Below are 57,671 nucleotides of genomic sequence, written 5' to 3'. Positions count from 1 at the left end.
TCAACCCCGGGCTGCGGGAGGCCGTCGAGGAGCTGACCGACGACGACGGGACGTGGCTGCACGACGTGGTGCGCCGCCACCAGGAGGAGACCGGCTCGACCGTGGCCGCCGCGCTCCTCGCCGACTGGGACGCCGCGCTGGCCCGCTTCAGCAAGGTGGTCCCCGCAACGTACAAGGCCGTGCTCGCCGCCAGGGACGCCGCCGAGCGGGCCGGTCTGAGCGAGTCCGAGACCCACGAGAAGATGATGGAGGCGGCGACCCATGGCTGATCCGAAGGGCTTTCTGACCACCGACCGCCAGGTCGCACAGACCCGCCCCGTGCAGGAACGGGTCAAGGACTGGAACGAGGTCCACGTCCCCGGCTCGCTGCTGCCGATCATCAGCAAGCAGGCCGGCCGGTGCATGGACTGCGGCATCCCCTTCTGCCACAACGGCTGTCCGCTCGGCAATCTCATCCCCGAGTGGAACGACTACGCCTACCGTGGCGACTGGGCCGCCGCGTCCGAGAGGCTGCACGCCACCAACAACTTCCCCGAGTTCACCGGGCGGCTGTGCCCCGCGCCGTGCGAGTCCGCGTGCGTGCTCGGCATCAGCCAGCAGCCCGTGACCATCAAGAACGTCGAGGTCTCCATCATCGACAAGGCGTGGGAGTCGGGCGCCGTCACCCCGCAGCCGCCCGAGCGGCTCTCCGGCAAGACGGTCGCCGTCATCGGCTCCGGCCCCGCCGGGCTGGCCGCGGCCCAGCAGCTGACCCGGGCCGGGCACACCGTCGCCGTCTACGAGCGTGCCGACCGCATCGGCGGCCTCCTGCGGTACGGCATCCCCGAGTTCAAGATGGAGAAGCGGCACATCAACCGCCGTATCGAGCAGATGCGTGCCGAGGGCACCAAGTTCCGTACGGGGGTGGAGATCGGCCGGGACCTCGACGCGGCCAAGCTGCGCAAGCGCTACGACGCCGTCGTCGTCGCCACCGGGTCCACCACGGCACGCGATCTGCCCGTGCCCGGCCGCGAGTTGAACGGCATCCACCAGGCCATGGAGTACCTGCCCCTGGCCAACAAGGTGCAGGAGGGCGACTACGTGGCCCCGCCGATCACCGCCGAGGGCAAGCACGTCGTCGTCATCGGCGGCGGCGACACCGGCGCCGACTGCGTCGGCACCGCACACCGGCAGGGCGCGGCCTCCGTCACCCAGCTGGAGATCATGCCCAGGCCCGGTGAGGAGCGGGACCCGGCCGGCCAGCCCTGGCCCACGTTCCCGCTGCTGTACAAGGTGACCTCGGCGCACGAGGAGGGCGGCGAGCGGCTGTACTCCGTCTCCACGACCCACTTCGAGGGCTCCGAGCCCGCGGAGGGGCAGACGGTCGGCGACGTGCAGTGGCTGCACCTCGTCGAGGTCGAGATGGTGGACGGCAAGCTGGAGCAGAAGGCCGGCACCGAGCGGAGGATCCCCGCCCAGCTGGTGACGCTCGCGATGGGCTTCACCGGCGTCGACCGGGAGAACGGCCTCGTCGAACAGCTCGGCGTCGAACTGGACGCGCGGGGCAGCGTCGCCCGCGACGGGCAGTACGCCACCAACGTCGACGGCGTGTTCGTCGCCGGTGACGCCGGGCGCGGCCAGTCGCTCATCGTCTGGGCCATCGCCGAGGGCCGCTCCGCCGCCCAGGCCGTCGACCGCTACCTCACCGGCACGGCCGGTACCCTGCCCGCGCCGGTCCGTCCCACGGACCGCGCTCTGGCCGTCTGACGACGGTCCACGGGATTTCCGTACAACGGCGTACGGACCAGCCGCGGCGCCTGCCTGTCCCCGACCGGATGGCGGCGGGCGCCGCGCGCATGTTCCCCGGCCCCGGACGGCCGCCGTCGGCCGGGCCCGCCCGGGAGCCGCGGCCGCTGCCCGGTGGCCCGGCCCGCGGCGGCAGCGGCCCCCGGCTCCGGCGCGCTACCGGTCCCCGGCGCGGGTCTGCGTCGACGGCAGATAGCGGGGCGCCCGCCAGGCGTCCAGCCGGTGCTCCACCGAGGCGCCCAGCGACAGCAGCCCGGCGTCCTGGCGCTCGCCCGCCATCAGCAGCACGCCGACGGGCAGTTCGCCCACCGAGCCGGCCGGTACGGACAGCGACGGGTAGCCCGCGACGGCGGCCGGCGTCGAGGACGGGATCACGTCGTTGTCCCCGCGTGCGCAGTCGGTCGTCCAGGCCGGCGGGTTCGTCGGGGAGGCGATGGCGTCCAGCCGGTGCTCGGCCATGGTCTCGTCGATGGACCGCCGTGCGAGGTCCTTCAACTCGGCACGCTTGGCCCGGTACTCCGGGTCCGTGGTGGGCGGCGCCTCCAGGGCCTGCTCGAACAGCTCCTGACCGGCGAAGCAGGTCTGCTCCTCCGGGTGGCCGCGGTTGAACGCGATCAGCTCGGCCAGATCCCGCGGCCCCTTCCGGGTGGCGAGGTAGGCGTCGATGTCCCGGTGGAACTCGCTCAGCAGCGCGGGGAACTCCAGCTCGGCCAGCCGGTCCTGGTACGGCGGCGTCACCTCGACGACCTCGGCACCGGCCGCCCGCAGCTTCTTCGCCGTACGGGTCATCACGGCGTCCACCTCAGGCCCGAGGGAGGGCAGCCGCCACAGGCCGATGCGCTTGCCGCGCAGGCCGTCCGGGCGCCCGAACCCCTCCGGCAGCCGCTGCCCGTCGGCGGGGAGCACGGCGCCGGACGGATCCCGGGGGCCGTCGGCGCCGCCGCTGAGCACCGAAAGAGTGAGCGCGGTGTCCACCACGTTGCGCGCCATCGGCCCCGCCGTGTCCTGCTCGGCGGAGATCGGCACCACGCCCTCCCCGCTGACCAGGCCCAGGCTCGGCTTGAGGCCCACGACGCCGTTCATGCCCGCCGGGCACACGACCGAGCCGTCGGTCTCGGTGCCGATCGCCACCTGTGAGAGCGAGGCGGCGAGCGCGGCGGCCGAACCGGCCGAGGAGCCGCAGGGGTTGCGGTCCAGCACATACGGGTTGTGGGTCTGCCCGCCCACCGCCGACCAGCCCGAAGTCGGCCTCTCCGCACGGAAGTTCGCCCACTCGGACAGATTGGCCTTGCCGAGGATCACCGCGCCGGCCTGCCGCAGCCGGGTCACCAGCGCGGCGTCGCGCTCCGGCGGGGCGCCGGCCAGCGCCAGCGAACCCGCCGTCGTCGGCAGATCCTTGGTGTCCACATTGTCCTTGAGCAGCACGGGGATGCCGTCGAGCGGGCCGCGGGCCGCACCCTGCCGGTGCCGGGCGTCGCTCGCCGCGGCCTGCCGCAGCGCCGTCGGGTCGGTGCGCAGCACCGCGTGGATCTTCGGATCGACGGCCGCGATCCGCCGCAGATAGGCGCCGGTCAGCTGCGCCGAGGTCAGCGATCCGTCCGCCATCCGGGCCTGCAACTGCGGGATCGTCGCCGTGTCCAGCTCGATCCCGGCCACCCGCGAGGGCGCGCCGCCCGCCGGCTCGCCGTCCCCCGCTCCGGCGGCCCGTGCCTTCGGGGACGGCGCCCCCGACAGGACGGACCCCGCCGCGAGGGCCGCTACCACCACACCCACCAGTCTCTTCCGCATGGCGGCAAGCGCACTACACCCCGGGCCCCGGCGCAAGACCGCCCGGTGGCTCCGCGTCGACGTCGTACCAGTCGTCGGCCAGCAGCCCGGCGTGCGAGGGCTGGACGCCCACCTGCACCGTGCCGTCGGCGGTGACGAACCGGAGGTGGGCCACGAGGGTGCGCTCCGTCCCCTCCGGGCTGGTGCACAGGGCGGCCGGCTCCAGGTAGACGTACTTGCCCGGCTGGATCCAGCTGCGCCGGGCCAACCGGTGCCCGCCGCGCAGGAGTCGCAGTGCTGCGGTGAAGTCCATGCCGTCACGGTAGGCGCGCGTCCGGCCCGGTCTTGACGGCCGGTCCCACGTGTGCTGGGCCGAGGGAGAGCGCGGTGGCCGGGGCGGACGCTTGACCTTGCCCCTCGGGTCAAGGTCTAGGTTCGCGGAGACGAGCGCGGCGGGAGAGGGCGGAGTACGGGATGAGAATCGGTGAGCTGGCGCGCCGTGCCGGGGTGACGGTCAAGGCGGTGCGCTACTACGAGTCGCTGGGTCTGGTCGTCCCGGACCGGCGGCCCAACGGCTACCGCGACTACGGCGAGCACGACGTGCGTCTGGTACGCGAGATCAAGAGCCTTGCCGCGCTGGGCATCCCCGTCGAGCGGACGCGTCCGTTCCTGGACTGCCTGGCGGCGGGCGAGGCCCACGCGGACGACTGCCCGGCCGCGCTCGCCGGCTACCGCGACGCCATCGACGAACTGACGCGCCGCATCGACGCGCTGACCGCGCGCCGGGCCGTCCTCACCGCACATCTGCACGCGGCCGTCCACCGCACCGGCACGTCCCGGCCCGCCCGCGAGCCGGAGCACAACCCGGACGAGAGGGCCCGCACCGGGCCCGGAACAGAGGGAGAAGCACGGATGACGACCCCCATGAGCGCGGACCACCCGGCGGGCGCAGGCCCGGCACGGCGCACCCGGGAGGAGTTGGCGACGCTGCCGCCGGACCTGCCCGTCCCCGAGGACGACGGCGCGGCGGACCATCTGCCCGGGCTCGCTCTGCCGCCGGCCGCCCTGCCCGCGACGGACGGCTCCACCGTCCGCACGGACGACCTGGGCCCGGGCCGTACCGTCCTGTACTTCTTCCCGCTGATCGGCACCCCCGAGACGGATCTGCCCGAGGGCTGGGACACCATCCCGGGCGCCCGCGGCTGCACCCCCGAGACCTGCGGCTTCCGCGACCACCACCGGGAGCTGCGAGGGGCGGGCGCGCAGCGGGTGTTCGGCCTGTCCGTGCAGGGGACGGCGTATCTGCGCGAGGTGGCCGAGCGGTTGCGGCTGCCGTTCGCGATGGTCTCCGACACCGCGCTGACCCTCGCCCACGCGCTGCGCATGCCGGTCTTCGAGGCGGGCGGCTCGACGCTCTACCGCCGCCAGACGCTCATCGTCCGCGACGGGCGCATCGAGCACGTCTTCCACCCGGTGTTCCCGCCGGACGCCCACGCCGGGCAGGTCCTGGACTGGCTCCGCGCGAACCCGGCGTAGCCGGCCGCGCCGTCGCCCCGGCGGCGGGCGCCCACGGTCTCCCGGCGGGCACGGGGCCGCTGGGAGGCCCCGGGTGCCCGGGCGCGGGGAGGGGCTTCACTGCGGCAGGAGGCCGACCTGGGTGAGGCGCTCGTCGTCCCCGAGGCGGCGCCGGACGTCGGCGAGCAGGAGCCGCAGCAGCCCGGCGAGTTGCTCCTGCTGTTCGGCCGAGAGCCCGCCGAGCAGTTCGGCCTCGCGCCCCAGCACATCGTCGACGGTGGCCTCGACCCGCTGGTGTCCGGCGTCCGTCAGCTCGACGAGGACGGAGCGGGGCCGGCCGGTGCCGGGCCTGCGGGTGACCAGGCCGTCGCGTTCGGCCCGCGCGACCCGCTGCGAGACGGCGCCCGCGCTCACCAGTGAACGGGCCGCCAGCTCCCGGGTCGTGAGGGTGTAGGGGGAGCCGGCGCGGCGCAGCACGCTGAGCAGATCGAGCGTGGCGACGTCCATACCGGCCGCGGTCAGGACGCGGCGGCGGTCGTCCCCGAAGAGCTTCGCCAGCTGCCACAGGGGTGTGACGACGCCGATCGAGGAGACCGGCGTGCCCGGGCGTTCCCGCTGCCAGGCCGCCGCGATCTCCTCCACGGCGTGCCCGGGCACGCCCTCCGCGCCGTCCGCCCCGTCCGTCCTGTCTGTCCTGTTGGGGCTGTCCGTGCCGTCGGCGGGGCCGTCGCCCCCGGCTGCTCTTGCCATGATCCCTCCCGGCGGAGTACGTTCATGCCTAAATTTAGACCTGAATCGAGCGCGGTCCCGCCTCCGTCCAGGTCTTCATTCAGGTCTGAACGACAGTGTCACACGGAGGTCTCCCCATGTCGTCCCCGTCCCAGCGCACCGTCCTCGTCACCGGCGGTGCCGTCGGTATCGGCCTCTCCCTCGCCGGGCACTTCGCCGGGGAGGGCGCCGAGGTGGTGATCACCGGCCGGCGGCGGGCCCCGCTGGAGGCGGCCGCACAGCGGACCGGCGCACGGGCCGTCGTCTGCGACCACACCGACCCGGCGGCCCTGGACGCGCTCCTGCCGCACCTGCCCGAGCGGCTCGACGTCCTCGTCAACAACGCGGGCGGCCAGACCGACTTCGCCCACTCCCCACGCCCGGACGAGGACGAACTGACCGCCTACGCCCGAAAGTTCCGCGCCAACCTGGACGCCAACCTGCTCACCGCCGCCCTCACCACCCACGCCGTCGAGGACCGGCTGGCCGACGGCGGCACCGTGATCCAGATCGGCTCCATCGCCGCCGACAAGGGATCCGGGGCCTACGGCGCCGCCAAGGCCGGGCTGGCCTCCTGGAACATCGACCTCGCCCGCCGGCTGGGCCCGCGCCGGATCACCGCGAACGTGGTCTCGCCCGGCTACATCGAGGACACCGACTTCTTCGGCGACCACCTCACAGCGGAGCGCCGCGCCGAACTCGTCGCCGCCACCTTCGTCGGCCGGCCCGGAACGCCCGCCGACATCACCGGCACGGTGGCCTTCCTCGCCTCCCCGGCGGGCCGGCACATCACCGGCCAGGTGCTGAACGTCAACGGCGGGGAGTACGTGACGCGTTGACCGTCCCGCCGTCCCCCGGCGCCAGCAGACCACGGGCCACGGCGGCGTCCCTGACCTCCTCGTACAGGGCCGTCAGCGTGCCGCTCACCCCCACCCGCGGCAGCTGAAGACGGTCCAGAGCCGCCGCGTCCGCGCCCACGTCGGACCAGCCCTGCCCGGTCAGCAGCCGCATCAGGGCCGGATTGAGCCGGTCGACGCCGCGCACGAGGAGCGCCTCCGGCGTCGCGCCGTCCTCGTACTCCCGCCACAGCTCCAGCAGTTCGCTGCGCAGCGGCTCCGGGAGGGCGCCGAAGCGCTCCCGCGCGACGGCCTCCTCGCGGTGCGCCTTCGCCGCCGCGGCATCGGCGGCGCCCGCACCGTCCGCGGTGTGCCAGGCCGACGGGTCACCGGCGTCGATCTCGACCAGATCGTGCATCAGACACAGCTTCAGCATCCGGGACAGATCGAGCCCCGCCCCCGCCTCCCGCTCGAACTCCGTGTGCAGTGCCCAGCACACCATCGCCAGATGCCAGGAGTGCTCGGCCACGGACTCACGGCGGTCGGGCGTGGCGTTGTTGTGCCGCTCGACCTCGCGCAGCCGGGCGGTCCAGGCGAGGAACGCGAAGAGCGGCCCCGGCTGCCGGGATCCTGCCGTGGGCCGGGTCCGCTCGGAGGAATCGGGCTGCCCGGACTCCCCGGGCCGCCGGGGATGTTCGGGCTGTTCGGGCTGCTCGGGCTGTTCGGGGCGGCGGGGCCGCTGCGTCGACGGATCCATGGCGTGCCCAGACTACGGCGCCCGCGCCCGGGTGCACCGACGTGCCCCGGGCGCGGGCGCCCGATCCCTGGAGCGAGGCGTGCGGGCGCCCCCGCCGCTCACGGCGCGGAGACCACCCGCCCCCTCACGGAGCGCGCAGCGCGCGCCCTCTCACAGGGTGCGCTCCAGGCGGTCGGCGACGGCCTTCACGAACGCCGCCGGGTCGGCCAGTTCGCTGCCCTCCGCCAGCAGCGCCATGCTGTGCACCAGATCGGCCGTCTCCTCCAGACCGGCGCGCTCCGCCTCACCGGACTGCTCGGCGTGCGCCCGCTTGAGGCCCTGGATCAGCGCGTGCCCCGGGTTGAGTTCGAGGATCCGCTTGCTGTGCGGCACGTTCTGCCCCATCGCGCGGTACATCCGCTCCAGCGCGGGCGTCACATCGTGCGTGTCCGTGACGATGCACGCCGGGGAGTCGGTCAGCCGGGAGGAGAGCCGGACCTCCTTGATGTTCTCGCCGAGCCGCTCGGTCATCCACGAGAGCAGCTCGCCGAACTCCTCCTGCTGCTGCTCGCGCGCGGACTCCTTCTCCTTCTTCTCCTCCTCGGTACCGAGATCGACCTCGCCCTTGGCGACGGAACGCAGCTGCTTGCCCTCGAAGTCCGGGACCGCCTCGACCCACACCTCGTCGACCGGGTCGGTCAGCAGCAGCACCTCGATGCCCTGCGCCCGGAACGCCTCCATGTGGGGCGAGTTCTCCACCGCGGCGCGCGAATCACCGGTGATGTAGTAGATGTGCTCCTGGCCGTCCTTCATCCGCTCCACGTACTGCGCGAGCGTGGTCGGCTCCTCCTTGTCGTGCGTGGAGGCGAACGAGGCCACCCCGAGGAGGGTGTCGCGGTTCTCGAAGTCGTTGAGCAGGCCCTCCTTGAGGACGCTGCCGAACTCCCGCCAGAACGTGGCGTAGCGCTCCGGCTCCGACGACTGCATCTCCTTGATCGTCGAGAGCACCTTCTTGGCCAGCCGCCGGTGCATCAGCTGGATCTGCCGGTCCTGCTGGAGGATCTCGCGCGAGACGTTCAGCGACAGGTCCTGCGCGTCCACGACGCCCTTGACGAAGCGCAGATACGTCGGCAGCAGCGCCTCGCAGTCGTCCATGATGAAGACGCGCTTCACATACAGCTGCACCCCGCGCTTGGCGCCCTGCTGGAACAGGTCGTGCGGCGCGTGCGAGGGGATGAACAGCAGCGCCTGGTACTCGAACGTGCCCTCGGCGTGCAGCCGGATCGTCTCCAGCGGGTCGTTCCAGTCGTGGCTGATGTGCTTGTACAGCTCGTGGTACTCCTCCTCGGCGACCTCGTCGCGCGAGCGGGCCCACAGGGCCTTCATGGAGTTGAGCGTCTCGGGCTCGGCGGCCGCCCCGGCGGACTCCTGCCCGTCCCGGCCGTCCTGCTTCCCGTCGGCGTCCGCGGCACCCGAGCCGCTGTCGGCGCTCTCGCCGCTGTCGGCCTCGTCGCCCCCGTCGGACCCGGATCCGGCGTCCTGCTGTGCCGCCTGCTCCGTGACCATCCGGATCGGCCAGGTGATGAAGTCCGAGTACCGCTTGACGATCTCGCGGATCTTCCAGGGCGAGGTGTAGTCGAACAGCTGGTCCTCGGTGTCCGCCGGCTTGAGGTGCAGCGTGACCGAGGTGCCCTGCGGGGCCTCGTCGACGGTGTCGATCGTGTAGGTGCCCTCGCCGGACGACGTCCAGCGGGTGCCCTGCGTCTCGCCGGCCCGCCGGGTGAGCAGGGTGACCTCGTCGGCCACCATGAAGCTGGAGTAGAACCCGATGCCGAACTGGCCGATCAGCTCGTCGGCCGCCGCCTGGCCACCGGCCTCGCCCGCGGCCTCCGCCTTGCGTGCCTCGGCCAGCTCCTGGAGGAACTGCGCCGTACCCGAGTTGGCGATCGTCCCGATCAGCTCGACGACCTCGTCGCGCGACATGCCGATGCCGTTGTCCCGCACGGTCAGCGTGCGGGCCTCCTTGTCGGCCTCGATGTCGATGTGCAGATCGGAGACGTCCGCGTCGAGCGAGCTGTCGCGGAGGGATTCGAGGCGCAGCTTGTCCAGCGCGTCGGAGGAGTTGGAGATGAGCTCCCGCAGGAACACATCCTTGTTCGAGTAAATCGAGTGCACCATCATCTGTAGAAGCCGACGGGCTTCCACCTGGAACTCGAACGTCTCGGTCGACATATCCGTGGATCCTTCTCAGGCCATCCGGTGACGGGACTGACCTGTCGAACTGTAAAGGAGCCCGCCCACCGGCCGCTTCCCTTCCGCCCAGCGCGGAATCGCCCGGCCCCGCCCCGGCAGGCCGTCGGTGCCCGCCGGTAAACGCGTGGACGGGCGCGAACCGCCCGGTTAGGGTGCGGGCCATGTCCAGCCCGGAGGCGTCCAGACGCTAGCCACCGGCCGTCCGGTGGCTTCCTCGTACCGGCCCGCACACCGGGCGCGCACCCTCGTCGTGCGCCGATGCCCGCTTCCCCGTGCCCGGCCGTCGACCGACACCACCACCGGACCGCCGGCGAGCGGGCTGCCGCCGTTCGTCCGCGCGCGCGTCCCGAGCTGGCCCGGGAATTCCCGGGCTTCCTGACGCTCACCGACCGCCGCTCCACCACCCCGTGACCGCTGCCGGGGCACACGTCCGGCTGCCGCCTTCCCGTCCGAGAACGCCCCGGGCCCACCACGCCCGGGCGTTCGGCTCACTTCTTCCGGAATGGCGGAGAACTGTCATGCCTGTGGTGTTGTACGTCCTCGCGTCCGCCGTGTGCGCGCAGGGGACCTTGGAGTTCATGCTGTCCGGGCTGGTCGCCGACATCGCCCGCGACCTGGCCGTACCGCTGTCCACGGCCGGGCTGCTGACCTCGGCCTTCGCCGTGGGAATGGTGGTCGGCGCGCCCTCCATGGCCGTGCTCGGCCTGCGGTGGCCCCCGCGGCGCGCCCTGCTGGTCTTCCTGTGCGCCTTCGTCCTCGTGCACCTGCTCGGAGCCGTCACCGACAGCTTCGCCGTGCTCGTCGCCACCCGCGTCGTCGGCGCCTTCGCCAACGCCGGTTTCCTCGCCGTCGCACTCGCCACGGCCACCGCGCTGGTTCCACCGGACCGCACGGCCCGTGCCACCTCGGTGCTGCTCGGCGGCGTCACCCTCGCCTGCGTCGCCGGCGTGCCCGCCGGGGCGCTGCTCGGCCGGCTGTGGGGCTGGCGCTCCGCCTTCCTCGCCGTCGCCCTCGTCTCCCTGCCCGCCCTCCTGGCCCTCCTCCGCTCACCGGTCGCACCCGCCCCCGGCCGGACATCCGCCCCCGGCCGGTCACGCGCCCCCGGCGACGGTTCGCCCGCCGGTGACGGTTCGCCCTCCGGCGACGGCTCGGTCTCCGGCGACGGCTCGGACTCCGGCGACGGCTCGGACTCCGGCGGCGGCTCGCCCGTTGGCACCGGCGCGCCCCCCGGTGACGGCGCGCCCTCCGGCCCGGGTGCCGTCCTCCCCGGCCGGGCCGAACGCCCCGGCGCACGGCGGGAGTCCCGGGCCCTGCGCAGGCCCCGGCTGCTGGTGACGCTCGTCCTCGGCGCCCTGGTGAACGGCGCGACGTTCTGCACCTTCACCTACCTCGCGCCCCTCCTCACCCGGACCGCGGGATTCGGCGAGGACCGGGTCCCACTGCTCCTCGCCCTGTTCGGCCTGGGCTCCTTCGCCGGGGTCACCCTCGCCGGCCGGCTGGCCGACACCCGGCCGACGCCGCTGCTGCTCGGCGGCGGCACCGCACTGCTCGCCGGCTGGGCGGTGTTCGCGCTGACGGCCGGGAACCCCGTGGCGGCCGCGGTGTGCGTCCTCGTCCAGGGCACGCTCTCCTTCGCCGTCGGCTCCACACTCATCGCCCGCTCCCTGTCCGCCGCGACCGAGGCCCCCACCCTGGCCGGCGGCTTCTCCACCGCGGCCCTCAACACCGGTGCGGCGCTGGGCCCGTGGGCCGGCGGCCTCGCCCTGGACGCCGGACTCGGCTACCGCGCACCGCTCTGGGTGAGCGCGCTGCTGGTCACCGCCGCCTTCGCCACCGCGGGAACCGCCGTGGCGCTGACGAGGGTCCGCGCGCGCCGCCCCTTCCGCCGGGGGAAGCGGCCTGCTCCGGGAACAGCGTGCGACGAGGGCGCGCACCGGGAGACCGGAAGCGCCCGGGAGACCCGAAGCGCCCGGGAGAGCGGAGGTGCCCGGAAGAGCGGAGGTGCCCGGGAGCGGGCGTGAAGGCTGGGCTGCTCACCCCCGGCGGCCTCCCGGATCGTCCGCCGCCCCGGTCTCCGCCCCCGCCTCCGCCGGCTCGGACATCCCCAGCAGCAGCATGGCGTCGTGGTCCGGAGTTGCCCGCGGCGCCTGATAGGAGACGAGCCGCTGGCCGTCGCTGCGTGAGACGGCCAGCACCTCGTAGTCCAAGGTCATCCGCCCGACCTCCGGATGCCGGTAGTGCTTGACGCCCCCGCCGCGCGCCCGCACCTCGTACCGCCCCCAGAACCGCGCGAAATCCGGGCTCTCGCGCAGCAACTCGTCCACGAGGGCGGCAAGATCGGGCTGCTCGGGATCCGCGCCCGCCGCCGCGCGCAGATGGGCCACACCGTGCTCCGCCGTCTCCTCCCAGTCCACGTACAGCTCGCGGCTGCCCGGGTGCAGGAACATGTACCGCGTCACGTTCCGCCGCTCCGCCGGCCACTCCTCGATCCCCGCGGCTGACGGCCGGTTCGGCCGGCGGACGCTGATCGTCCTCGGTCAACTCGTGCTGGGCGCGGCGCTGTTGCTCATGGCGTGCGCCGGCACGCGTACGCCGGTGTGGCTGGTGCTGCTGATGATGGTGCCGGTCGGTGTCGCGGGCGCCACCGTCGTACCGGCGCTGACCTCGCTGCTGCTGGACGCCGTCGAGCCCGCGCGCGCCGGAACGGCGGCGGCCGTCTTCAACACCGGCCGGCAGCTGGGTGGCGCGATGGGCGTGGCGGTCTTCGGGCTCTTCCTCGCGGGGCCGGTGGAGGAGTTCGTGCCGGGCATGCGGGTGTGCATGGCGATCGGCGCGGGCGCCGCCGTCGTCACCGGGGCGGCCGCGGGGCTGTTGCTGCGGCCACGGGGCTGAGGCCGGGCGGCTGAGGCCGGGCCGTCCGCCGAGGCCGGGCCGTCCGAGGAAGGCCCGGGCCCGGCGCGGGGGCGGGCCCGGCCGGCGGCGCCGGGACGAGGGACGCGGAACGCGGAACGTCAGAGGGGGACGGTGGTGATCTCCGTTGCCTTGACCGTGGTGTGGACGGGGACGCCGGTGTCCAGCCCGAGTTCGGCGGCGGCCTCGGTGGTGATCTCGGCGACGAGGTCGGGCCCCGGGGCGGAGGCGATCAGCAGCCGCAGCCTGCTGCCGACGGCGGTGATCTCCCGCACCGTGCCGGGCCACACGTTCCGCGGGCTGCCCGTCGGGCGTTCCCGGTGCACGGCCACGGCCTCCGGCGGGAAGACGGCCAGCGCGGGTGCGCCCTCGGCGGCCGGGTCCGCCGCCACCAGCCGCCCGCCGCCGGCCAGTGCGAGCGTGCCGTCGGCCGTCCCCGTGCCGGGCAGCGCGTTGCGGCCCAGCATGCGGGCCACCCACGGCGAGCGGGGCCGGCGGGCGACCTCGGCGGGCGGGGCGTCCTGCACGGCCTCGCCCTCGTCCAGGACGAGCACCCGGTCCGCGAGCGACACCGCCTCGACGGGGTCGTGGGTGACCAGCAGACAGACGCCGCCGAAGCCGGACAGATGGGTGCGCAGGGTGTGGCGCACCCGGGCCCGGGTGGTCTGGTCGAGGGCGGCCAGCGGCTCGTCCAGGAGCAGCAGACGGGGGCGGGTGGCCAACGCCCGGGCGAGGGCGACGCGTTGGGCCTGCCCTCCGGAGATCCGGTCCGGTCTGCGTGCCGCGAGGTGGCCGACGTCGAGCCGGTCGAGCCACGCCCGCGCCCGGCGGCGCGCCTCGGCGCGGGGCACGCCCTGCGCCCGCAGCCCGTACGCCGTGTTCGACAGCGCGGACAGGTGCGGGAAGAGCGCGCCGTCCTGCGGTACCCAGGCGATGCCGCGGCGGTGCGGTGGCAGGCCCGTCACCTCGGTCGCGCCGAGCCGGAGCCGGGCCGAGGCGCGCGGGGTGAGGCCGAGCAGGGCACGCAGCAGGGTCGTCTTGCCCGCACCGTTGGGGCCGACGACGGCGATGGTGGTGCCGGGCTCCGCGTCCAGCGTGAGCCGGGTGAAGCCGGTGAGTTCGGCGGACAGCGGCCGGGCGGCCGAACCGGCCGCGCACACCGCCTCCGCGGAATCACCGTCGCGCCCCGTGCTGCTGCTGCCGCCGCCGCTGGCCGCGCTCCCGTCGACCGTGGCCTCGCCGTCGCGCCCGTCCCCCGCGTCGAGTTCATCCCTGGTGTCGGGTTCGTCCCCGGCGTCGGGTTCGTTTCGGGCGTCCGGTCCGTCCCCGGGATCGCGCCCGATGCGGCCGTCGGGCTCGTCCTCGGAGTCGGGTCCGTCCCCGCCGTCCGGTGCGTCCCCGGCGGCGGGTCCGTCGGCGGCGGCCTCGTCCGGGCCGGGGCCCGGTTCCGCTGCCGCGGTCGGTTCGCTGCCCGGCCCGGGGAATTCCGCCGTGCCCCCGGGCCGGGGGTCCGGTGCTCCGGCCCGGGTTCCGGGCTCCGCCCCGGCTGCGGCGTCCGGCGCGGTGGGCGCCCGGCGCCGGGTGCGGCCGCTTCCGGTGCCGCCGGCCCGCACGTCACCGCCACCGCCCCCGGCCCACCGGCCGCGCAGGGCGACGAGGACGGCCATCGCGGTGGCGAGGAGCAACAGCGAGACGGAGGTGGCGGCCTGGGGGTCGTCCTGGAGCAGCAGATAGACCTGGAGCGGCAGGGTCTGTGTCGTGCCGGGCAGATTGCCGGCGAAGGTGATGGTCGCGCCGAACTCGCCCAGCGCGCGGGCCCAGGTGAGCGCGGCACCGGCGGCCAGCCCGGGGGCGACCATCGGCAGGGTGACGGTGCAGAACACCCGCAGCGGGGAGGCGCCCAGCGAGGCGGCGGTCTCCTCGTAGGCGGGCCGCAGTCCCGCCAGGGTGCCCTCCAGACTGATCACCAGGAACGGCATGGCGACGAAGGTGGCGGCCACCACGGCGCCCGAGGTGTGGAACGGCAGGACGATCCCGAAGGCGCTCTCCAGCCAGGGCCCGAGCAGTCCGCGCCGGCCGAAGCCGAGCAGCAGCGCCACACCGCCGACGGTGGGCGGCAGCACCATCGGCAGCAGCACCAGGGAGCGCACCAGCGCCTTGCCGGGGAAGTCGACGCGTGCCAGCAGCCAGGCCAGCGGTACGCCGAGCACGAGGGAGAGGCCCAGCGCGCAGCCGGAGACGGCGAGCGACAGCTTGAGCGCCCGGGTGACGCTCTCGTCGGTCAAGTGCGTGCCGAGTTCTGCCCATTCGGTCCGGGCGAGGATGCCGGCCAGCGGTACGAGCAGGAACGCGACCGCGACGAGCGCCGGAACGGCGAGCGCCAGGGGTGCCCGGGCGCGGCGGGGCGCACGGCCGGGCACGGCGGCAGCAGCCGGGGCGGCGGAGCCGGGAGAGGCGGGCGCGGCAGGGGAGGTCTTGCGGCTCACGGCTTCTGGAAGCCTGCCGCACGCAGCAGCTTCTGGGCCTGGGCGCTGTGCAGCCAGCTCACGAAGTCCGCGGCGGCCTTGGAGTGCTTCGACTCCTTGAGCGCGGCGGCCGGGTAGGAGGCGAGGGCGTTCTGCTCGTCGGGGATGTCGACGGCGTCGACCTTGCCGGGGGCGGTGGCCGCGTCCGTGCGGTACACGATCCCCGCGTCGGCCTCGCCCAGTTCGACCTTGCTCAGCACGGAGCGCACATTGGTCTCCTGCGAGGCGGGCTTCACCTTCAGCTTCTGTGCGTCCAGCACCTGCTTCGCGTACCGGCCGACCGGCACCTCGGGGGCGGCGAGGACGACCTTGAGCTTGTCGTCGGTGAGGTCCCCCAGCGTGTGGACCTTCTTCGGGTTGCCCTCGCCCGTCGCGATGACGAGCCGGTTCTTGGCGATCACGGTGGGCTTGCCGGTGTCCGCCTTCAGCCCGTCCATGGTCGTGGTGTCCGCCGTGACCAGGACGTCGGCGGGGGCGCCCTGCCGGACCTGGGCGGCCAGTTCCTGCGAGCCGGCGAAGGAGAACTTCACCTCGGTGTCCGGGTGTTCCTTCTCGTAGGCGGCGCCGGCCTTCTTGAACACGTCGGTGAGCGAGGCGGCGCCCAGGACGGTCAGCTCGGTGCGGTCGCCCTTGCCCTCGGCGCCGCCGTCACCGTCCCCGCCGCCGCACGCGGCCAGCGGCAGGAGGACGGCGACGGCCGCGAGTCCGGCCGCGGCGCGGCGCGGCACTCGGGCGGGGGCTGACGGGCGGGCGGAGGTCGGCATGGGCATCTCCCGGGGCGGGACGGCGGGCGCGGTGGGCGCCCGGTGGACGGTGCGGCGCTGCGGGGGCGCGACGGTGCGGCCCGCGAGGCCGGGCGGAAGCCGGAACGGCCGGGGCCGGGAAGGGGGCAGGACGGGGAGGAGGGGCACGAGAGACGGAGAACAGGGAGAACACGGAGAACACGGAGAACGGGCAGGACGGGGGCGGGGAGGTCCGGGCGGACGGTTCAGGGGCAGTCGATGTGCACGCTCGTGGACTTCACCCGCGCCGTCGCCTGCACCCCCACCTCCAGGCCGAGTTCCTCGACGGCCTCGCGCGTCAACAGGGACACCAGCCGGTGCGGACCGGCCTGGATCTCCACCTGGGCCGCGACATCACCGAGCCGGACGGCGGTGACGATGCCGGGGAAGGCGTTGCGCGCCGAGGTGTAGGAGCCCTCGTCGTCCTCCTCGGGGTTCTGGGCGAGTTCGACGGAGAAGTCCGCCAGATCCTTCCCGTCGATCAGCCGGCGTCCGCCGCTGTCCCGGTGGGTGGGGATCCGGCCGGCGTCGGCCCAGCGGCGCGCGGTGTCGGGGCTGACGCCCAGCAGCCGCGCTGCCCGGCCGATCGTGTACGACTGCATGTGCGTCAACGTATGCGGATTCACCTCGCAGGTGCAATCCGATCGGCTGTTTTCCATGGCAATTGCCGAAGCGGCTTGGAGGAACCGCCAAGCCGGGGGCTCGTGGCCGCGGAGCCGAGCGCGGCCACGCGGGAGCGGTGTGGCGGGTGCCGGTCAGGCGGCGTCCAGGGTGAGCGCGTTCTTGGCCTTGTCGAGCGACGCCTCCGGGGCTGCACCGCCCGGATTCTCGGTGGCGAGCGCCTGGTTGAGCGCGACGAAGGGCCGCATACGCCGCTCGTACCGGGCGAACGCCGTGCCGTGGTCGCCGTCCGCGCGGGCCAGTTCGTCGGCGAGCACACAGGCCCCGGCCAGCGCCAGGCTGGTGCCCTGCCCGGACAGCGGCGAGGCGCTGTGTGCCGCGTCACCGACGAGCACGGTGCGCCCGGCCGACCAGCGGTCCAGACGGACCTGCGCCATCGGGTCGAAGAAGAAGTCCGGTGCCGTCCACAGGGCCCGGTGCAGCTGCGGGGTCGCTCCGCCGAGGTGGGCGGTGCGGTCGACGAGGAGCCGCTTGTGCTGTTCGGTGTCGTGCCGGTCCAGGGCGAGCGGTTCGGGGGCGGTGAAGCCGAGGGTGGCCCGCAGCTCGGTGTTGTCCCGCGCGGGGTAGACGCAGTAGGTCGCGGTCTCGTCGCGCAGCCACTCCTGCCAGTTGTCCAGGCAGAGGAAGTTGTCGGTGCTGAAGACGGCCACATAGGCGCCCAGGTGCCGCAGGAACTGCCGCTCCTCGCCGAAGGTCAGCCGCCGTACGGCGGAGTGCAGTCCGTCGGCGCCGGCGACGAGGTCGAAGGTGCGCGGAGCGGCGTGTGCGAAGTGGGCGCGTACGCCCCCGGGGTGCTCGTCGAGTGCGGTGAGGGAGTCGCCGAAGAGGAACTCGGCCTCCCCGGCGGGGCCCAGCAGGAGCGCGGTGAGGTCCTCGCGCAGCAGCTCGATGTCGTCGCTGTCCAGCCGGCCGCTGCTGAACGTCCGCTCCGTGGAGCGCCACACCTCGGTGCCGTCCGCGTCCCGCAGTGACATCCCGCGCATCCGGGTGCGCAGGGCACGCGCCTGCTCCAGCAGTCCCATCCGGTCCAGGACGCCGAGCGCGACGCCGCGGACGTCGATCGCGTGGCCGCCGGGCCGGACCCCGGGCGCCCGTTCGACGACGGTCGGGGCGAAGCCGTGGCGCAGCAGCCGGGCGGCGAGCGTGAGCCCGGCGACACCGGCGCCGGAGATGAGCACGGTCTGCATACGAGAGCCTCCTCTGGTACGGCGTACAGGAATCGGGGGAAACTGAATGTACAGCGTATTCGCAGCCTCGAACAAACGGAGTCTGCGCAGTTCAGGGGTGCTCTGTACTAGGACAGTCGGACGGTTTCCCGGCTGCCGTGCTGCTAGCCTCTGTGCTAGGACAACCAGGAGGAGGGCTGATGACCGCACCGCAGCCGGCCCCGTATCTGCGCATCGCCGGTGAGCTACGCCGCCGCATCGCGGAGGGAGAGCTGGCGCCCGGCGACCGGGTCCCCTCGACGCGGCAGATCGCCCGCGAGTGGAACGTGGCGCTCGCGACGGCCACGAAGGTGCTCGCCGTCCTCCGCCAGGAAGGGCTGGTGCAGGCCCGGCCGCGGATCGGCACCGTCGTCGCCCCCACCGGCCGGCGCCCCGCACCGGACCGCGCCCGCCCGGCCACGCCGGAGGCCGAACTCAGCCGCGAACGCGTCGTACGCGCGGCGATCGCGATCGCGGACGCGGAAGGGCTGGCGGCGCTGTCCATGCGGGCGGTCGCGGCGCGGCTGGAGACCGCGACGATGTCCCCGTACCGCTACGTCGGCGGCAAGGACGACCTCGTGCTGCTGATGGCCGACACCGTCTTCGCCGAGTTCGCGCCCCGGCGGCACGCGGCCGGCAGCGGCCCCGGCGGATGGCGCGAGCGGCTGGAGCAGGGGGCGCGGGCCCTGTGGGCGCTGCACCGCGCACACCCGTGGCTGGCGCACACCGGGCCGCTCACCCGGCCGTTGGTGCTGCCGAACCTCGTCGCCTACTCGGAGTGGATGCTCGGCGCCCTGGAGGGCCACGGGCTCGACCCGGTGACCGCCTTCGACCTCAACGTGCTGCTCTACAGCCACGTCCAGGGCCTCGCCGTCCATCTGGAGCGCGAGACCCAGGCGGAGAGCGCCACCGGCCTGTCGGACCAGCAGTGGGTCGACGCCCAGGGCCCGGCCCTCACCGCCCTCACCACCTCCGGCGCCTACCCGTCCTTCACCCGCGTCCTCACCGCACTCGGCCGGGACGGCTACGACCTGCACCTCGACCGGCTCTTCGACCTCGGCCTGACCGCCCTCCTGGACGGCATCGGCCACCTCGTCGATCCGGGCGACGGGCCGGACAGCGGGCCGGGCGTCGGGCCGAGCGAGGGGCCGGACGAGGGGCCGGACGAGGGGTGACGCCAGGGCGGGCCGCTGCGCCGGACGGACGTCGCTGTGCCGCGCGCCCGTGCCCTGGGCGGGCCACGGAGGTGCCCTCCATGGCCCGTCCCTCGGCCGTCGAGCAGCCGGGCACGGCTCTCGTCGACGACCCGCAACGCCCGGTCAGTCAGGGGGACTTGTACTCGGCTTCTTCATTCGCCCCTTCTGTCGCCGAGCGGTAGGTTCGATCTTCACCGGTCCGCGCGTCCGGGATCAGACACCCACGGTCGCCGAGCGTCCGCAGCGTGCTGCGCGTCTGCCAAGGGAGCAACTGCCATGGAACTTCACGTCACTCTGCCCGCCGAACGCCCCGACGCGGACCCCCGCCGACTGGCAGAGCTGGCACGCCTGGCCGAGGAGCTCGGCTATGGCGGCATCACGCTGCCCGACCACCTCTTCAGCCCCCGACCGTGCGACGAAGGCTACGGTGGCCCGTTCGACGCGTTGGTGACTCTGGGGCACCTCGCTGCGGTCACCGAACGCGTGGAGCTGGTCACCTCGGTCCTCCTCCTGCCGCTGCGCAACCCGTACGTGGTCGCCAAACAGGCCGCCACACTCGCACGCCTGAGCGGCGACCGCTTCGTGCTCGGCGTCGGTGTCGGCTGGGAACGGTTCGAATTCGACGCCACCGGTGCCGAGTTCACCACCCGTGGCGCGCGCACCGACAGTGCCCTGCAACTCATCCGCAGCCTCCACACGACGGGCGGGGCCGCTTTCGCCAACCTCCACCATGACCACCCGTCCGGGCATTTCGCCCCGGTCCCCGAGCTCCCGGTGCCGCTCCTGATCGGCGGCAACAGCGACGCTGCCCTGCGCCGCGCCGCCCGGTACGGCGACCGATGGCAGTCCCACGGCATCGGACCGGAGGAATTCGCGACGCGTGTATCCCGTCTGCGCTCGCTCACCGACCGTCCCCTTGCCACCGACGCCCGTACCCCGATCGCCGACGGCTCCCCGGCACAAGCAGCTCAAGCCACCGCGGGTGAGCTGGATGCCTGGGCGTCCGCGGGAGCGGAGCGGCTGGCCGTGTGGTGCGGACCGGACGCCGACACGGCAGGAGAGCGCATGCGGGCCCTCGCCGCGTTGTCACAGGCTCGTCCGTACCTGGCCCGATGAAGCCGCGCCCGTAGCGGACCAGGACGCCGCAGGTGCCGCCGTCCGGATGACGGGTGCACCTGTTCCCGCTGGCCGTGGGTGCGGGGAGTCCGGCGGATTCAGGGCACCGATGACGTGCGGGAAGACCTGGGCGTGAATTGGTCGTTGGCGGACTTCGGCTCAACGGTGCGTCGGGGGCGTGAGGTGACGTGGCGATGCCAGGGGGGCAAGTGTTCAGGAAAGCGTTCCGCCACGGGGTCGGACGTGCCTCGGTCGTGGAGAACGACCGACGGCGAGATGCGGAGTTGAGAGCGCACGGTCGCCGGTTGATGCGTGAGCTGGCGCCTCCGCTGCCGCTCAGGGTCACAACGTTGTGTGCGTTACTGGCAGAACAGAGAGGCACCCCGATCAAGCTGCTGGAGTGGGAACTGCCCGCCAACGGCCCGTTCGGGGTCCTGCTTTCCCGTCAGCACGAGGACGTCATCGTCTACCAGGCGAAGGCGACCAGGGCACACCAAGAACACATCATCCTGGCGGCCCTTCCGTCCCGGACGGAGAAGCGCGCCGCCGCGGCCCCGGCCGCCGGCTGCCGCGCCACCGCCCCCTGAACGGCAGCGGCCCGCCCGTCCGGGTGCGCTGCCGCCGGGCCGAGGCGTCGGGCCCCGGGGACCACTCCGTCCGCACCGGCCCCGACCGCCTAGCCTGTACCGGTGAACGAGAGCGACGGGGATCTGCGGGCCGACTGCGGGGCGTGTGCGGGGCTGTGCTGTGTGGCGCTGCCGTTCGCCGCCTCGGCGGACTTCGCGGAGGACAAGCCCGCCGGCCGCCCCTGCCGGCACCTCACGGCCGACCACCGCTGCGGCATCCACGACCGGCTGCGCGACAGCGGCTACCAGGGATGCGCCGTCTTCGACTGCTACGGCGCCGGCCAGCGGGTCACGGCCCGGCCCGGGCTGGTGCCGGGAGCGGCCATGTTCGAGGTCTTCCGGGTCACACGGCAGTTGCACGAGCTGCTCTGGTACCTGGCCGAGGCCGCCGAGCGTGCCGAGCCGGCCGAGCCGTCCGCGCTGTACGCCGAGATCGACGCGCTGGTCGCGGGCGACGCCGGCACGCTCGTCGCCACCGATGTGGACGCGCTGCGTGCCCGCGTCGGCCCGGTACTCGAACGGGCCGCGGCGCGGGTGCATGCGGGCGCGGGCGCCGGTGACGGCCGGGATCTGCGCGGCGCCGACCTCGTGGGCGCACGGATGCGGGGCGCCCGGCTGCGCGGGGCGCGGCTGCGCGGGGCCCTGCTGATCGCGGCCGATCTGCGCGGCGCCGATCTGCGCACGGCGGACCTCCTCGGGGCCGATCTGCGCGACACCGATCTACGGGGCGCCGATCTGTCCGGCTGTCTCTTCCTCACCCAGCCGCAACTGGAGGCCGCGCGCGGCGACACCGCGACCGTGCTGCCGTCCCGGCTCTCCCGGCCCGCGCACTGGCCCGCCGCTCACCCGGGTGGGGCGCACGGTGGCGCCGGGCACATGGCCGGCCCGTCCGCCGGGAAGGCCACCCCGCGTGGCCGGGCGAAGGGGTACCGGCCGGGCAAAAGGAGCGGCGATGGCAGCGGTGGACGGCGCGGGCGGGAACGGTACGAGGGGCGCCGGAAAGGCACCGGGGGCGGGCCCGGCGCCGGACGCGGGGGCGAGAACCGGAACCGCGGCACGGACCGCCGCCCGGACGACCGCGGCTGACGCCGGGGGCCCGTCCGTTCCGGGGACGACGACGAGGACGGGGACAGGGACAGGGGCAAGGACAAGGGGAGCGGGGACGAGGAAGGGGCAGGGGGCGGGGACGGAGGCCGGGGTGGGGCTGCCGGCCGTGCCGGAGTCCGCGGGGGGTTCGCTGCCGACGGGCTCACCGGGCGCCGTCACCGGTTCCGCTTCGTCCCGTGTGCCCGGCACCGGTTCCGCGTCGGCCGGCGTGTCCGGCTCCGGTTCCGCTCCGACTCGCTTGCCGGGCGCAGGAGTCGGTGCCGCTTCCGCCGGTGGCTTTCCGGCGGCCGGTCAGACGTCCGGGGGGTCCCCGGCGTCCGGCCGCACCGGGGCGGCGGCCCTCCGGTCGGCCGGTGGCGGGACGGTGCCCCGTATCGACGCCCGGTGGGGGAGCGGGGCCGGGCGGTTCGGGCGGGACCGGCACGGGGTGGAGTTCAGCGGGGGCGGCGCCGACGGGGAGGCCGGCCGGGCTTACGAGCGGGCCGTCGACGCGCTGCTGTTCTTCCGGGGCGACGTCGCCGACCACGTCGAGGCGATGCGCCGGGCCGCCCCGCGGGCGCCCATGGCGCACGTCTTCGCCGCCTATCTGGGGCTGCTCGGCACGGAGGAGACCCGCGCCAGGGCCGCCGGCGAGGAGTTCGCCCGGTTCCGGGCCGATGTCGACCACAGCGCCTTCGCACCTCGCGAACGGGCCCATCTCCAGACGGCGTCCGTCTGGCTGGCGGGCGACACGGCCCGCGCGGGCGAACTGCTGCGGGAGGTGAACGTCACCTGGCCCAGGGACACCCTCGCCCTCGCCGTCGGACACCAGATCGACTTCTTCACCGGCGACGGCGACGCCCTGCGCGACCGGGTCGCCGGCGCGCTGACGGCCTGGGACGAGCAGGATCCGCACTACGGGCCGCTGCTGGGCATGTTCGGCTTCGGCCTGGAGGAGTCCGGCCAGTACGGGCGGGCCGAACAGGTCGCGCGGGAGGCGGTCGCCCGCAACGCGCGGGACGTCTGGGCCACCCACGCCGTCGTCCACACGCTGGAGATGCAGAGCAGATTCGCCGAGGGGATCGCCTATCTCGACGCGCGCACCGGTGACTGGGGCGGCCGCAACATGATGGCCGTGCACAACTGGTGGCACTACGCCCTCTACGCGCTGGAGGCCGGGGAGCCGGGCAGGGCGGTCGAGATCTACGACGCGGTCGTGCACACCCCGCAGTCCCAGGGCCTCGCCCTCGAACTCCTGGACGCCGCCGCCCTGTTGTGGCGGCTCCACCTCGACGGGGCCGACGACGCGATCGGCCCGCGCTGGGGCCCGCTGGCCGACGCCTGGGCGGCCCGCGCGGACGGCCCGCACTACGCGTTCAACGACACGCACGCCGTCATGGCGTACCTCGGCGCCGGACGCCTGTCCGAGGCCGAGGCGCTGATCGCCGACCGGACGGCCTGGGCCGGGCGCCCGCACCCCGGCGTCACCAACCACGCCATGACCGTACGGGTCGGCATCCCGGTGTGCCGGGCGCTGCTCGCGTTCGCGCAGGAGCGGTACGGGCGCACCGTGGATCTGCTGATGCCGGTGCGGAACGCGCTGCGCGGCTACGGCGGCAGCCACGCGCAGCGCGACGCGGTGCAGCGCACGCTCGTCGAGGCGGCCGTGCGCGCGGGACGCACGGAGACGGCCCGCACCCTGCTGAGCGAACGGCTCGCACTGCGGCCGAGCAGCCCCTACAACTGGCTCGGCCGGGCCCGGCTCGCCGAACAGCTCGGTGAGGCCGCGACGGCCGCCGCGTACCGCGCCAGGGCCGAGGCCCTCGCGGCGCCGGGCCGTACCGCCCTCGCCGACGCGGCACCGCCCACGCCGCGTTGACCCGGGGCGGACCCGCCCCCTCCCCGCCCGTACCGTGCGGCAGCCGCTGCCCGGGTGCCGGACGCCGGACGTCCGGTGCCCTTCGGCTGCGGTGACCGCAGCCGCCGGGCCCGCTGGCGTCCGATGTCCGCCGGTCCCGGCCCGCGGGTGTGCGCCCGCGCCGGTCGTCGGGTGACCCCGTCCAACGGGCGGGTGCAGGACGGATGTTGCCCGGGAGTCCGGGTGCGTGCCGGTGGTTCGTGGTGGCGCGCGGGGTGGTCGCGTCCGCCCCGCGCGTCGGGCCCGGTACCGGCGTGCGGGCGCGCGGTCGATGGCAGGGGGCCGCCGTCGCCCGGCGGGACACCTGCCGCACACCGGCGCACCTCTGTTCATCATATGAAGAATCGGTCATGTTTCTTGATTCGCGGACAAGCCGGGAAGTCCTCACAGCAGCGCGGCCGTCGTGGTCCGGGAGGGCTCCCGGGACGCGGGGCACGCGGGGGACGTGGGTGCGGGTCCGTGGGAGGGGGCGGCGGTGCCGGGAGCGGCGGGCGGACGGTGGGGCGGACACCGGGACGGACGGCGGGGCGGGGGCCGGGCGCGGGCCCGGGTGTTCGTCGCGGCGGGGCGGGCGGCGGTGCGCGCCCACGCGGCGGACGAGCCCTGGGTGCAGCTCAACCTCACCCCGGCCGAGGGGCCCCGCGGCGAGCTGTACGCCCAACTCGCCCGGATCGCACGGGAGATGCTCGACCACGGTACGGCCCGCAACTTCTTCTTCATGCACAAGGCGCCCGGGCTGCGCGTCCGGTTCCAGGCGCCGGGGCCCTGCCCGCAGGCGCTGCACCGTGCGCTGCTGCGCCGCTTCCGGGGGACGCCGGGCCTGCGGGGCGAACCCGTCCGCGCCGTCTACGAGCCCGAGCACTATCTCTTCGGCGGGCCGGGATCCATGCGGTACGTCCACGCGCTGTTCACCCTCGACGCGCTGGCCTGGCTCGACCACCACGCCGGGCCGCCGCGCGGGGACGGCGGTGCCACGGCGTGGCGGCTGTCGCTGGTGCTGCTGGGCGAGGTGTGCGCCGGGCTCGGCATCGTCGGCTGGGAACAGCGCGGCATGTGGCAGGAGGTGCGCTCGGCCGCCGGCCGGCGGCTGCGGGCCGTCGACCGTGACGATCCGCGGATGCGGCGCGCAGCGGACGGCATCCTCGCCCAGTGGCGGCTGCCGCGCGGCGCGGCGCTCGACACCTTCGCCGGGGACCGCGCGCCCTGCTACCTGCGGCACGCCGAGGCGGTGCGGGCGGCGGCGGAGCGCTGGCGCACCGGCTGGTTCGAGCCCGTGCGCGGTGTGCCGTCGGCGGCCGGGCAGCCCGTGGAGGTCGGGCCCCGGCGGGCCGCCGCGTACTTCACCGTCTTCCACTGGAACCGCGGGCTCGTCTCCCTCGCCCGGCAGAACCTGATCACCGAGGCGCTGGCCGGCGAGGGGAGCAGGCATGCGGCGCGTGCCTGACTCCGTGGCCGTGGCGGACGAGAAGCTCCCGCTGGGCTCCGTCGCCCTGGTGCGCACCGCCGGGGTGCCCGCCGCGGTGTGGGCGGCGGCGGGCAGCCCCCAGCTGTTCGACCGGGCGGCGGCGCTCGACGCCGAGGCGGCCCGGCAGGCGGGCTGGGCACGGGAGCTGGCCGAACGGCTCGGCTGCGACGTCGTCCCGGACGACCGGCTCCCGCGAGCCGACCGCGGGTCCGTGCTGGCGCTGCGGCGCAGACTGCACGCGGCGGGCGCGCCCGCGCGGGGCGAGCGCACGGTGACCGGGGCCGTCGCCCGGCTCGCCCCGGCGCTGGCCCGGGAGCTGGGCGAACTCGCCGAGGCAGCAGCCCGGTTGGGCGCGGGGCGCGAGGAGTTCGCGCGCGAGGTCGCGGCCGAGCGGGAACGCGCCGGACGATTCCTGCTGCACGCCTGCACGGCCGACCCGGTGCCGGGCGGCTTCGTCGACCAGACCTCGCCGCACCTCCTGGAGGACATGGCGCGCCGGGCGGCGGCCGGTGAGCCGTGGGGCGGCAAGCGGATGCGCAAGTCCACCGGGTATCTGTGGCGGGCGCTGGCCCGAGCGGCGGCCAAGACCACCCCGCGCGGCTGGGTCGGCCAACTCGCCGCCGTCCCCGTCGACCTCAATCCGGCCGCCGTCCCCGCACCGCCGGGCGCCGTGCCCGCGCAGCCGACGGCGGACGGCCGGCAGCACCCCTGTGTGCAGCGGCTGTTGCCCTGCCCGGCGCCGCGGCTGACGGACACGGCCACGCTGCGCACCGAGAACGTGCACGCGCTCTGGTCCGCGCTGCGCGCCCTCGACCCGCCGGGGGAGGGCAGCAGGCTGCCGCTCTCGCTCACCCCGCTGCACCACCTCACCGGCGTACCCGGCTCCGGCACCCTGCGCTGCTGTGTCGTCGACCCCGGTCCCGAGGGCTCACGGCTGCGCCGTCTGACGCTGCGCAGGACGGCGGTCCTGGACACGATCGTGGCCGTGCTCGCCGACGGGCCGCTGGGCGCCGACCGGATCGAGGCGGCCGTCGCGGCCCGCTCGGTGCAGGCCCCGAGCCCCGCCGCGCTGCGCGGCTTCCTGGCGCACCTGCTGCGCCTCGGTGTGCTCCAGGTGTGCGCGGCCCCGCAGGCCACCCGCCCGGAGTGGACCGCGCCCCGGCCCGTGCCACCCCCCACGGGCCGGGGCGCCCGGGAACCCTCCGCCGTCCCGCGGCCCCGCGCCACGGGCGTCCGGGCCGCGCCGCGCACGGCCGTCGCACCGGGCGGCTTCGCGGCCGGCGGCCGGTTCCGGACCGACGGCTGGTTCCTCGACTCCTACCGGGCGCTGCACACCGCCGTGCCGGGCGCCGCCGTCCCGCGCGTCGCGGAGGGCCTGCGGCTCGCCCGGCGGCTCGCCGCGCTGCGCGCCGCCGACCGGGGGCCGCAGCGGCCCCGCTGGCAACAGCTCGACGAGGCCGCCTCGATCGGCCCGGCGCCCCGCTCCGTCGCCGCGATCCTCGACGCCCACCACCCCGTCGGCACCGCCGCCGCCCCGCCGCGCACCCCGCCCCGCTACACCGGCTGGCACCCGGCACGCACCCCCGGCTCCGGCTACGCCCGGCTGCTCGCACACCTGGCGGCCCGGCTCGGCGAGGAGCGCGTCGACGTGGACGAGGCGCTGCTGGACGCGGTCGGTGCGCCCGAGGTCCCGGCCGTGCTGGAGAGCTGGCCCGCGGACTGCCTGCTGCGGCCGCTGCCCGGCCCGGGGCCGCTGGCCGTCCTGGAGTCGTCCTCACCGGCCGGCGTCGTGGACGCCCGGTTCGCCGACGCGCTGGACGAACTGCACGGCGACTACCCCAACGTCCGCGCCTACCGGGCGTTCCTCGCCGCGCTGGAGCAGGCGTCGGGGGTGCGCTTCCTCGAACTGCTGCTGCCCCCGCTGGGGGAGTCGGCGGCCAACGCGGTCCGGCGCCCGGTGCTGACCGGCTGGTGCACCGGCGACCCGGACACCGCCCTCTACCACGACCGGGTGCCCTCCGGGCCCGGCGCTCCCCGCCCGGTCCGGCACATCCCGCTGGAGCGGATCACCCTGCGCCGGCTCGGGGACCGGCTCGTCGCCGAGGTGGACGGCGTCCGCGTCCACCCGGTGCACCACGCGACGCGCACCGCGGCGCCGCCCTACGACCGGCTGCTGCCGCTGCTGCTCGGCGCCGGGCACCCGGCCACCGGCCACGTGGTCCAACTCTGCGGCCAGGCCGGTGCGTTCCCCCGGGCCCAGCGGGTGCCACGGCTGACCGTCGGCGGGCATCTCGTCGTCAGCCCGGCCCAGTGGCGCGTACCGCGCTCCGCGCTCTGGCGCGCGACCGACACCGAGCCGGCCAAGGCCACCGCGCTGGCCGCGCTGCGCCGCTCCCTCGGCCTGCCCCGCTTCGTCCATCTGCGGGCGACACCCGGCGGGAAGCCGGTGCCCGTCGATCTGGCGGCGCTGCCCGCGCTCCAGGCGATCGAGCGGCTGTGCCAGACGTCCGACGGCGCCGAGCTGATCGCCGAGGAGGCGCTGCCCGCGCCCGGCCAACTCATGCTGCGCGACGCCCGGTACACCGGCCCGCCGGGCGACGGCGACCGGGAAGCGGCCGGGGCGGCGGACCGACCCGACGCCGTGGCCGCCCAGTTGATGCTGCGCATGCCCTGCGACGTGCCGGCCGCCGAACTGGCCGCCCGCGCGCACGCCGCCCTGCGCGGCACCGCCGATCTCCCCGGGGCGCCCGGCGTCCCGGGGTGGACATCACCCACACAGTGAAGGAGAGGAAGGCACATCATGGCCCACTTCGAAGCGACCGAGCTGGATGAGCTCATCGAGGACCTCGACATGCAGATGACCGAGGCAGGCGTGGAGGCGGAAGCCGCGTTCAGCGCGCTGTGCACGACCCTCGCCTGCAACACCGTCATCTGTTCCTGATCCCGTGACCGAGCCGTCCGGCCCCGTGCCGGGCGGCTCCCCGTGGCCCGTGGCCCGGGGCCCCGCGGTCCCGGCCGTGCACGGCGCCGCGCCGGTGACCGACCGTCCACCGAAGGGGGCGCGTTGACGGCCCACGACAGCGTGACCGGTCAGGGAGCGTACACACGGGCGGCCGGGCTGGCCGCCGAGCTGCTGGACGCCTGGTCGGCACGGCACGCAGCGCTCCTCGCCCGGCGGGAACCCGCCCGCCCGGCCGAGCCGGGCGACGAGCCGGTGAACGACCCGGCCGTACCGGTCCTCGCCGGCCTGCTCGCCGCCGGCGGGCCGCCCGCCGCGCACGGCACCGCCGCCCGGGCCGCCGGGCTCTGGGCCAGAACCGCCGGCCGCGGGCGGCGTCATCCGGGGCTGTACGACGGCGGGTTCACCGGGACCTGGTTCGGGCTGCGGCAGGCCGCGTCCCTCCATCCGGAGCTGGGGCCGGTCGTCGAACGGCTGCGCGGCCGGCTGCCGGTGGACAGGGCGCCGGCCGCGGAACGCTACGGCGCCGTCACCTTTCCCGACTACGACCTCATCCTCGGCCCGGCCGGACTGCTGCTCACACTGGCGGCCGACGAGGCGTGCGCTCCCCGTGAACCGGAGCCGCTGGTACGGGCGTTGAGCGCGCTGTGCGACGATCCGGCGCTGCCCGGCCTGCGGGCGCACCACCCGGGCAGCGCGCTGCTCGGCTGGCTCGACGGACGTGTCGACACCGGGATGGGGCACGGCGCCGCCGGGGTGGCCGTCGCCCTCGCCGCCGGGGTGCGCCGGCTGCGGGCCGCGGGAGAGGGAGCCGTGCCCCCGCAGGCCCTGGTCGCGCTGGCGCATCTGGCGGGCTGGCTGCGGGCCGAGGCGTACGAGGACGCCCGCTCCGTGCGCACCTGGGACGGCGCGGGCCCGCGCGAGGGCGCACCGGCACCGGGCGCACGGGCCCGGCAGGGCTGGTGCTACGGCACGCCCGGCGTCGCCTGGGCGCTGTGGGAGACGGCCGATGTGCTCGGCGACGCGGAGCTGGCGGGCTGGGCGTGCGAGGCGTTCAGCACGCTCGCCGCCGCCTTCGACCCGGACTTCCATCTGCCGGGCGACCACCCGGGCGACCGGCTCGGGGTGTGCCACGGCGCCGCGGGGGTGCTGCTGGTCGCCGACGCCTTCCACCGGCACGCCGGGGTACCGGCCGCCGGGCGGCTCCGGCTGCGCATGCTGAGCCATCTGGCCGTGCACGAGGACGCGATCCGCTCGCTGGCCGGGGAGCGCACGGGGGTGCTGACCGGGGCCGCCGGGGTGCTCGCCGCCGTGCTGACCGCCACCGGCGGCGACCGCGGCTGGCTGTCCTGCCTCGGCCTGCGCTGAGAGCCGCCCCGCACGCGCGCCGGACGAGCGCGGTCGTTGCGAACCCTCCGATCCGGGCCCTCCGCCCCGGTTGTCGGCCGCCCGCACGGGCCGGATCCTCGTGCGCCCGCGGCCACCCGGGCCGGGCCCGCGACAGGGAAACATGTACGTTACACCCATGAGTCGTGTCATCTCGTGGGACCTGCCCCGACCCGCCGTGACGCGGCGGCAACCGATCCGCTTCGGCTACGAACTCCTGCGCGGCATCGCCCAGGTGGACTTCATGCCGAACGCGGCCTGCGGCCTCTTCTTCGTCGCCGCGCTGTTCGCCGCCGGGTGGCAGTTCGGGCTCTACGGGCTGCTCGGCACCGCCGTCGGCACCGGCGCCGCCTATGTGCTCGGCGTCGACCGGGAACGGATCGGCGCCGGACTCGAAGGGTTCAACGGATGCCTGGTCGCGGTGGCCTCCGCCGTCTTCCTCGGCCCGGACCACGCCTCGACCTGGGTGATGGCCGTCGGCGGCGCCGTCGTCGCCTCCGTCATCACCGGCGCCCTGGTGCATCTGCTGCGGCCCTGGGCCATGCCCACGTTCACGCTGCCGTTCTGCCTCGTCGCGAGCGTCGTGACCATCGCCGCGCCCGGCTTCCAGCGGATATGGCACGGCGGTTCGGCGCTCGCCGCGCTGCCGCGCACCGCCTCCGGCACCTCCGCGCTGGACTGGTCCGGGCTGGCACACGCCTTCTGCGCCAACATCGGCCAGATCTTCCTGATGCCGCAGTGGTACGTGGGCCTGCTCTTCCTCGCCGGGATCTTCGTCGCCGATCTCGTCGCCGGGCTCACCGCCTGCCTCGGCAGCGTCATCGGCATCGTCACCGCCTGGGCGCTCGGCGCGCCCGCGTCCGGCGTCACCCAGGGCCTGCTCGGCTACAACGCCGTCCTCGTCGCCATGGCGCTCGGCGCGGTCTTCCTGGAGCGGGGGGTGTGGAGCCTCGGCTACGCCGCCGTCGGGGCCGCCGCCGCCACGGTGCTGACCGTCGCCGTCACCTCGTTCTTCGCCCCCTTCGGCGGCCACACCCTCACCTGGCCCTACATCCTCACCACACTCTTCTTCCTGGCCGCCGTCCCGGCCTTCCCCCGGCTGCGCAGAACCTGACGGCGGGACGGAACCGGGGAGTTGCGCGGAATCCGACGGCGGTGCCGCCGCCGCGCCCGCTCCCGCGGCGGGCCGGGCGTGCAGCGGACGATCCGGGTGTGCAGCGGACGGGCCGGGTGTTCACGGAACGATCCGGCCGTTCAGCAGGCGGGCGGGGCGTTCACGGGACGAGCCGGGCCGGGAAACCGCCGGTCGCGAGAGGGCCCCAGCGGTGCGGGCTCACCCGGATCAGCGACTTGCCCTGCTTGAGCATCGCCGTCCGGTACTCGTCCCAGTCCGGATGCTCGCCCGCGACCGCCCGGTAGTACTCGACGAGCGGCTCGACCGACTCCGGGGCGTCGACGACCTCCGCCGCGCCGTCGATCTGCACCCACGGGCCGTTCCACTCGTCCGACAGCACCAGCACGCTCACCTCCGGGTCGCGCCGCGCGTTGTGCGTCTTGGCGCGCTCCGGATACGTGGACATCACGAGCCGGCCGGCGGAGTCCAGACCGCAGGTGAGCGGGGACGCCTGCGGAGCACCGTCGGCGCGGCGGGTCATGAGCACGGCACGGTGCCGAGGACGGACGAAATCCAGCAGACCGGCCAGGTCCACCCGGGTCGTGGAGGCGATGGAAGGACTCATGCCGCGAACGTACGTCATCGCGCGACGTGTACGGGAGCGATGTCACGAAAGGGCACCTGCACGCGGGCCAACGGGTGGACGGCGGGATCGACGAAAGGCGCAGCGCGCACGGCCCCGCGACCCCGCCCCCGGCGCACCGCGGGCGGGCACCCGGCCCGGCTCACCGCCCTGCGGACCAGCGCACCGACGGCGGGCCGCCCGCCCGGCCGCCGTCAGGTGTCGCACTCCAGCACGCTTCCGCACAGCCCGCAGCGCGCCCGCACCCGGCCCCGCACCGGCACCCTGATGCGCTGGAGACACGTGGGGCAGGGGAACGAGACCCGCAGCGGCGAGTGGTGCTCGAAGGCGTAGCCGCCGCCCCGCAGCGGCGGGGACCCCGGCGTCAGATGCGTGCGCGCACGGCGGCGGTCCCGGGCGTAGCGGCGCCGTCCGCCGCGGTGCGCGGCGGCCAGCGGCGGCTGCTCCTCGTCCACGTCGGCCAGCCGGCTGCCGCGCACATACGCCTCGTACGCCTGCGGACTGGTGAACCAGATCGCCGGATCCTCGCCGAACAGCCGCGCCCGCTTGGCCAGTACGTAGCCGAACTCCTCCGGCGTGAGGTAGCCGAGCTTCTGCGAGGTCAGCGCGTCCTGCCGGAAGGCGTCCAGCAGCAGCCAGCCCGCGCCGAGATAGGCGGTGGCCGTGTCGGTGAGGATCTCGTTGTCGCGCGTGCCGGAGAAGGCCAGGCCCAGCCGGTGCAGATAGACGTGCATCACCTCGTGCGCGAGAGCCGCGCCGATGTCCCTGCGGTGTGTCTTGAAGCGCGAGTTCAGCTCGACGAAGTACTCGGGCCCCGCGGCCAGTTCGACGTTGGCGGCGTGCGTCATCTCCCGGAAGTTCACGATCACCCGGGCCTCCGGCAGCCGCAGATGGCGCACCATGACACCGGCGACCCGCTGGGTGCCCAGATGGAGGTCGTCGGCGTCCGCGAAGGCCACATCGCCGGGGGAGACGCTGGCGGCGAAGGTGTGGACGGTGTCGGGCGAGAGCCGGCGGTACAGGGCCGTGATGGCGTCCCGCACCGTGTCCAGATGGGGGAAGCCCCGCTCGACCGGGTCCGCCGTGGCCTCACTCATCGCCGCCCCTCGCGCTCGCCTGCCGTCACGATAACTCCGCACCGCGCCCGGCGCCCCCGGCCGTCGCCGCCCACCGGACCGGGGACCCGGACACCGCTGTGACGTGCCTCTTTCCGGACCGTGGCAGGGCCGCTGCGGGCGTTCCCCGCCGCCCGCCGCGGGCCGTGCGGGGCCGGTTCGTGCGCACCGTCCGGCGCCCGCGGCAAACCCGGGCCCCGTCGTTCGATTACCGTGCTGCTGTGGTGACACCGGTGCAGGAGACGACGTCGGGGATGGTGCTGCTGCTGGCGGCAGCCCCGGCCAGCAAACGCCGCTGCGTGAACGCCGCCGCCGTCCTCCCGGGACTGGCGGCCGTCCCGCCGCACATACTGGCCGGAGCGCCCACCGCCACGGTCGTGGAGGTGGCCGACCCGGTGGACCAGCAGACGGTGCTGACCCGCGTCCGGTCGGCGGCCGCCGCCCCGGGCCCGCTGACGCTCTACCTCGCCGGCCAGCTCGAACGCGACCGCAAACAGGGCCTGTTGCACCTCGCGCTCGCACACACCACACCGTCGACCGTCCGGTACACCGGCCTGCCCTGGCACTGGCTGGCCGCCGAACTCGCCGGCAGGCCCGCCGGAACGACGACCGTCGTCGCGGACCTCGTCGCCGCTGACGAAGGCTCCTGGAAGAGCGCCACCGGCGACGCGCTCGGCCTCGGCCCCGGCGTCCGGCTGTACGGCCGCGTCGCACCGCCGCCCCCGCGCCGTACCGTCGTCGACCCCTGCTATCTGCACGCCTGGACGGAGGTGTGGCGCACCGGCGCCCACCCCGGCCCGGCCGAACTGCACGCACACGCCGCCGCCTTCGCCGGGGACGGAGCACTCCTGCTCCCTACGGACCCGACGACTGCGCCCGGTGAATCCTCCGCGTTCCCCGCGTCTCCCGCGCCCTCCTCTGCGTCTGCGCCTCCTGAGTCCTCTGTGCCCTTTGCCTCCCCGGCGTCCTCTGCGCCCGCGGGGCCGGGGCCTCTGTACCCGGACCCCACGGACCCGACGGCCACGCCCGCTGAGCCCTCTGCGACCTCTGAGTTCTCCGCGTCTTCTGCGTCTTCTGCGCCCGCGGGGCCGTCGCCCATGTCGCCTCCGCCCGCGGACCCGGGGGTCGCGCCGCCTGCGCCCGCGACCTCGTCGGCTCCGGGCGCCGTACCCCTGGAATCCATGCCGCCCGGCTTCGTCCTCTCGGACCCCGCACGGCCCGCGACGGCGCCGCCGGGCGGGACCGCCCCGCCCGAGCCCGGGGCGCCGGGGGCCGTGCCGCCGGACGCGGTGCCGCCCAGGTCCGGCGTCCCGCCCGCGCCCGGGTCCGCCGTGCCGGAGCCGTCGCCGTCGGACGCCGGAGTGGGCGAGGCCGAAGCACCGGAACCGTCGGCCCCTCCGGCGCCGGACGCCTTGCCGCACGGCGCCGTGCCGCCGGACGAGGCGTCGGTGGACGAACCGCCGGGGGAGTGGGGTCCGCCGGAAGCGCCGGGGCCCGCACCCGCGGAGCCCATGGAGCCCGCCGGGCCCGGCGCCGAGCCCCCCGGGCCCGAAGCCGGTTCGAGGTACGCGGAACCCGGCTCCGAGTCCCCAGGGCCCGCGGAACCCAGCTCCCAGTCCCCAGGACCCGCGGAAGCTCGCCCCGAGCCCGCCGAACCGGGCTCCACGCACGGGGAGTCGGCGCCGGGCCCCGCGTCGGACGAGCCGGTGGGGGCCGCGCCCCCGGCACCCGCCGAACCGGGCTCCGCACCCGCGCCCCCCGCTCCCGACCCCGTGGAGCAGGAGCCCGCCCCCTCGCCCGCCGACCGGCTCGAACCCGGACCGGCGCAGCCGCCCCTGCCGCCCCTGCCTCCCGTGCCGTCCGTGCCCCCGCCCCCGGCCGCGCCGCCGGCCCCCGTCGAGCAGACGTCCGCCGGCACGGGCACAGGCATGAGCACGGGCTCGGGCACGGACACGGCCGCGGGCGGAGGACCGCGGAGCGGTGCGGTGGAGGATCCGCTGCCCGCCGTGCTGGAGGCGGCGCGGGCGGGACGGCACGCGGAGGCCGCCGCCATGGCCGCGGTGTGGGAGGCCGAGGCGCTGCGGCACCACGGCCCGACCTCGGCGTCCGCGCTGCGCTGGCTGGAGGTGCGGGCGGATCTCGCGCGGCTCGCCGGGGCCAGCGACCGCAGTTGCGAGCTGTGGATGACGGTGGCGGAGACCCGGCTGCGCCGGCAGCAGGCGCCGGACGATCCGGAGGTGGAGGGCGCCGTCGACCGGGCGCACCACCAGTGGGAGCACCTGAGCGATCCGGAGCGGGCACGCGCCCTCGCGCCCGCGCTGATCGCGCTGCGCCGCCGGGTGCCCGGCCGTCAGCGGGGCGCGCTGGCGGCGCTGCAACGGAGGCTGGAGCACCTGCACACCGTGTAGTCCCGTCGGCCCGTACGGGCGCGTCGACCCCGGCGGCCCCGTGGCGGTGCCCGTCCGATGGGCGCACCGGAAGTCCAACATCCCCCCCGTTTTTGTCCATGGGCACCGGACACCGTCACCGGCCAGGCTGGTCCGCCACGGCGCGAGGTGCACCAGGAGGGACGGACGATGGGTGAAGTGACCGGCGTGGGGCGCAGAAGCGTGGTGGCGGGCGGCGCGCTCGCCTCGGTCGGTGCGGCGCTGGGTGTCGGCGTCCCGGCGGGCACGGCGCGGGCCGCCGCGCCGGGTGCGGCCGGTGAGGGGACGGCGACGCTGCGGACCGAGGCGCTGGAGGTCACCGTCGACGCGGCCTTTCCCCGCATCGTGCACTACACCGACCGGGAGACCGGCGCACGCCTCCACGCGCAGTCCACCGCGGTGCGCACCCTGCTCGTCGACGGCGAGGAACAGACCCCGAAGGTCACCGCGGAGGCCGCCACCGGGAAGCGGATCGCCTACACCCTCACCCTGAAGCGCGGTACCGAGGTCGGTGTCGAGATCGTCGCGGAGGGCCGGCAGGTCCACTGGCGGGTCACCCGCATCGAGGAGCGGCCCGGCGGCGAGGTGGGCACGCTCCAGGTGCCGGGGCTCGCCTTCCTCACCGTCCGCTCCGACCAGCCGGACGCCGTGCTGTACGCGGCCCGCGTCGAGCTGGACAAGGACAAGAGCGGCGACACCCTCGTCGAGGTCACCGAAGCGGCCAAGAAGGACGACAAGCCGGCCGGCTGCGCCTACGCCGTCGTCTCCACCCGCGAACTCGCCGCCGCCATCGAGACGAACACCGTCTACGACAAGCCCGGCGACACCCCGGGCGCCGACTGGGACAACGGGCGGCTGTGGCGGCAGACCACCCAGGAGGAGGGGCGTACCGTCGCCCGGCTCACCTGCGGCCAGTGGACGTACCGTGCCGCCACGGCGCCGAAGGACCGCACGGAGCCGCTGCCGTACGTGACGGTGATCCTCACCGGTGACCGCAACGGGGACGGCGTCGTCGACTGGCAGGACGCGGCCATCGCGATGCGCGACATCATGGTCGACCCGCCCGGCGCCGACGAGCAGCATCTGCGCGTCGTCCCGCACATCCCGTTCAACTTCGCGAGCCTGGCCACCAATCCGTTCCTGACCACGCTCGACCACGTCAAGCGGATCCACCGGGCCACCGACGGGCTGCGCCAGTTCACCCTGCTCAAGGGCTACCAGTCCGAGGGCCACGACTCCGCGCACCCGGACTACGCGGGCAACTGGAACGAGCGTGCGGGCGGCCTCGACGACCTCAACACGCTGCTCGCCCGCGGCAAGAAGTGGAACGCGGACTTCGCGGTGCACATCAACGCCACCGAGTCCTACCCGGTGGCCGACGCCTTCTCCGACAAGCTCGTCGACAAGGAGAACGAGCAGTGGGACTGGCTCGACCAGTCCTACCGCATCGACCAGCGCCGCGACCTGGTCACCGGCGGCATCGAAAAGCGCCTCGCCGATCTGCGCGCCCACACCGACGACGGCCTCAACTCCCTCTACATCGACGTCTTCCGCGAGTCCGGCTGGACCTCCGACGCACTCCAGCGCATCTTCCGCGACCAGGGCTGGCACATCGCCACCGAGTGGGGCCACGGCTTCGAACGCTCCGCGCTGTGGTCGCACTGGGCCACCGAGACCGACTACGGCGGCGACACCTCACGCGGCATCAACTCGCGGCTGATCCGCTTCATCCGCAACCACCAGAAGGACGTCTTCGCCGACAAGTGGCCCACCCTCCTCGGCGTCCCCCGCATGGGCAACTACGAGGGCTGGACGGGCAAGACCGACTGGCACGCCTTCTACGAGCTGATCTGGACGCACAGCCTGCCCGCCAAGTACCTCCAGGCCCGGCCGATCCGCACCTGGCGCGAGCACGAGATCACCTTCGAGCCCGCGGCCGGCGGCAAGGGCGCCACCTCCGTCACCGACGAGGACGGCAAGCGGCGCATCACCACCGACGGACGCCTCGTCTACGACGACGGCGCCTACCTGCTGCCCTGGGAGCCGCGCCGCGCCACCGACCCCGACCGGCTCTACCACTACAACCCCTGCGGCGGACGCACCACATGGCGGCTGCCCGCCGGCTGGTCCGGCGCCCGCACCGTGCGGCTGTACCCGCTCACCGACGCGGGCCGCGGCGAGCCCGTCGCCGTGCGGGTCTCCGGCGGGAAGGTCACCCTCGACGCCGAGGCCGGGCGGCCCTACGTCGTCCACCGGCGCCCCGCGCCCGCCGCGCCCGACCCGCACTGGGGCGAGGGCACTCCGCTGACCGATCCGGGCTTCCACTCCGGCTCGCTCGACGCCTGGCAGGTGACGGGCAGCGCCCGCGTCGAACGCAACGAGCTCGGCGACCCCGAACTGGTGCTGCCCGGCGGCGGCGCCGCCTCCGTCGGTCAGCGCCTCGCCCGGCTCGCCCCCGGCGACTACGCGGCGTCCGTGCAGGTCGAGGTCGGCGACAAGGCCGGCGAGCGGCGGCGCGCCTCCCTCACCGTGCGCACCCCGGACGGCGTCACCGCCGAGAACTTCACGCACACCTCGACCGCCGTCAACCAGGCCGGCTCCGACCTCAAGCACGGCACCCGGTTCCAGCGCATGACCTGCTGGTTCACCGTCCCGCCGGGCGGCGGCCCCAGCACGCTCACCCTCGCCGCCGAGGCCGGCGCCGCCACCGTCCGCTTCGACCACGTCCGCGTCGTCGCAGCCCCCAAGCCCGCCGCGCGGGACGAGAAGACCCTCTGCCACGAGGACTTCGAGCATGTGCCGCAGGGCTGGGGCCCGTTCGTCAAGGGCGACGCCGGCGGCGCCAACGACCCGCGCACCCATATCGCCCAGCGGCACGCCCCCTACACCCAGCGCGGCTGGAACGGCAAGGCGGTCGCCGACGTCGTCGACGGCACGCAGAGCCTCAAGTCCCGTGGCGAGAACACCGGTCTCGTCTACCGCACCGTCCCGCACACCGTCCGCTTCGCGCCCGGAAAGAAGTACCGGGTCTCCTTCCGCTACGAGAACGAGAAGGCCGGCCAGTACGCCTGGGTCACCGGCGTCGACACCCCCGGGGCGAAGGAACTGGACCGCACCCCGCTGCCCGTCGCCACCGCACCGAGCCGCCACACCTACACCTTCACCGCACCCGACGACGGCGAAGCCTGGGTCGGTCTGCGCAAGACCGGCGACGACGCCAAGGCCGAATGCGTTCTCGACACCTTCACGGTGACCGAACTGGATCAGTGACCGTACGCTGCTCCCCACCGAAGACGGCGGGTGAGGGGAGCACGAACGGTGGGCGAAGCGAGGTTTCAGTCCTGGATGCGCTTTTTCACCCCGGGCCCCGTCCACCACCGGCTGGGCCTCGTCTGCCTCGGCGTCGGCATGCAGCACGGCGCCCTGCCGCCCGTCGGCCCGCGCACGCTCGACCACTATGTGGCGATCGTGATCAGCGCGGGCCGCGGATGGTGCGAACTGCCCGACGCGACGGGCGACTTCGCCACGCGGCGGCACGAGGTCGTCGCCCCGGCCCTGCTGTGGATCACCCCCGGAGTGCCGCACCACTTCGGCGCCGACCCCGACGAGGGCTGGGACGAGGCGTTCGTCGACTTCACCGGCTCCGCCGTCACCGCCTACACCGAACTCGGCTGCATCGAACCCGACCGCCCCCTCGTCCCCCTCACCGACGCCGGCCCCGCCCGCTCCGCCATCGCCCGCATCACCCGCGCCGCCCGGCCCGGAAACCCCCTGCTGGAGATCGAGGCGGCCGCCGCCGTCCATGAACTCCTCGTCGCCCTGCGCCGCGCCCGCGCCGACACCACCGCCGACGGCGCACCCGTCCTCGAAGCCCTCGCCCGCGACGCCTTCCTGCCGCTGTCCGTCGCCGAGCACGCCGCGCGGCACGGCATGACCGCCGCCGAACTGCGCACCGCCGTACGCCGCAGCGCCGGATGCAGCCCCAAGGACTACCTCCTCGGCATACGCCTCGGCCGCGCCAAGGAACTCCTCGCCGGCACGGACCTGCCCGTCTCCACCGTCGCCCGCCGCGTCGGCTACGACGATCCCGCCTACTTCTCCCGCCTGTTCACCCGCCGCGTCGGCACCCCGCCCATCCACTTCCGCGCCCAGCAGGCCCGCACGGTCCCCGGCGGCTTCACCCCGCACATCCCCGACCCCGACCACCCGCCGATGCTGACCTGAGCGCCCGGCGGCGGCCAGCCGCGGGCAGCCGTGGACCAGCCCTGGACCAGCCGTGGACACGGTGCTCACCAGGCGAGACCGGGAAGACGAGCGGGCCCGGTGGCGGATAAGGTCGCAGCCCACGGCCGACCGACCACGAAACGGACAGACGGGGCGATGACGAGCAGCGAGACCGACCGGACGCACCGGACCGACCAGCCGGACGACTCCGTGACCGAGGAGCTGGCCGGGCTGCGCGACAGCATCGACAACATCGACGCCGCCGTGGTCCACATGCTGGCCGAGCGCTTCAAGTGCACCCAGCGCGTCGGCCGCCTCAAGGCCGATCACCATCTGCCCCCCGCCGACCCGGCCCGCGAGGCCCGCCAGATCACCAGGCTGCGCGAGCTCGCCCAGGACGCCAAGCTGGACCCCGCCTTCGCGGAGAAGCTGCTCAACTTCATCATCGCGGAGGTCATCCGCCACCACGAGCGCATCGCCGACGAGGTCTCCACCAGGAACGACACACCCCGGCAGACCCCGGCCGAGTAGTCACCGCGCTGCGCCGCGGGGTGTACCGCCCGGCCGTCCGCTCCTTATGCTCCGGCAATGGACTGGGGCACGCTCGCGAGCACGGCAACCGGCGGTCTGATCGGCGTCGTCTCCACGCTGAGCGCCGAATGGTTCCGGACCCGGCGTGACCGTGAGAGCGCCGACCACGCCGACCGCCGCCGGCTGTACGGCGAGTACCTCGCCGCGCTCTCGCGCACCAGGTCCGAACTGCGCGCCACTGCCCGGGACACGGCCGCTTCCGCCGAGGAGCGGGCGCGGCGCGCCCTGGACTCCTTCCACACCGGCGGGGCCTACGAACTGCGCTACCAGGTGGCCATCACGGCCCCGGAGTCCGTCGTGGCCGCCTCCACCGAGGCGTTCCGCGCGCTGCGAGACATGCGCGACCTGCTGCACACCGGGGCACTGCGTACCGACCCGGCCTACGCCGCCTCCCGCGACCGCTGGGAGGACGCCTTCGCGGAGCTCCGCGCCCGCATCCGCTGCGACCTCGTCCGCCCGCCCCGCCGACGGGGATGAATCCCTTCACGGCACACTCCGGCGTACCGGGTGGCCGCCTCCGTCTCCGCGCCGCCCGGCGCTCCCGTTCCGGAACGGGCCGCCGTCTCCCGCAGGATGGTGGTTCCGTCCGGGCGTCCCGATCAGGCTCGGGCGCCGGCCGCACAGGAAAGGACGCATCACCCGTGAGCGAGTTCTCCGATCGGCCGTTGCGGGTCGGTGGCCGTGCCAGTGCGATGGCGCTGGCGCAGACCGAGCACGTCTCCCGTCTGCTCGCACGGCTCGAACCCGGGCTGCGGACCGAGACGGTCGCCACCAGCACGGAGGCCGACAGATGGCCGGGAGAGCTGTCCCGGCTCGGCGGCAAGGGCCTGTTCGTGAAGGCCATCGACGAGCAACTCCGGCGCGGCGAGGTCGATCTGGCCGTCCACTGCCTCAAGGACGTCCCCGGCGACCAGCCGCTGCCGGAGGGGCTCACCCTGGCCGCCGTGCTGCCCCGCGCCGACGCGCGCGACGTGCTCGTCGTCCCGGCCGGCTCGGCCGTGACCTCGCCCGGGGAGCTGCCGGCCGGCGCCACGCTCGCCACGTCGTCGGTGCGCCGCCGCGCCCAACTGCTCGCCGCCCGGCCGGATCTGGAGATCGTCCCGGTGCGCGGCGCGGTGGGCAGCCGGCTGGAGAAGCTGGACGGTGCGCGGGCCGGGCTCCGGGCGGACGGCCTGGTCCTGGCCCGGGCGGGGCTCGAACGGCTCGGTCTGACCGGGCGGATCGTCCACCACTTCGGCGTGGAGGGAAGGGCGGACGGGATCGTTCCGGCCGTCGGCGCCGGGGTGCTCGCTCTCCAGTGCCGGGCCGACGACGTCCCGGTCACCCGGCTGCTGGCCCGGCTGGACGATCCGCGCACCCGCGCCGAGGCGAGCGCGGAACGGGCCCTGCTGCGGGGGCTGCGGGGGCACTGCAACTCCCCGATCGCGGGGCACTGCACGACGGAGCCGGACGGCCGGCGCACGCTGCGCGGGCTGGTGTTCTCCCCGGACGGTGGCCGGTTCGTGCGCGCCGCCGCGTCCCGTGGCCCGGAGGCGGACCCGGCGGCGCTCGGCACCGAGGTGTGCGCCGAACTCCTGCGCCAGGGCGCCCGGGAGCTGATCGACTCCGTCCAGCCCGGCTGAGGCGCGGGCCGAGGGGCGGCGTGCGAGCCTCGTGCGGGCGGCCCGCGGGCGGGCGTGCCTCGGGGCCGCCGGCTTGCGGCGGGTCCGTGCGTCGGCGGCGGCCGGTCAGCCGTCGGCGGGCGCGGGCCCCTCGCTCTCCCTCGCGTAGCCGTCGCGGGCACGGTCCAGGGCGGCGGCGAAGTCGCGCTGGGTGTCCGCGCTCCAGTGCAGCAGATCGCAGAGCACGCGCTGCACCGTCTGACCGGGGCTGCGCCGCCAGCCCTCGGGGGAGAGCGCGTAACCGGCGAGGATCTCGTTCGCCCGGGCTACGGCGGCCTCGTGCGGGCTCGGTGCTGCCATCGGTCTCTCCTCGTACGGTCCGGACACCGGTCGACTCAGGAGCCTACTGCGGAATTGCAGCGCATTCCAAAATTTTCCCGCGTACCTTCCGCGTACGTACCTTCCGTGTACTCGGCGCACCCTCTGCCCACTCGGCGCACCTTCCGCGTACTCGGCGCGCACCTTCCGCGTACCGGCGCACCCCCCCGCGTACCGGCGCACCACCCCGCACCCGGCACGCCCCCGCGTCCCCGGCGCACCCGCACCGGTGCGCCCCGCGCCTCCGCCGGACCCGGGCCACCTGCTCCCCGCCTCCCCTCCCGGGTGCGGCCCCGGCGCGGGCCCCTCATCCTGATCCTGTGCCGCCTCGCAGCCGTCCCGGGCCGGGCCCGCCGGCCCGGCCCCGCGCGGGAGCGGCCGTGAGCGGGCACGCCACCTGCCGGGGCGACCGGGCCGGCCGAGAGGAAGGACGGGGAGGTGTCCGCGTGGCGGAGCAGGACATCACGCTGGGGCGGCTGCTCGCGGCGGTCGAGGAGCGGCCGCCCGTCGAGTCGGTCGCGGTGATCGCCCGGGTGCTGGGCGAGGACCTCGGCGCGAGCGATGTCGGCTTCCTGCTCGCGGACTTCGGCGGTGACGCCATCTGGCGGCTGCCCACGTTCCTGTCCCCGGAAGCCGGCAGGCAGGGCCGTATCGAGCTGCCCGGCACCGTCTACGACCGGGTGATCAGATCGCAGCGGCCGCAGACCGTCGACTCCCCGGAGGAGGGCTGCGTCCGGGTGTACACGCCGGTGGCGAACCGGGGCGACGTCATGGGCGTGCTGGAGGTGTGCGTGGCCGAGCAGCCCGGCGACGGGCAGATGCGCCACATGGCGCAGGCCGCGCTGGCCCTCGCGTACGTCGTCACCACGAGCCGCCGCTTCACGGACATGTACGAGTGGGGCCGCAGGATCGCCTCACCGACGCTGGCCGCCGAGATCCAGCAGAACCTGCTGCCGGACACGCTGTGCTGCGAGGCGGGGAACGTGACCGTCGCCGCCGCGCTGGAGCCCGCCCTCACCATCGCCGGCGACACCTTCGACTACAGCCTCGACCGGGACACGCTGCACCTGTCCATCACCGACGCCATGGGGCACGACACCGGTGCCGCGCTGCTGGCCACCCTCGTCGTCGGCGCCCTGCGCAACACCCGCCGCGCCCGTGCCACCCTGGCCGAACAGGCGCTCGCCGCCCATCACGCGCTGCTGGAGCACGGCAACGGCGGCACGGTCACCGGGCAGATCATGCGTGTCGATCTGGCGAGCGGACGCTGTCTGTTCGTCAACGCCGGACACCCCTGGCCGCTGCGCCGGCACGAGGGCCGGGTCGCCGAGGTGCACCCGGCCGTCGATCTGCCGTTCGGCGCCCCGCACCAGGACGCCTACCGGGTGCAGCACCTCGATCTGGCGCCCGGGGACCGGCTGGTGCTCCTCACCGACGGCATGCTGGAGCGCAGCGCCTCCGAGCTGGACCTGCCGGCCCTCATCGAGCGGGACTCCGGGCTGCATCCGCGCGAGGCCGTCCGCTCGCTCACCCGGGAGCTGCGGGAGATCACCGGCGGCGACCTCCGCGACGACGCCACCGTCATCTGCCTGGACTGGTACGGCACCGAGCTTCCCGCGCCCGTGGCCGCGGCCCGCGCCGAGGGCACGGCCTGAGCCGGGCGACGCGCGCCGGGCGAACGACCCGAGCCGGGCGAACGGCCCGCGCCGGGCGAACGACCCGAGCCGGGTGCCGGGCGCGCGCCCCGCGCCGGGAGTTCGCCTCCCGGCGCGGGGCGCGGACACGTCCGGCGGACCACCGGACGAGCCGTCGAGGGCGGGGATCAGCCGAGCCGGTCGGCGACGACCTCCGTGGCCCGGGCGATGAGCTCGCTGTCCAGCTCGGCGTCCTTCGTGTGGCCGTGCACCATGACGTTGAGGACGAGCGGAGCGGCGTCCGGCCGCCAGACGACGGCCATGTCGTTGCGCGCGCCGTAGTAGCTGCCCGTGCCGGTCTTGTCGCCGACGACCCAGCCCTCGGGCACGCCCGCCCGGATCAGCCCGTCCCCCGTGGTGTTGTTGCGCAGCCACGTGGTCAGCTGCTTCCGGTCGCCCTCGGCCAGCACGTCACCGAGGACATAGGCCCGCAGGTCCTTGGCGAACGCGCGGGGCGTCGAGGTGTCCCGCTTGCTGCCGGGCTCCCAGCGGCTGAGGAACGGCTCGACGCGTTCCATCCGCGTGACATGGTCGCCCAGCCCTTCGAGCGTCTTGTCGAGGCCCTTGGGCCCGCCGACCGTCTCGAACAGCAGGTTGGCGGCGGTGTTGTCGCTGTAGCGGACGGCCGCGTCGCACAGCGCGGTGAGCGTCATCCCGTCCTCGACGTGCTTCTCGGTCACGGGCGAGTTGTCGACCAGGTCGTCCTCGGAGTACTTCACCACCCGGTCCATCTCGCGGTCCGTGTGCTTGTCGAGCACGGCGCCGCATTCCAGCGCCTTGAAGGTGGAGTTGTAGGGGAAGCGTTCCCCGTCGCGGTAGGCCACCTCGCGGCCGGAGCCGGTGTCGACGGCGTAGACGCCCAGCCGCACGTCGAACTCGTCCTCCAACGCCTTGAGTTCGGCGGCGTACGGCTCGACCTCGCCGGGCTTGTGTGCCGCGGCGGACGAGGAGGGCGCGGAGCCCGCGGGCTCGGCGGCGTCAGCGGAGCTCTCCTGGCCGCAGGCCATCACCGGTACGAGGGACAGCGCGGCCACGGCGCCGAGGGTGGCACGCCGAATACGTGTGTGCAGCATGTTCCGAACCTCCGGGTCGCCCCGCGATCGGGGCGGCTGAAAGGGATGGAGCGCAGAAAGACGGGAGCGGCACCCCGCCGTCCCGTCGGCGGGCCCGGGTGCCGGTACTCACCTTCGCCGCTGCCGGCCATGCGGTCCAATACAGGTATGCGCGGTTCCATGCCGGAACGGCATGAAGAGCCGTGACGAGGCAGGAAGAGGCAGGAAGAGGCAGGACGAGGCAGGACGAGGCAGGAAGAGCCGCCGAAGAAGCGGGGAGAGTACGGGAGATGAGGGAGACGGCGGAGACGGCCGGGAAGCAGACAGCCAAGACGGAAACGGCGCCCAAGGAGGCCGGGGCGCTCCAACGGCCCGGCGTGCTGCGGGTGATGACGATGAACGTGCTGGCGCCCGGCTACGCGGACGGTGAAGCGCGGCGCGCGGTGCTGCACGAGGAGGTGCGCAGGCTGGCACCGGACGTCCCCGCGCTACAGGAGGTGACGCGTCGGGAGGCCGACGGTCTCGCCGCCGACGGCTGGCACCTGGTGCCGCACCCGGCGTGGGGCCCCGACGGCGTCGGCGCGGTACTGGCCGCACGCCTCCCGTTCGGGGCGTGGGCGAGCGACCGGCTCGCCGTCACGGAGCGGACCTCGCGCACGCCCTGGTGCGGCGTCGTCGCCGCCGGGCTGCCGCTGCCCGAGCCGCTGGGGACGGTGGTGCTGGTGCACCACAAGCCGAGCTGGCCGTACGGCTTCGAACGCGAACGGGAACTCCAGGCGGTCGCCGCCGCCCGCCTCGCGGAAGAGCTGCGGGAACGGTGCGGGGCGCGGCACACGGTGCTGCTCGGGGATCTGGACGCCCCGCCCGAGGCGGCCAGCCTGCGCTTTCTGCGCGGCCTCGCGTCACTGGAGGGCACGAGCGTCTGCCACCAGGACGCCTGGGAGGCCGTGCACCCCGGCGAGCCCGGCTGGACGTTCAGCCCCCGCAACCCCCTGGTACGCGACGGTGACATGCCGGAGGAGGCCGGGCGCCGCATCGACCACATCCTGGTGGGCTGCGGACCGTGCGGGCCCGGGCTGCACATCGCCCGCTGCGAGCGGGTACTGACCGGGCCGGTGGACGGCGTCCAGGCCAGCGACCACTACGGCCTGTTCGCCGACCTCACCCCGCCGCACCATCCACCGGGCCGGTGGGCGGGGGAGTGAACCGGGCGCCCCGGCTCAGGAATCGTCCTCGCCCAGCCGGTGCACCCGCACCAGGTTCGTCGAGCCGGGCACCCCGGGAGGCGACCCCGCGGTGATGATCACCAGATCGCCGCGCTCGCAGCGGCCCAGCTTCAGCAGCTGCTCGTCGACCTGGTCGACCATCTCGTCCGTGGACGCCACCGTCGGCCCCAGGAACGTCTCCACACCCCAGGTCAGATTCAGCTGCGAGCGCGTCGCCTCGTCCGGCGTGAACGCCAGCACGGGGATGGGGGAGCGGTAGCGGGAGAGCCGCCGGACCGTGTCGCCGGACTGGGTGAAGGCCACCAGGAACTTCGCGCCGAGGAAGTCGCCCATCTCGGCCGCGGCCCGCGCCACGGCCCCGCCCTGGGTGCGCGGCTTGCTGCTCTCGGTCAGCGGCGGCAGGCCCTTGGCCAGCATGTCCTCCTCGGCGGCCGAGACGATCCGCGCCATCGTGCGCACCGTCTCCGTCGGGTACTTGCCCACGCTGGTCTCGCCCGACAGCATCACCGCGTCCGTGCCGTCCATCACCGCGTTGGCCACGTCCGACGCCTCCGCACGCGTCGGCCGCGAGGCGTCGATCATCGAATCGAGCATCTGCGTCGCCACGATCACCGGCTTCGCATTGCGCCGGCACAGCTTGACCGCGCGCTTCTGCACCAGCGGCACCTGCTCCAGCGGCATCTCCACGCCCAGATCACCGCGGGCCACCATGACCCCGTCGAACGCGTCGACGATCGACTCCAGATTCGCCACCGCCTGCGGCTTCTCCAGCTTGGCGATGACGGGGACCCGGCGGCCCTCCTCCGCCATGACGCGGTGCACTTCCTTCACGTCGTGGCCGCTGCGGACGAACGACAGCGCGATGACGTCGGCACCCATGCGCAGCGCCCAGCGCAGATCCTCGACGTCCTTGCCGGACAGCGCGGGCACCGAGACGGCCACGCCCGGCAGATTGAGCCCCTTGTGGTCGGAGACCATGCCGCCCTCGACGACCCGGGTGCGCACCAACGGGCCCTGCACGGCCGTCACTTCGAGCGTCACCCGGCCGTCGTCCACCAGGATCCGCTCGCCCGCCGTGACATCGGTGGCCAGCCCCTCGTAGGTCGTGCCGCACACCGACCGGTCGCCCTCGACCTCCTCGACGGTGATGCAGAACTCGTCGCCACGTTCAAGGAGTACAGGCCCCTCACGGAATCGGCCCAGACGGATCTTCGGACCCTGAAGGTCGGCGAGGATGCCGACGCTGCGTCCCGTCTCCTCCGACGCGGCCCGGACCCGGTGGTACCGCTCCTCGTGCTCGACGTGCGTGCCGTGGCTCATGTTGAGGCGGGCGACATCCATTCCGGCCTCGACGAGCGTCTTGATCTGCTCGTACGAGTCGGTGGACGGTCCCAGGGTGCTGACGATTTTCGCTCGGCGCATACCGCGACCTTACGACGTACCGACGCGTAGAGAGCACGTGGCCAACGATTGTCCAACCGCCTTTCACGGAACGGACATTGACCAACTTCTAAACTGGGCGCGGGGGTGCTCCGATGAGCGGTGCTGTCTGCCGCGCTGGTGGTTGCTGTCCGCTGTCGCCCCCGGCCGGTGGCCCTGTCCGTCACTGTGTCCTCAAACGCCGGACGGGCTTTTATGGGCGCTGCCGGGCTGGTTGCTGCCCGTTGCTGTCCCCGGGGCCGGTGGCCCTGCCCCTCACCGTGTCCTCAAACGCCGGACGGGCTGATGGGGGTGTCGGACGGGCTGATGCGGGGGGCGGTCGGGGGTCAGTGGAGGTGGGGGCGGCTCATGAGGAAGCGGGCCGTTACCTGGGCCCTCACCGTCTGGCGTTCCGGCTCCAGGTCCAGGTGAGGGGCGGCACCGGGGGCGGCGGGGGCGCCGCCGTACGCCGCGCGGGTCAGCCCGCCGGCGGGCGGCAGGGCCGGTGCACCCTCGGCGCCCAGATCCGCCAGCTCCAGCAGGGCCGTCAACCGGGCACCCAGCGCCTCCGCGTACTCCCGCGCCCGCGTCACCGCCTCCCGCACTGCCTGCTGCCGCGTCGCCCGATGCGCCGGCGAGCCCTCCCGCAGCGCCCACCACGGGCCCTCCACCCGGGTCAGCTCCAGCTCGGCCAGCCGGCCCGTCAACTCGCCCAGCACCGTGAAGTCCTGTACGACCACGGTCAGTCGCACCCGCCCGTTGTAGGCGTGCACCCGCTCCCTGCGGCCCTTCTCCGCCAGCTCCGGCTGCACGCTCAGCGCACCCGTCTCCAGCTTCTCCACCGCCTCGCCGTAGCCCTTCACCAGCTCCAGCGCCCGGCTGTTGCGGCGCGTCAGATCCTCCAGCGCGGCCCGGCGGTCCGTGCCCCGCGCACGCACCGTCACCCCCAGCCGGGCGATCTCCGGGTCGAACTCCAGCACCGCCTCGCCCCGCACCGCCACCCGCGGCGCGTCCGGCGTCCCGAACGGAACGGCTCCGCCGGACGGTGCCACCGCCGAGGCGGGCACCGGGGCGGGGCCGAGCGGCTCGCTCGTCGGCTCGTCTTCCGGCATCGGCTCGTCCCCCGGAAGGGGCATCTGCGGCGACGTCATACCCCCACTGTCGCAGACCTCCCCGCCGCCCGGGACGCCTCGCGCCGCCCCCGCAGACCGAACCGTGTGAACGCCGTACGGCGCGGCAGCGGATACACCTCCTCGCCCGCCAGCGCGTTCAGGATCACCGCGCTGCGATAGGCCGCCAGCCCCAGATCGGGCGCCCCCACCCCGTGCGTGTGCCGCTCCGCGTTCTGCACGAACAGCGAACCGTCCACCGGGTCGTCCAGCACCAGCCGGAACTCCTCGTCCACCAGCGGCCGTCCGGCACCGTCCCGCCGCAGGCGCTCCGCCAGCCCCGCCAGGATCCCCTCGGCCGGACGCTCCGCGTAGCCCGTCGCCAGCACCACCGCATCCGTCACCAGTCGGTCGCGCACCCCCTGCTCCGCGTGCTCCAGATGCAGCTCCAGCCGGGCCCCGCCCAGCCGGCCGGCGGTCCGCACCCCCACACCTGGCGTCAGCACCGCGTCCGGCCAGCCGCCCGCCAGCGTCCTGCGGTACAGCTCGTCGTGCACGGCCGCCAGCGTCTCGTGGTCCACGGCCTTGTGCAGCTGCCACTGCTGCGGGACGAGACGGTCCCGCACCTCCTGCGACAGCCCGTGGAAGTAGCGCGTGTAATCCGGAGTGAAGTGCTCCAGGCCCAGCTTGCTGTATTCCATCGGCGCGAACGCCGCACTCCGCGTCAGCCAGTGCAGCCCCTCCCGCCCCACCGGACGCCGCCGCAGCAGATCCAGGAACACCTCGGCACCCGACTGCCCCGAGCCGACCACCGTCACATGCTCCGCCTCCACCAGCCGGTCCCGGTGCTCCAGATAGTCCGACGAGTGGAACACCGGCACCGTCGGCTCCTCCGCCAACGGCCGCAGCGCCTCGGGCACATACGGTGCCGTGCCGATCCCCAGCACCACGTTGCGTGCGTACGCCCGGCCCAGTGCCTCCGCCTCGCCCTGCGCGTCCAACTGCGTGTAGTCCACCTCGAAAGCGCCCCGCTCCGCGCTCCAGCGCACCGCCTCCACCTGGTGCCCGAACCGCAGCCCCGGCAGCCGCTCGCACACCCAGCGGCAGTACGCGTCGTACTCCGCCCGCTCGATGTGGAACCGCTCCTGGAAATAGAACGGGAACAGCCGCCCCCGCTCCCGCAGGAACCGCAGGAACGACCACGGGCTCGCCGGATCCGCCAGCGTCACCAGGTCCGCCAGGAACGGCACCTGGAGCGTCGCCCCCTCGATCAGCAGCCCCGGATGCCACCGGAACCCCTGGCGCCGCTCCAGGAACTCCGCCCGCAGCCCCGGCACCTGCTGCCCCAGCGCCGCCAGCGACAGATTGAACGGGCCGACCCCCACCCCCAGCAGATCGAGCGGCTCCGCACCCCCCGCCCGCTCCACGGGCCCCGACGTTCCCACCGCACACACGTCCGTCACGGACGCTCTCCTTCCGCACTCGCCGCGACCGCCCCGTCGGCGCCCGCACCACGCTCCACGACCGCCGCCACGGCCTCGTCCACCAGCTTCAACAGCGCCTCCGGCTCGCCCTCGCGCACCGTCGGATCGAGCAGCGTCACCTTCAGCCACAGCCGGCCGCCCACCGCGGCCCTGCCCAGCACCGCCGCGCCGCCCACCAGCAACTCCCGCCGCGCCGCCGCGACCACGGCGTCCGGCAGCCCCCGCGGACGGAACAGCACCGTCGTCAGCGGCGGACGCGCGTACAGCGAGAACCGGCCGTCCTCGGCGATCACATCCGCCAGCCGCTCCGCCGCCGCGCAGGTGCGCTCCACCATCGCCGCCAGCCCCGACCGGCCCAGCGCCCGCAACGTCACCGCGACCTTCAGCACATCGGGGCGGCGCGTCGTCCGCAGCGAACGGCCCAGCAGATCCGGCAGCCCCGCCTCCGTGTCGTCGTCCGCGTTCAGATACGCCGCCCGGTGCGCCAGCGGACGCAGCGCCGCACCGTCCCGCACCGCCAGCACCCCCGCCGCCACCGGCTGCCAGCCCAGCTTGTGCAGATCGAACGCCACACTGTCCGCCCGCTCCAGCCCCGCCAGCCGCCCCCGCAACCGCTCGCTGAACACCAGCGGACCGCCGTACGCCGCGTCCACGTGCCAGCGGGCACCGTGCCGCGCCACCACCGCCGCCAGCTCCGGCAGCGGATCCACATCCCCCGCGTCCGTCGTCCCCGCCGTCGCCACCACGAGCGCCGGTGCGCCCCCGCCGCGCGCCAGCTCCTCGTCCAGCGCCCCGGCCGTCAACACCCCCGCGGGCGTCGGCACCACCACCGGCGGAGCCAGCCCCAGCAGCCACGCCGCCCGCCCCACGCTGTGGTGCGCGTTCGCCCCGCACACCACCCGCAACGGGGCACCACCCCGCGCCCGCGCCGCCTCCCGGCCGAGCAGCAGCCCCAGCTGATTGCCCTCCGTACCGCCCGACGTCACCAACGCGTCCGGCCCCGACGGCCCTTCCGACCCCGACGGCCCTTCCGACCCCCACGGCCGTTTCGGTCCTTCCGGCCCCGGCGCCCCTCCCCGCTCCGGCGGACCGCCCTCCGCGGGAAACACCAGCCGCGCCAGCTCCCCGCACACCAGCGCCTCCAACTCCGAGGCAGCGGGCGCCTGATCCCACGAGTCCATCGACGGATTGACCGCGCTCCCCGCCACATCCGCCGCCACCGCCAACGCCAGCGGCGGACAGTGCAGATGCGCCGCACACAACGGCTCCGACGGATCGGCCGCCCCCCGCGCCACCAGCCCCACCAGCGTCTCCAACGCCTCCCGGGCCCCCGTACCGCGCTCCCGCAGCACCGCGCCCACCGTGGCCCGCACCTCGTCGGCCACCCGCTCCGGGCCCCCGGCCGGCAGCGGACCACCCCGCTGCTCGGCGCCCGAGGCCAACGCCTCCAACACCACCTCCAACAACGGACGCAGCGCGGCGGACCCCAGGGCTCCCCCCGCGAACGGGCCCGGTCCCGGTGGATCCTGGGCACCCTCGACGGTGAACGCGGACATCGGCTCTCTCCTGAACGGCGGCCACGGCTCCCCACACCACGGCCCAGCTGGTAAGGCGGGCCTAACTTATGTGCGCCATCCGGGAGTTATGCCGATCTGCCCTGTTCTTCGCCCGAAGGTGGGAGCGCGGTACAGAAGATCACCGCGCATCTGATAGGGGCCTTCTCCGCCCTGCCGCTGTCCCCGCCGCTGTCCCTGCCGCGGGCCCGCCCCGGCCGCGCCCCCTCACCCGCGTCACCCTGCGCGCGCTGCTCCTCGCCCGCCCCGGCCTGACGTGCGCCGGACGACTGTGTCCGCCCTCAACCGCCGGACGCCACTCTGCCCGATACAGGGGGGACGAGCCCGTGCCCGGCAGGTGGGGGCGAGACGGGGCCCGGCTGTGGAGGCGAGGCCGTGTCCGGCTGTGGGGACGAAGCCCCGCCCTGAGCGGAGGGGCGAGACTCCGCCCGGCAGTTGAGGACGAGCGCCCCGGTGCGAGCGGCCGGGCACCGGGCACGGCACACGGCAGCGCACACCCGCACCAGGACACCCATTCAGCGCGGCGGCACGCCCTAGGCGGAGGCGTCGAACGTCTCCCGGACGCGCAGCGCCCGGGCCAGATCGTCCAACTGGTCCACCAGCCAACGGCGGAGAGCCGGCTCCACCTCACCGGACGCCAGACACTCCTCGCCCAGCGCCAGCGCCCCCCGCTCCACCCGCACCGCGGGAAACACATGCCGGCCCAGCAGCGCCGCCACCGACGGACCACGCCGCCGCGCCACCCCCGGCGCCTCGGCGAAGTACCGCGGCACGAACCCGCCCAGCAGCTCCGCCTGTTCGGGCTGCCAGAACCCCTGCGCCACCGCCGTGAACAAGTAGTTCGACAGCGCGTCCGCCGGAGAGAACATCGCCTCCCACGCCGCGTCCTTCGCCGCCGCACTCGGCAACGCCGCCCGGCACCGCGCCGCCGCCTCCTCACCCGCCGCGCTCGGATCGTCCCCCAGCGCCGCCCCGATGTCGTCCGCGTCCACCGCGCCCAGCACCGACAGCCGCAACAACAGCCGCCAGCCCAGCTCCGCGTCCAGCACCGGCCCACCCGGCACCCGGCCCGCGGCACGCCACGCCTCCAACTCCGCAGGCTCCAGCGCGCTGTCGATGAACCGCCGCACCGCCGTCAACCGCAGCCCCGCCTCCGGGCCGTCCTCCGGAGCGCCCGCCGTCCGCTCCAGCAGCTCCCGGCACACCTCCGACACCAGACCCAGCGCCTCGGCACGCCGCGCCCCCGCCAGACAGCGATCCGCCACCTGCGTCCGCGCGAACGTCAACACCCCCTGCACCACCGCGTTGTCCGACTCCGCCGGCAGATGCGCCCGCACCACCCGCACATACTCCAGCGGATCCAACTGCGCGTCCCGCACCATGTCCCGCGCCGCGTTCCACACCACCGCACGCGACAACTGCCCCGGCAGCCCCGACAGCGCCTCCCGCACCGTCTGCCACGAACCGTCGTCCAGCCGCACCTTCGCGTACGTCAGATCCAGGTCGTTGACCAGCAGCAGATCAGGGCGCGGGCCCGTCAGCCGCACCGACAACCCGCCCTCGTCGGCCGCCAGATCACGCTCCAGCCGCTCCCGCAGCACCAGCCGCCCCGGCTCGGCCGGCGCCCTGTCGTACAGGCCCAGCGCCAGCCGGTGCGGACGGCCCACCTCCGCCGAGCGCTCCAGCTCCACCGACCAGACCCGCTCCGGCGACTCGGCCAGCCGCGGCCGCAGCGTGTCCACCCCCGTCGTCCGCAGCCACCGCTCCGCCCAGGCGTGCACATCCCGGTCCGACGCCTGCGCCAGCGAATCCAGGAAGTCCGCCAGCGTCGCATTGCCGAAACGGTGCCGCGCGAAGTGCACATTGATGCCCGCCAGGAAGCTCTTCTCACCCAGCCACGCCACCAACTGCCGCAGCGCGGAAGCCCCCTTCGCATAGCTGATCCCGTCGAAGTTCATCATCGCCGCCGAGGTGTCCGGCACCAGCGCCGGATCCGGCGCGACCGGATGCGTCGACGGGCGCTGATCCGCGTCGTACCCCCAGCTCTTGCGCGCCAGGGCGAAATCCGTCCACGTGTCGGAGAACCGCGTCGCCTCGCTCAGCACCTGGTAGCCCATGTACTCGGCGAACGACTCGTTCAGCCAGATGTCGTCCCACCACCGCAGCGTCACCAGATCCCCGAACCACATATGGGCCATCTCGTGCGCGATCACCATCCCGCGCACCTGCCGCTCGGTGTCCGTCACCGCCGAACGGTGGATGAACTCGTCCCGGAACGTCACCAGCCCGGGGTTCTCCATCGCACCCGCGTTGAACTCCGGCACGAACGCCTGGTCGTAGGAGTCGAACGGATACGGCTCGTCGAACAGCTCGTGATACCGGTCGAAGCAGCGCCGGGTGATCTCCAGCAACTCCGCCGCGTCCGCCTCCAGATACGGGCCCAGCGACTCCCGCACATGCAGCCCGAACGGCAGCCCCGCATGCTCCGTACGCACCGAACGGAACGGCCCCGCCGCCACCGCCATCAGATAGGTGCTGATCCGCGGTGTCGGCGCACACTCCCAGCGCCCCGCGCCGCCCGCCCGGACGGCCGCGCCGTTGCCCAGCACCGTCCACTCCGGCGGCGCCGTCACCGCCACATGGAACTCCGCCTTCAGATCCGGCTGGTCGAAACAGGCGAACACCCGCGGAGCATCCGACATACAGCACTGGGTGTAGACGTACGACCGCCCGTCGGCCGGATCCGTGAACCGGTGCATGCCCTCGCCGACATGCGAGTACGCCATCCGCGCCGTCACCCGCAGCTCGTGCTCCCCCGCCGCCAGCCGCCGCAGCGGCAGCCGCCCGCCGTGCAGCGTTCCGGGATCCAGCGCCACCCCGTCGACGCTCGCCTCCAGCAGCCTGCTCGGCCGCACCTCCACGAAGGTGTCGGCACCGTGCTCCCGCACGGCGAACCGCACCACGCTCGTGGAGACGAACTCCTCCTCACCGGGCGTCAGATCGAACTCGATCGTGTACCGCTGGACGTCGAGCACCCGGGCTCGCTGCTGCGCCTCGTCGCGCGTCAACTCGGACATGCGCGCCATGGTGCCCCACCCACCGGCACCGCGCACCGGTGCGCCCCCCTTCATCGCTTGGGCCCGATCCGGGCGTCCATGAGGGCGACGGAGGGGCGGCGGGCGATGGAGACGCTGTGCCCGCCGCACCGGTGCCGTGTGCTCCGCCAGCCGACTCCGACGGCGTCCAGTGCGTCGGTGAACAGGCGCAGGATGTCGTCGGACCTGTTGGTGAAGAGGTAGCGCGGATACGTATAGCGCTTGCGGACGCCGCGGACCGTTCTGGTGGTCCAGTTGGTGATGCGGCAGCCGTCGGAGTGCACCAGCCCGCGGATCAGCTCCCACGGATGAGCGGTGACGATCTCCCGCTGCCACGGCTCCAGCAGAATGCGCCGCTCGTGTTTCCGGCCGGGGCCGTGCTGGGGGAAGAGACAGGGCCAGTGGTTGCTGTAGGCCGAGACATGGACGCAGCCCTTCGCCCGGACGCGGTTGGCCCTGCCGGTCGGGGCGATGGTGCGGACGGCCTCCTCGCACGCCGTGATCAGGCCGGGCCAGGACTCGGCGCAGGCGATCCGCAGGCTGTAGGTGCGGCCCACGCGGCTGACGCAGCCGTCCCCCAGGTACAGCCCCAGTAAGTAGGCGTAGACCTCGGGCCGGTCGGGAGGGCGGGCCGGGACGGCGCACCGGGGGCAGCGGTGGCGTGGCGGCGCGGGGTGGAGCCGCTGCTGCCAGGCGCGGAGACACCAGCGGGAGATGCCTGTCTGTTTGCTGACGGAGTTGAGGCTGCGGCCCTCGGCGACGAGGGTGAGAGCGCGTTTCCGGGTGGCGAGGTCGTACATGGGTGCCAGCGTTCGCCAATAAGGAGGGTCTTAGCGAGAGGCCCCGGGCATCGTTCGCTCGATACGCTGAAACGTGAAGGTTGGGATTGCAACCTTGGAATTGAAGGCGAAGTGCCCCGGGTGGGACTCGAACCCACACTGAATGGTTTTTGAGGCCATCGTCTCTGCCGATTGGACTACCGGGGCATCTTGAAAACGAAGGCGGAAAGCCACCCGCCGTGTCCTTACCTTACAGGACCTGGGTAAGGTCGTAGACCCCACCTGTGCGGAACAACGAGGAGCCCAGTGAGCACCGCGGACGCCCCCGAGCCCGAGACCGCCGAGACCGCCGGACCTGTCGAGCCGGCCGAGACGAGCGGCAGCGAGCATGTGCCTCCGGTGACGACGCGGGTCGTGATCGCTGAGGACGAGGCCCTGATCCGGATGGATCTCAAGGAGATGCTGGAGGAGGAGGGCTACACCGTCGTCGGTGAGGCGGGCGACGGGCAGACCGCGCTCGATCTGGCCCGGGAGCACCGGCCCGATCTGTGCATCCTCGATGTGAAGATGCCGGTGCTGGACGGCATCTCGGCGGCCGAGAAGATCGCGGAGGAGAGCATCGCCCCGGTGCTGATGCTGACCGCGTTCTCGCAGCGCGAACTGGTGGAGCGGGCGCGGGACGCCGGCGCGATGGCGTACCTGGTGAAGCCGTTCAGCAAGAGCGATGTCGTTCCGGCGATCGAGATGGCGGTCTCCCGGTTCACCGAGCTGCGTGAGCTGGAGAAGGAGGTCGCGGATCTCGCCCAGCGGCTGGAGACGCGGAAGCTGGTGGACCGCGCGAAGAGCGTTTTGCAGACCCAGTACGGCCTGACGGAGCCGGCGGCGTTCCGCTGGATCCAGAAGACGTCGATGGACAGGCGGCTGTCGATGCAGCAGGTCGCCGAGGCGGTCATCGCGGACGGCGAGGAGCGCAAGAAGGCCAAGCAGCAGAACAAGTAGGCCTCCGGCGGGGTCGCGCTCAGTCCTCGCCCAGGTACGCCTTGCGTACGGAGGGATCGTGGAGGAGTTCGTCCCCGGTGCCGGAGAGGGTGATGCGGCCGATCTCCATGACGTGGCCGTGGTCGGCGAGGGAGAGCGCGGCCTGGGCGTTCTGTTCGACGAGCAGGATGGTCGTGCCCTGGGCCTTCAGCTCGCCGATGGTTTCCATGATCCTCTGCATCATGATCGGCGAGAGCCCCATGGAGGGTTCGTCCAGCATGAGCAGCTGGGGCCGGGACATCAGGGCGCGGCCCATGGCGAGCATCTGCTGTTCGCCGCCGGAGAGTGTGCCCGCCGCCTGCCCGCGCCGTTCGCCGAGGATGGGGAAGAGTTCGTAGGCGTGCCGGATGTCCCGGGCGACGGCGTCGCTGTCCTTGCGGAGGAACGCGCCGAGCTGGAGGTTCTCCTCGATGGTGAGCCGGGGGAAGATGCGCCGGCCCTCGGGGGAGTGCGCGAGCCCGTCGGCCACGATCTTGTGCGCGTCTCTGCCGACGAGCTGTTCGCCGTCGAAGGTGATACGGCCGCCGACGGGGGTCAGCAGTCCGGAGAGGGTGCGCAGTGTGGTGGTCTTGCCGGCGCCGTTGGTGCCGATGAGGGTGACGACCTGGCCGCGTTCGACGGAGAACGAGATGCCCTTGACGGCTTCGATCTTGCCGTAGGCGACGCGCAGGTCTTCGACTTCGAGCAGCGCCATCAGTGCTCGTCCCCTTCCCGGGCGTCGTGGTGCGGCCGTCCCGGGCCGGGGTGTCCGGGCTGCCCGGGGGGTTCCGGCGGTGCGGGTGGTGCGGGCCGGTCGTCGGTGAACGGGGTGCCGAGGTAGGCGGCGATGACGCGGTCGTCGTTCTGCACGGTCTGCGGGCTGCCTTCGATGAGTTTCTCGCCCTGGACGAGGACGGCGACGCGGTCGCACAGGGTGAAGATGAACCGCATGTCGTGCTCGATGACGAGGACGGCGGTGCCGCGTTCGCGTACGGCGGTGACGAGTGCGCGGGTGGCGGTGGTCTCGCCGGCGGTCATGCCGGCGGTGGGTTCGTCGAGCAGCAGCAGTCCGGGTTCGCTGGCGAGTGCGCGGGCGATCTCCAGCTTGCGTTGTTCGCCGTAGGGCAGGTTGCGGGCGAGGTGTTCGCGTTTGTCGGCGAGGCCGGTGAAGTGCAGGAGTTCCATGGCGCGTTCCTCGGATTCGCGTTCGGCTCTGCGGAACCGGGGGCCGCGCAGGAGGGCGGAGAGGAGCCCTTCGGCGGTGCGGGTGTGCCGGCCGACGAGGACGTTCTCCAGGACGGTCATGTGGGCGAAGAGCCGGATGTTCTGGAAGGTGCGGGCGATTCCGGCGCGGGTGACCAGGTGGGAGCGGTGCGGCAGGAGCGTGCCGCGGTAGTGGACGGTGCCTTCGGTGGGGAGGTGGAGGCCGGTCAGGCAGTTGAAGAAGGTGGTTTTCCCGGCGCCGTTGGGGCCGATGAGGCCGACGATCTCGCCGGGGCCGACGCGCAGGTCGACGCCGTGTACGGCGGTGAGTCCGCCGAAGCGCATGGTGACGCCGCGGGCTTCGAGTACGGCGGGTTCCGGTGTGTGGGGGCCGGGGTGCGGGGTGGGCGGG

At 74.4% G+C, this 57,671-nt stretch carries 46 protein-coding genes, 1 tRNA gene and 1 pseudogene (1 of these 48 running past the window's edge); 25 read left to right on the top strand and 23 right to left on the bottom strand.

Translation table 11 applies throughout. The annotated features are described in order from the left end of the window. Together gltB and SCA03_RS26565 are read left to right on the top strand one after the other, a co-directional pair. On the top strand, positions 1–269 hold the final stretch of the coding sequence (gene gltB / locus SCA03_RS26570; RefSeq protein ID WP_030887071.1) for a glutamate synthase large subunit. It extends 4,270 nt beyond the left edge of the window; 269 of the gene's 4,539 nt are visible here — the last part of the coding sequence; its start codon lies off the left edge, out of view; its stop codon occupies positions 267–269. Further along, the gene (locus SCA03_RS26565) at positions 262–1,746 is read left to right on the top strand and encodes a glutamate synthase subunit beta (RefSeq protein ID WP_030887069.1); all 1,485 of its coding nucleotides are present in this window, start codon (positions 262–264) and stop codon (positions 1,744–1,746) included. The genes gltB and SCA03_RS26565 overlap by 8 nt, the downstream gene beginning before the upstream one ends. 195 nt (positions 1,747–1,941) lie before the next feature. Here the strand turns inward: SCA03_RS26565 and SCA03_RS26560 are convergent, their stop codons facing one another. Both SCA03_RS26560 and SCA03_RS26555 read right to left on the bottom strand, forming a co-directional pair. Continuing rightward, positions 1,942–3,573, bottom strand: a complete 1,632-nt coding sequence (locus tag SCA03_RS26560) for an amidase (protein ID WP_086817136.1) — start codon at positions 3,571–3,573, stop codon at positions 1,942–1,944. Between the two features lie 13 nt (positions 3,574–3,586). Further along, the gene (locus SCA03_RS26555) at positions 3,587–3,865 is read right to left on the bottom strand and encodes a Thoeris anti-defense Tad2 family protein (protein WP_030887063.1); all 279 of its coding nucleotides are present in this window, start codon (positions 3,863–3,865) and stop codon (positions 3,587–3,589) included. Between the two features lie 161 nt (positions 3,866–4,026). Here SCA03_RS26555 and SCA03_RS26550 point away from each other — a divergent pair, with 161 nt between their 5' ends. Next, entirely contained in the window at positions 4,027–5,088 is a 1,062-nt protein-coding gene (locus tag SCA03_RS26550) for a MerR family transcriptional regulator (protein ID WP_086817134.1), read from the top strand. Between the two features lie 96 nt (positions 5,089–5,184). On the opposite strand, the gene SCA03_RS26545 is transcribed toward SCA03_RS26550, so the two are convergent. Next, a complete protein-coding gene (locus SCA03_RS26545) occupies positions 5,185–5,817 on the bottom strand; it encodes a MarR family winged helix-turn-helix transcriptional regulator (protein ID WP_086817132.1) in 633 nt (210 codons plus the stop codon). Between the two features lie 116 nt (positions 5,818–5,933). Here SCA03_RS26545 and SCA03_RS26540 point away from each other — a divergent pair, with 116 nt between their 5' ends. After that, positions 5,934–6,674: an SDR family NAD(P)-dependent oxidoreductase gene (locus SCA03_RS26540; protein ID WP_086817129.1), complete on the top strand. Its 741-nt coding sequence runs from the start codon at positions 5,934–5,936 to the stop codon at positions 6,672–6,674. On the opposite strand, the gene SCA03_RS26535 is transcribed toward SCA03_RS26540, so the two are convergent. Together SCA03_RS26535 and htpG are read right to left on the bottom strand one after the other, a co-directional pair. Further along, entirely contained in the window at positions 6,646–7,428 is a 783-nt protein-coding gene (locus SCA03_RS26535; protein ID WP_086817127.1) for an HD domain-containing protein, read from the bottom strand. The two genes, SCA03_RS26540 and SCA03_RS26535, sit on opposite strands and share 29 nt — an antisense overlap. 150 nt (positions 7,429–7,578) lie before the next feature. Beyond that, a complete protein-coding gene (gene htpG / locus SCA03_RS26530; RefSeq protein WP_030887051.1) occupies positions 7,579–9,639 on the bottom strand; it encodes a molecular chaperone HtpG in 2,061 nt (686 codons plus the stop codon). A gap of 539 nt (positions 9,640–10,178) precedes the next feature. Here htpG and SCA03_RS26525 point away from each other — a divergent pair. After that, positions 10,179–11,681, top strand: a complete 1,503-nt coding sequence (locus SCA03_RS26525; protein ID WP_141275702.1) for an MFS transporter — start codon at positions 10,179–10,181, stop codon at positions 11,679–11,681. A gap of 12 nt (positions 11,682–11,693) precedes the next feature. Here the strand turns inward: SCA03_RS26525 and SCA03_RS26520 are convergent, their stop codons facing one another. After that, complete coding sequence (locus tag SCA03_RS26520; RefSeq protein WP_141275701.1) at positions 11,694–12,119, bottom strand: MmyB family transcriptional regulator; 426 nt, start codon at positions 12,117–12,119, stop codon at positions 11,694–11,696. Between SCA03_RS26520 and SCA03_RS26515 the strand changes: the two genes are divergently transcribed. Next, entirely contained in the window at positions 12,106–12,552 is a 447-nt protein-coding gene (locus SCA03_RS26515) for an MFS transporter (protein WP_086818254.1), read from the top strand. The two genes, SCA03_RS26520 and SCA03_RS26515, sit on opposite strands and share 14 nt — an antisense overlap. Before the next feature lie 119 nt (positions 12,553–12,671). Here the strand turns inward: SCA03_RS26515 and SCA03_RS26510 are convergent, their stop codons facing one another. The 4 genes from SCA03_RS26510 to SCA03_RS26495 all read right to left on the bottom strand — a co-directional run bounded on the left by SCA03_RS26510 (position 12,672) and on the right by SCA03_RS26495 (position 17,745). After that, positions 12,672–14,990, bottom strand: coding sequence for an ABC transporter permease (locus SCA03_RS26510; protein ID WP_141275704.1), 2,319 nt, complete (start codon positions 14,988–14,990; stop codon positions 12,672–12,674). A gap of 62 nt (positions 14,991–15,052) precedes the next feature. Then, positions 15,053–15,859, bottom strand: coding sequence for a molybdate ABC transporter substrate-binding protein (gene modA / locus SCA03_RS26505; RefSeq protein ID WP_141275700.1), 807 nt, complete (start codon positions 15,857–15,859; stop codon positions 15,053–15,055). A 224-nt stretch (positions 15,860–16,083) separates the two neighbouring features. After that, complete coding sequence (locus tag SCA03_RS26500) at positions 16,084–16,479, bottom strand: TOBE domain-containing protein (protein ID WP_086818403.1); 396 nt, start codon at positions 16,477–16,479, stop codon at positions 16,084–16,086. A 153-nt stretch (positions 16,480–16,632) separates the two neighbouring features. Then, on the bottom strand, positions 16,633–17,745 hold the full coding sequence (locus SCA03_RS26495; protein ID WP_086817953.1) for an FAD-dependent monooxygenase: 1,113 nt from the start codon (positions 17,743–17,745) through the stop codon (positions 16,633–16,635). Between the two features lie 179 nt (positions 17,746–17,924). Between SCA03_RS26495 and SCA03_RS26490 the strand changes: the two genes are divergently transcribed. From SCA03_RS26490 to SCA03_RS26450, 10 genes and pseudogenes are all read left to right on the top strand, one after another. Beyond that, positions 17,925–18,938 (top strand): GntR family transcriptional regulator, encoded by a 1,014-nt coding sequence (locus SCA03_RS26490; RefSeq protein WP_086817952.1) that lies wholly within the window; start codon positions 17,925–17,927, stop codon positions 18,936–18,938. A gap of 297 nt (positions 18,939–19,235) precedes the next feature. Next, a complete protein-coding gene (locus SCA03_RS26485; RefSeq protein WP_086817951.1) occupies positions 19,236–20,075 on the top strand; it encodes a TIGR03619 family F420-dependent LLM class oxidoreductase in 840 nt (279 codons plus the stop codon). 308 nt (positions 20,076–20,383) lie between these two features. Further along, entirely contained in the window at positions 20,384–20,662 is a 279-nt protein-coding gene (locus SCA03_RS26480; RefSeq protein ID WP_230988926.1) for a hypothetical protein, read from the top strand. A 102-nt stretch (positions 20,663–20,764) separates the two neighbouring features. Further along, positions 20,765–21,541: pseudogene (locus SCA03_RS26475) on the top strand (pentapeptide repeat-containing protein); the annotation flags it as partial. Positions 21,542–22,172: 631 nt separating this feature from the next. Then, positions 22,173–23,666 carry a tetratricopeptide repeat protein gene (locus SCA03_RS26470; RefSeq protein ID WP_230988925.1) on the top strand — a complete coding sequence of 498 codons (1,494 nt, stop codon included), beginning with the start codon at positions 22,173–22,175 and terminating at the stop codon, positions 23,664–23,666. 514 nt (positions 23,667–24,180) lie between these two features. Beyond that, positions 24,181–25,149, top strand: a complete 969-nt coding sequence (locus SCA03_RS26465; protein ID WP_230988924.1) for a thiopeptide-type bacteriocin biosynthesis protein — start codon at positions 24,181–24,183, stop codon at positions 25,147–25,149. Further along, positions 25,133–27,952, top strand: a complete 2,820-nt coding sequence (locus tag SCA03_RS26460) for a lantibiotic dehydratase (protein ID WP_141275699.1) — start codon at positions 25,133–25,135, stop codon at positions 27,950–27,952. The genes SCA03_RS26465 and SCA03_RS26460 overlap by 17 nt, the downstream gene beginning before the upstream one ends. 18 nt (positions 27,953–27,970) lie before the next feature. After that, positions 27,971–28,111, top strand: coding sequence for a hypothetical protein (locus tag SCA03_RS35280; RefSeq protein WP_158102352.1), 141 nt, complete (start codon positions 27,971–27,973; stop codon positions 28,109–28,111). A gap of 123 nt (positions 28,112–28,234) precedes the next feature. Next, complete coding sequence (locus SCA03_RS26455; protein ID WP_230988923.1) at positions 28,235–29,497, top strand: lanthionine synthetase LanC family protein; 1,263 nt, start codon at positions 28,235–28,237, stop codon at positions 29,495–29,497. A 157-nt stretch (positions 29,498–29,654) separates the two neighbouring features. Further along, positions 29,655–30,629: an urea transporter gene (locus SCA03_RS26450; RefSeq protein ID WP_078874017.1), complete on the top strand. Its 975-nt coding sequence runs from the start codon at positions 29,655–29,657 to the stop codon at positions 30,627–30,629. A gap of 160 nt (positions 30,630–30,789) precedes the next feature. Here SCA03_RS26450 and SCA03_RS26445 read toward each other — a convergent pair whose 3' ends face one another. Both SCA03_RS26445 and SCA03_RS26440 read right to left on the bottom strand, forming a co-directional pair. Further along, positions 30,790–31,254, bottom strand: a complete 465-nt coding sequence (locus SCA03_RS26445; protein ID WP_030887153.1) for a PPOX class F420-dependent oxidoreductase — start codon at positions 31,252–31,254, stop codon at positions 30,790–30,792. Between the two features lie 212 nt (positions 31,255–31,466). Then, positions 31,467–32,369, bottom strand: coding sequence for a hypothetical protein (locus SCA03_RS26440; protein ID WP_030887151.1), 903 nt, complete (start codon positions 32,367–32,369; stop codon positions 31,467–31,469). A 239-nt stretch (positions 32,370–32,608) separates the two neighbouring features. On the opposite strand from SCA03_RS26440, the gene SCA03_RS37045 reads away from it, so the two are divergent. The 6 genes from SCA03_RS37045 (at position 32,609) to hemC (ending at position 41,250) form a co-directional block, all read left to right on the top strand. Continuing rightward, a complete protein-coding gene (locus SCA03_RS37045; protein WP_308698322.1) occupies positions 32,609–34,795 on the top strand; it encodes a hypothetical protein in 2,187 nt (728 codons plus the stop codon). A gap of 168 nt (positions 34,796–34,963) precedes the next feature. Then, positions 34,964–38,083, top strand: a complete 3,120-nt coding sequence (locus SCA03_RS26430; protein WP_086818196.1) for an endo-alpha-N-acetylgalactosaminidase family protein — start codon at positions 34,964–34,966, stop codon at positions 38,081–38,083. A 75-nt stretch (positions 38,084–38,158) separates the two neighbouring features. After that, positions 38,159–39,037: a helix-turn-helix domain-containing protein gene (locus tag SCA03_RS26425; RefSeq protein ID WP_030890431.1), complete on the top strand. Its 879-nt coding sequence runs from the start codon at positions 38,159–38,161 to the stop codon at positions 39,035–39,037. Between the two features lie 156 nt (positions 39,038–39,193). Beyond that, complete coding sequence (locus tag SCA03_RS26420; protein ID WP_051857107.1) at positions 39,194–39,568, top strand: chorismate mutase; 375 nt, start codon at positions 39,194–39,196, stop codon at positions 39,566–39,568. 57 nt (positions 39,569–39,625) lie between these two features. Next, the gene (locus SCA03_RS26415) at positions 39,626–40,105 is read left to right on the top strand and encodes a hypothetical protein (protein WP_030890437.1); all 480 of its coding nucleotides are present in this window, start codon (positions 39,626–39,628) and stop codon (positions 40,103–40,105) included. Positions 40,106–40,269: 164 nt separating this feature from the next. Next, the gene (gene hemC / locus SCA03_RS26410; protein WP_030890440.1) at positions 40,270–41,250 is read left to right on the top strand and encodes a hydroxymethylbilane synthase; all 981 of its coding nucleotides are present in this window, start codon (positions 40,270–40,272) and stop codon (positions 41,248–41,250) included. A gap of 105 nt (positions 41,251–41,355) precedes the next feature. Here the strand turns inward: hemC and SCA03_RS26405 are convergent, their stop codons facing one another. Beyond that, positions 41,356–41,589 (bottom strand): hypothetical protein, encoded by a 234-nt coding sequence (locus SCA03_RS26405; RefSeq protein WP_030887138.1) that lies wholly within the window; start codon positions 41,587–41,589, stop codon positions 41,356–41,358. A 464-nt stretch (positions 41,590–42,053) separates the two neighbouring features. Between SCA03_RS26405 and SCA03_RS26400 the strand changes: the two genes are divergently transcribed. Continuing rightward, entirely contained in the window at positions 42,054–43,262 is a 1,209-nt protein-coding gene (locus SCA03_RS26400) for a PP2C family protein-serine/threonine phosphatase (protein ID WP_169729685.1), read from the top strand. A 167-nt stretch (positions 43,263–43,429) separates the two neighbouring features. On the opposite strand, the gene bla is transcribed toward SCA03_RS26400, so the two are convergent. Beyond that, complete coding sequence (gene bla, locus SCA03_RS26395; RefSeq protein ID WP_030887133.1) at positions 43,430–44,374, bottom strand: class A beta-lactamase; 945 nt, start codon at positions 44,372–44,374, stop codon at positions 43,430–43,432. Between the two features lie 269 nt (positions 44,375–44,643). Here bla and SCA03_RS26390 point away from each other — a divergent pair, with 269 nt between their 5' ends. Next, complete coding sequence (locus tag SCA03_RS26390) at positions 44,644–45,558, top strand: endonuclease/exonuclease/phosphatase family protein (protein ID WP_086817784.1); 915 nt, start codon at positions 44,644–44,646, stop codon at positions 45,556–45,558. 15 nt (positions 45,559–45,573) lie between these two features. On the opposite strand, the gene pyk is transcribed toward SCA03_RS26390, so the two are convergent. From pyk to SCA03_RS26355, 7 genes are all read right to left on the bottom strand, one after another. Then, the gene (pyk, locus tag SCA03_RS26385; protein WP_030890451.1) at positions 45,574–47,001 is read right to left on the bottom strand and encodes a pyruvate kinase; all 1,428 of its coding nucleotides are present in this window, start codon (positions 46,999–47,001) and stop codon (positions 45,574–45,576) included. Positions 47,002–47,345: 344 nt separating this feature from the next. Further along, entirely contained in the window at positions 47,346–48,149 is an 804-nt protein-coding gene (locus tag SCA03_RS26380) for an SIMPL domain-containing protein (protein ID WP_078874021.1), read from the bottom strand. Beyond that, a complete protein-coding gene (locus SCA03_RS26375) occupies positions 48,146–49,570 on the bottom strand; it encodes a lysine N(6)-hydroxylase/L-ornithine N(5)-oxygenase family protein (protein ID WP_230988922.1) in 1,425 nt (474 codons plus the stop codon). The genes SCA03_RS26380 and SCA03_RS26375 overlap by 4 nt, the downstream gene beginning before the upstream one ends. Beyond that, the gene (locus SCA03_RS26370) at positions 49,567–51,147 is read right to left on the bottom strand and encodes a pyridoxal phosphate-dependent decarboxylase family protein (protein WP_141275698.1); all 1,581 of its coding nucleotides are present in this window, start codon (positions 51,145–51,147) and stop codon (positions 49,567–49,569) included. Before SCA03_RS26370 ends, SCA03_RS26375 begins: the two co-directional genes overlap by 4 nt. Before the next feature lie 551 nt (positions 51,148–51,698). After that, positions 51,699–54,242: an aminopeptidase N gene (pepN, locus tag SCA03_RS26365; RefSeq protein WP_086818076.1), complete on the bottom strand. Its 2,544-nt coding sequence runs from the start codon at positions 54,240–54,242 to the stop codon at positions 51,699–51,701. Positions 54,243–54,292: 50 nt separating this feature from the next. Further along, entirely contained in the window at positions 54,293–55,060 is a 768-nt protein-coding gene (locus SCA03_RS26360) for a hypothetical protein (RefSeq protein WP_030890467.1), read from the bottom strand. A gap of 112 nt (positions 55,061–55,172) precedes the next feature. Continuing rightward, positions 55,173–55,246, bottom strand: a tRNA-Leu gene (locus SCA03_RS26355). A 99-nt stretch (positions 55,247–55,345) separates the two neighbouring features. Between SCA03_RS26355 and SCA03_RS26350 the strand changes: the two genes are divergently transcribed. Continuing rightward, positions 55,346–56,038 carry an ANTAR domain-containing response regulator gene (locus tag SCA03_RS26350; protein ID WP_030887110.1) on the top strand — a complete coding sequence of 231 codons (693 nt, stop codon included), beginning with the start codon at positions 55,346–55,348 and terminating at the stop codon, positions 56,036–56,038. Between the two features lie 19 nt (positions 56,039–56,057). On the opposite strand, the gene SCA03_RS26345 is transcribed toward SCA03_RS26350, so the two are convergent. Together SCA03_RS26345 and SCA03_RS26340 are read right to left on the bottom strand one after the other, a co-directional pair. Further along, positions 56,058–56,774, bottom strand: coding sequence for an ABC transporter ATP-binding protein (locus tag SCA03_RS26345; protein ID WP_030887109.1), 717 nt, complete (start codon positions 56,772–56,774; stop codon positions 56,058–56,060). Next, positions 56,771–57,604 (bottom strand): ABC transporter ATP-binding protein, encoded by an 834-nt coding sequence (locus tag SCA03_RS26340; RefSeq protein ID WP_078874023.1) that lies wholly within the window; start codon positions 57,602–57,604, stop codon positions 56,771–56,773. The genes SCA03_RS26345 and SCA03_RS26340 overlap by 4 nt, the downstream gene beginning before the upstream one ends. Positions 57,605–57,671: the final 67 nt, after the last annotated feature.

Source organism: Streptomyces cacaoi, from assembly GCF_006539165.1.
Lineage (GTDB): Bacteria > Actinomycetota > Actinomycetes > Streptomycetales > Streptomycetaceae > Streptomyces > Streptomyces cacaoi.
Note: the sequence above shows the minus strand (reverse complement) of the source record. Positions and strands in the feature narration are given on the sequence as shown.

Excerpts from the sequence above, each read along its gene's own strand:
- SCA03_RS26490 (WP_086817952.1), top strand. The coding sequence starts at position 17,925 with ATGACCGCACCGCAGCCGGCCCCGTATCTGCGCATCGCCGGTGAGCTA.
- SCA03_RS26550 (WP_086817134.1), top strand. The coding sequence starts at position 4,027 with ATGAGAATCGGTGAGCTGGCGCGCCGTGCCGGGGTGACGGTCAAGGCG.
- SCA03_RS26485 (WP_086817951.1), top strand. The coding sequence starts at position 19,236 with ATGGAACTTCACGTCACTCTGCCCGCCGAACGCCCCGACGCGGACCCC.
- SCA03_RS26545 (WP_086817132.1), bottom strand. The coding sequence starts at position 5,817 with ATGGCAAGAGCAGCCGGGGGCGACGGCCCCGCCGACGGCACGGACAGC.
- SCA03_RS26415 (WP_030890437.1), top strand. The coding sequence starts at position 39,626 with ATGGACTGGGGCACGCTCGCGAGCACGGCAACCGGCGGTCTGATCGGC.
- bla (WP_030887133.1), bottom strand. The coding sequence starts at position 44,374 with ATGCTGCACACACGTATTCGGCGTGCCACCCTCGGCGCCGTGGCCGCG.
- SCA03_RS26560 (WP_086817136.1), bottom strand. The coding sequence starts at position 3,573 with ATGCGGAAGAGACTGGTGGGTGTGGTGGTAGCGGCCCTCGCGGCGGGG.
- SCA03_RS26370 (WP_141275698.1), bottom strand. The coding sequence starts at position 51,147 with ATGTCCGCGTTCACCGTCGAGGGTGCCCAGGATCCACCGGGACCGGGC.
- SCA03_RS26360 (WP_030890467.1), bottom strand. The coding sequence starts at position 55,060 with ATGTACGACCTCGCCACCCGGAAACGCGCTCTCACCCTCGTCGCCGAG.
- SCA03_RS26430 (WP_086818196.1), top strand. The coding sequence starts at position 34,964 with ATGGGTGAAGTGACCGGCGTGGGGCGCAGAAGCGTGGTGGCGGGCGGC.
- modA (WP_141275700.1), bottom strand. The coding sequence starts at position 15,859 with ATGCCGACCTCCGCCCGCCCGTCAGCCCCCGCCCGAGTGCCGCGCCGC.
- SCA03_RS26420 (WP_051857107.1), top strand. The coding sequence starts at position 39,194 with ATGACGAGCAGCGAGACCGACCGGACGCACCGGACCGACCAGCCGGAC.
- pyk (WP_030890451.1), bottom strand. The coding sequence starts at position 47,001 with ATGCGCCGAGCGAAAATCGTCAGCACCCTGGGACCGTCCACCGACTCG.
- SCA03_RS26515 (WP_086818254.1), top strand. The coding sequence starts at position 12,106 with ATGTACCGCGTCACGTTCCGCCGCTCCGCCGGCCACTCCTCGATCCCC.
- SCA03_RS26495 (WP_086817953.1), bottom strand. The coding sequence starts at position 17,745 with ATGCAGACCGTGCTCATCTCCGGCGCCGGTGTCGCCGGGCTCACGCTC.
- htpG (WP_030887051.1), bottom strand. The coding sequence starts at position 9,639 with ATGTCGACCGAGACGTTCGAGTTCCAGGTGGAAGCCCGTCGGCTTCTA.
- SCA03_RS26565 (WP_030887069.1), top strand. The coding sequence starts at position 262 with ATGGCTGATCCGAAGGGCTTTCTGACCACCGACCGCCAGGTCGCACAG.
- SCA03_RS26555 (WP_030887063.1), bottom strand. The coding sequence starts at position 3,865 with ATGGACTTCACCGCAGCACTGCGACTCCTGCGCGGCGGGCACCGGTTG.
- SCA03_RS26450 (WP_078874017.1), top strand. The coding sequence starts at position 29,655 with ATGAGTCGTGTCATCTCGTGGGACCTGCCCCGACCCGCCGTGACGCGG.
- SCA03_RS26525 (WP_141275702.1), top strand. The coding sequence starts at position 10,179 with ATGCCTGTGGTGTTGTACGTCCTCGCGTCCGCCGTGTGCGCGCAGGGG.
- SCA03_RS26535 (WP_086817127.1), bottom strand. The coding sequence starts at position 7,428 with ATGGATCCGTCGACGCAGCGGCCCCGCCGCCCCGAACAGCCCGAGCAG.
- SCA03_RS26480 (WP_230988926.1), top strand. The coding sequence starts at position 20,384 with ATGCGTGAGCTGGCGCCTCCGCTGCCGCTCAGGGTCACAACGTTGTGT.
- SCA03_RS26460 (WP_141275699.1), top strand. The coding sequence starts at position 25,133 with ATGCGGCGCGTGCCTGACTCCGTGGCCGTGGCGGACGAGAAGCTCCCG.
- SCA03_RS26390 (WP_086817784.1), top strand. The coding sequence starts at position 44,644 with ATGAGGGAGACGGCGGAGACGGCCGGGAAGCAGACAGCCAAGACGGAA.
- SCA03_RS26380 (WP_078874021.1), bottom strand. The coding sequence starts at position 48,149 with ATGACGTCGCCGCAGATGCCCCTTCCGGGGGACGAGCCGATGCCGGAA.
- SCA03_RS26500 (WP_086818403.1), bottom strand. The coding sequence starts at position 16,479 with ATGCAGTCGTACACGATCGGCCGGGCAGCGCGGCTGCTGGGCGTCAGC.
- SCA03_RS26440 (WP_030887151.1), bottom strand. The coding sequence starts at position 32,369 with ATGAGTGAGGCCACGGCGGACCCGGTCGAGCGGGGCTTCCCCCATCTG.
- SCA03_RS26445 (WP_030887153.1), bottom strand. The coding sequence starts at position 31,254 with ATGAGTCCTTCCATCGCCTCCACGACCCGGGTGGACCTGGCCGGTCTG.
- SCA03_RS26340 (WP_078874023.1), bottom strand. The coding sequence starts at position 57,604 with ATGCGCTTCGGCGGACTCACCGCCGTACACGGCGTCGACCTGCGCGTC.
- pepN (WP_086818076.1), bottom strand. The coding sequence starts at position 54,242 with ATGTCCGAGTTGACGCGCGACGAGGCGCAGCAGCGAGCCCGGGTGCTC.
- SCA03_RS26540 (WP_086817129.1), top strand. The coding sequence starts at position 5,934 with ATGTCGTCCCCGTCCCAGCGCACCGTCCTCGTCACCGGCGGTGCCGTC.
- SCA03_RS35280 (WP_158102352.1), top strand. The coding sequence starts at position 27,971 with ATGGCCCACTTCGAAGCGACCGAGCTGGATGAGCTCATCGAGGACCTC.
- SCA03_RS26405 (WP_030887138.1), bottom strand. The coding sequence starts at position 41,589 with ATGGCAGCACCGAGCCCGCACGAGGCCGCCGTAGCCCGGGCGAACGAG.
- SCA03_RS26425 (WP_030890431.1), top strand. The coding sequence starts at position 38,159 with ATGCGCTTTTTCACCCCGGGCCCCGTCCACCACCGGCTGGGCCTCGTC.